At 64.9% G+C, this 55,811-nt stretch carries 52 protein-coding genes (2 of these 52 cut by a window edge); 23 read left to right on the plus strand and 29 right to left on the minus strand.

Annotation, left to right across the window (positions count from 1 at the left end; all coding sequences use genetic code 11):
• On the plus strand, positions 1 to 671 hold the 3' portion of the coding sequence (locus tag NCS03_RS20075; protein WP_250529652.1) for an MlaA family lipoprotein. It extends 304 nt beyond the left edge of the window; the window shows 671 of its 975 coding nt (coding positions 305-975); the start codon falls outside the window, past its left edge; it ends in the stop codon at positions 669 to 671.
• A gap of 44 nt (positions 672 to 715) precedes the next feature.
• Here the strand turns inward: NCS03_RS20075 and NCS03_RS20080 are convergent, their stop codons facing one another.
• The 8 genes from NCS03_RS20080 to NCS03_RS20115 form a co-directional block, all read right to left on the minus strand.
• Positions 716 to 1,189 (minus strand): acyl-CoA thioesterase, encoded by a 474-nt coding sequence (locus tag NCS03_RS20080; protein WP_008354273.1) that lies wholly within the window; start codon positions 1,187 to 1,189, stop codon positions 716 to 718.
• A 128-nt stretch (positions 1,190 to 1,317) separates the two neighbouring features.
• A complete protein-coding gene (locus tag NCS03_RS20085; RefSeq protein WP_239295351.1) occupies positions 1,318 to 1,974 on the minus strand; it encodes a phosphorylase in 657 nt (218 codons plus the stop codon).
• Between the two features lie 26 nt (positions 1,975 to 2,000).
• Positions 2,001 to 3,980 (minus strand): squalene--hopene cyclase, encoded by a 1,980-nt coding sequence (gene shc / locus NCS03_RS20090; protein WP_250440822.1) that lies wholly within the window; start codon positions 3,978 to 3,980, stop codon positions 2,001 to 2,003.
• Positions 3,980 to 5,254, minus strand: a complete 1,275-nt coding sequence (gene hpnE / locus NCS03_RS20095; protein WP_250529653.1) for a hydroxysqualene dehydroxylase HpnE — start codon at positions 5,252 to 5,254, stop codon at positions 3,980 to 3,982. The genes shc and hpnE overlap by 1 nt, the downstream gene beginning before the upstream one ends.
• The gene (gene hpnD / locus NCS03_RS20100) at positions 5,254 to 6,102 is read right to left on the minus strand and encodes a presqualene diphosphate synthase HpnD (protein WP_250436266.1); all 849 of its coding nucleotides are present in this window, start codon (positions 6,100 to 6,102) and stop codon (positions 5,254 to 5,256) included. Before hpnD ends, hpnE begins: the two co-directional genes overlap by 1 nt.
• 238 nt (positions 6,103 to 6,340) lie before the next feature.
• A complete protein-coding gene (locus NCS03_RS20105) occupies positions 6,341 to 7,282 on the minus strand; it encodes a sensor domain-containing diguanylate cyclase (RefSeq protein WP_008354268.1) in 942 nt (313 codons plus the stop codon).
• 3 nt (positions 7,283 to 7,285) lie between these two features.
• Complete coding sequence (locus NCS03_RS20110; RefSeq protein ID WP_008354267.1) at positions 7,286 to 7,909, minus strand: chemotaxis protein CheC; 624 nt, start codon at positions 7,907 to 7,909, stop codon at positions 7,286 to 7,288.
• Positions 7,902 to 8,270, minus strand: coding sequence for a response regulator (locus tag NCS03_RS20115; protein ID WP_008354266.1), 369 nt, complete (start codon positions 8,268 to 8,270; stop codon positions 7,902 to 7,904). Before NCS03_RS20115 ends, NCS03_RS20110 begins: the two co-directional genes overlap by 8 nt.
• A gap of 785 nt (positions 8,271 to 9,055) precedes the next feature.
• On the opposite strand from NCS03_RS20115, the gene NCS03_RS20120 reads away from it, so the two are divergent.
• Together NCS03_RS20120 and NCS03_RS20125 are read left to right on the plus strand one after the other, a co-directional pair.
• On the plus strand, positions 9,056 to 11,314 hold the full coding sequence (locus NCS03_RS20120) for a hybrid sensor histidine kinase/response regulator family protein (RefSeq protein WP_175982388.1): 2,259 nt from the start codon (positions 9,056 to 9,058) through the stop codon (positions 11,312 to 11,314).
• Positions 11,315 to 11,492: 178 nt separating this feature from the next.
• On the plus strand, positions 11,493 to 12,878 hold the full coding sequence (locus tag NCS03_RS20125; protein ID WP_250529654.1) for a hypothetical protein: 1,386 nt from the start codon (positions 11,493 to 11,495) through the stop codon (positions 12,876 to 12,878).
• Positions 12,879 to 12,943: 65 nt separating this feature from the next.
• On the opposite strand, the gene NCS03_RS20130 is transcribed toward NCS03_RS20125, so the two are convergent.
• Positions 12,944 to 13,495 carry an NADPH-dependent FMN reductase gene (locus NCS03_RS20130; protein WP_008354262.1) on the minus strand — a complete coding sequence of 184 codons (552 nt, stop codon included), beginning with the start codon at positions 13,493 to 13,495 and terminating at the stop codon, positions 12,944 to 12,946.
• A gap of 499 nt (positions 13,496 to 13,994) precedes the next feature.
• Here NCS03_RS20130 and NCS03_RS20135 point away from each other — a divergent pair, with 499 nt between their 5' ends.
• Together NCS03_RS20135 and NCS03_RS20140 are read left to right on the plus strand one after the other, a co-directional pair.
• Positions 13,995 to 14,234, plus strand: coding sequence for a DUF4148 domain-containing protein (locus NCS03_RS20135; protein WP_008354261.1), 240 nt, complete (start codon positions 13,995 to 13,997; stop codon positions 14,232 to 14,234).
• A gap of 648 nt (positions 14,235 to 14,882) precedes the next feature.
• Positions 14,883 to 15,452, plus strand: coding sequence for a lipocalin family protein (locus tag NCS03_RS20140; RefSeq protein WP_008354260.1), 570 nt, complete (start codon positions 14,883 to 14,885; stop codon positions 15,450 to 15,452).
• Between the two features lie 4 nt (positions 15,453 to 15,456).
• On the opposite strand, the gene NCS03_RS20145 is transcribed toward NCS03_RS20140, so the two are convergent.
• Together NCS03_RS20145 and NCS03_RS20150 are read right to left on the minus strand one after the other, a co-directional pair.
• Positions 15,457 to 15,723, minus strand: a complete 267-nt coding sequence (locus NCS03_RS20145) for a hypothetical protein (RefSeq protein ID WP_008354259.1) — start codon at positions 15,721 to 15,723, stop codon at positions 15,457 to 15,459.
• Positions 15,724 to 15,816: 93 nt separating this feature from the next.
• Entirely contained in the window at positions 15,817 to 17,271 is a 1,455-nt protein-coding gene (locus NCS03_RS20150; RefSeq protein WP_008354258.1) for a sigma-54 interaction domain-containing protein, read from the minus strand.
• 307 nt (positions 17,272 to 17,578) lie between these two features.
• On the opposite strand from NCS03_RS20150, the gene NCS03_RS20155 reads away from it, so the two are divergent.
• The 4 genes from NCS03_RS20155 to NCS03_RS20170 all read left to right on the plus strand — a co-directional run bounded on the left by NCS03_RS20155 (position 17,579) and on the right by NCS03_RS20170 (position 22,510).
• A complete protein-coding gene (locus NCS03_RS20155) occupies positions 17,579 to 18,979 on the plus strand; it encodes a GntP family permease (protein ID WP_008354257.1) in 1,401 nt (466 codons plus the stop codon).
• A gap of 744 nt (positions 18,980 to 19,723) precedes the next feature.
• Positions 19,724 to 20,518, plus strand: coding sequence for a 3-hydroxybutyrate dehydrogenase (locus tag NCS03_RS20160; protein WP_008354256.1), 795 nt, complete (start codon positions 19,724 to 19,726; stop codon positions 20,516 to 20,518).
• Between the two features lie 154 nt (positions 20,519 to 20,672).
• Positions 20,673 to 22,232 (plus strand): methyl-accepting chemotaxis protein, encoded by a 1,560-nt coding sequence (locus NCS03_RS20165; protein WP_175982344.1) that lies wholly within the window; start codon positions 20,673 to 20,675, stop codon positions 22,230 to 22,232.
• Positions 22,233 to 22,276: 44 nt separating this feature from the next.
• Positions 22,277 to 22,510 (plus strand): hypothetical protein, encoded by a 234-nt coding sequence (locus NCS03_RS20170; RefSeq protein WP_008354254.1) that lies wholly within the window; start codon positions 22,277 to 22,279, stop codon positions 22,508 to 22,510.
• On the opposite strand, the gene NCS03_RS20175 is transcribed toward NCS03_RS20170, so the two are convergent.
• The gene (locus NCS03_RS20175; protein WP_250529655.1) at positions 22,507 to 24,495 is read right to left on the minus strand and encodes an AI-2E family transporter; all 1,989 of its coding nucleotides are present in this window, start codon (positions 24,493 to 24,495) and stop codon (positions 22,507 to 22,509) included. The two genes, NCS03_RS20170 and NCS03_RS20175, sit on opposite strands and share 4 nt — an antisense overlap.
• Before the next feature lie 276 nt (positions 24,496 to 24,771).
• On the opposite strand from NCS03_RS20175, the gene NCS03_RS20180 reads away from it, so the two are divergent.
• The 5 genes from NCS03_RS20180 (at position 24,772) to zwf (ending at position 30,625) form a co-directional block, all read left to right on the plus strand.
• Positions 24,772 to 25,074 carry a hypothetical protein gene (locus NCS03_RS20180; protein ID WP_008354251.1) on the plus strand — a complete coding sequence of 101 codons (303 nt, stop codon included), beginning with the start codon at positions 24,772 to 24,774 and terminating at the stop codon, positions 25,072 to 25,074.
• A gap of 156 nt (positions 25,075 to 25,230) precedes the next feature.
• Positions 25,231 to 25,860: a glutathione S-transferase family protein gene (locus tag NCS03_RS20185; RefSeq protein WP_008354250.1), complete on the plus strand. Its 630-nt coding sequence runs from the start codon at positions 25,231 to 25,233 to the stop codon at positions 25,858 to 25,860.
• Positions 25,861 to 25,921: 61 nt separating this feature from the next.
• Complete coding sequence (locus NCS03_RS20190) at positions 25,922 to 28,006, plus strand: 2Fe-2S iron-sulfur cluster-binding protein (protein ID WP_250529656.1); 2,085 nt, start codon at positions 25,922 to 25,924, stop codon at positions 28,004 to 28,006.
• 69 nt (positions 28,007 to 28,075) lie between these two features.
• Positions 28,076 to 28,975 carry a LysR family transcriptional regulator gene (locus tag NCS03_RS20195; RefSeq protein WP_008354248.1) on the plus strand — a complete coding sequence of 300 codons (900 nt, stop codon included), beginning with the start codon at positions 28,076 to 28,078 and terminating at the stop codon, positions 28,973 to 28,975.
• Between the two features lie 174 nt (positions 28,976 to 29,149).
• Positions 29,150 to 30,625 carry a glucose-6-phosphate dehydrogenase gene (gene zwf, locus NCS03_RS20200; protein ID WP_033535836.1) on the plus strand — a complete coding sequence of 492 codons (1,476 nt, stop codon included), beginning with the start codon at positions 29,150 to 29,152 and terminating at the stop codon, positions 30,623 to 30,625.
• Between the two features lies 1 nt (position 30,626).
• Here zwf and NCS03_RS20205 read toward each other — a convergent pair whose 3' ends face one another.
• Together NCS03_RS20205 and NCS03_RS20210 are read right to left on the minus strand one after the other, a co-directional pair.
• Positions 30,627 to 31,913: an FUSC family protein gene (locus tag NCS03_RS20205; RefSeq protein ID WP_250529657.1), complete on the minus strand. Its 1,287-nt coding sequence runs from the start codon at positions 31,911 to 31,913 to the stop codon at positions 30,627 to 30,629.
• An 88-nt stretch (positions 31,914 to 32,001) separates the two neighbouring features.
• Complete coding sequence (locus NCS03_RS20210) at positions 32,002 to 32,640, minus strand: LysE family translocator (protein ID WP_175982348.1); 639 nt, start codon at positions 32,638 to 32,640, stop codon at positions 32,002 to 32,004.
• A gap of 159 nt (positions 32,641 to 32,799) precedes the next feature.
• On the opposite strand from NCS03_RS20210, the gene wrbA reads away from it, so the two are divergent.
• Entirely contained in the window at positions 32,800 to 33,402 is a 603-nt protein-coding gene (gene wrbA, locus NCS03_RS20215) for an NAD(P)H:quinone oxidoreductase (protein WP_008354244.1), read from the plus strand.
• Positions 33,403 to 33,409: 7 nt separating this feature from the next.
• Here the strand turns inward: wrbA and NCS03_RS20220 are convergent, their stop codons facing one another.
• From NCS03_RS20220 to NCS03_RS20230, 3 genes are read right to left on the minus strand one after another with little or no spacing between them, the layout of a single operon-like run.
• A complete protein-coding gene (locus NCS03_RS20220; RefSeq protein ID WP_250529658.1) occupies positions 33,410 to 35,026 on the minus strand; it encodes an alkaline phosphatase D family protein in 1,617 nt (538 codons plus the stop codon).
• Positions 34,984 to 35,571 (minus strand): universal stress protein, encoded by a 588-nt coding sequence (locus NCS03_RS20225; protein WP_250436277.1) that lies wholly within the window; start codon positions 35,569 to 35,571, stop codon positions 34,984 to 34,986. The genes NCS03_RS20220 and NCS03_RS20225 overlap by 43 nt, the downstream gene beginning before the upstream one ends.
• Positions 35,572 to 35,601: 30 nt before the next feature.
• A complete protein-coding gene (locus NCS03_RS20230) occupies positions 35,602 to 35,988 on the minus strand; it encodes a tellurite resistance TerB family protein (protein ID WP_250529659.1) in 387 nt (128 codons plus the stop codon).
• Positions 35,989 to 36,389: 401 nt separating this feature from the next.
• Here NCS03_RS20230 and NCS03_RS20235 point away from each other — a divergent pair, with 401 nt between their 5' ends.
• Positions 36,390 to 36,872 (plus strand): glycoside hydrolase family 108 protein, encoded by a 483-nt coding sequence (locus NCS03_RS20235; protein ID WP_008354240.1) that lies wholly within the window; start codon positions 36,390 to 36,392, stop codon positions 36,870 to 36,872.
• On the plus strand, positions 36,872 to 37,543 hold the full coding sequence (locus NCS03_RS20240; RefSeq protein WP_008354239.1) for a hypothetical protein: 672 nt from the start codon (positions 36,872 to 36,874) through the stop codon (positions 37,541 to 37,543). The genes NCS03_RS20235 and NCS03_RS20240 overlap by 1 nt, the downstream gene beginning before the upstream one ends.
• An 11-nt stretch (positions 37,544 to 37,554) precedes the next feature.
• On the opposite strand, the gene NCS03_RS20245 is transcribed toward NCS03_RS20240, so the two are convergent.
• Both NCS03_RS20245 and NCS03_RS20250 read right to left on the minus strand, forming a co-directional pair.
• Entirely contained in the window at positions 37,555 to 37,698 is a 144-nt protein-coding gene (locus NCS03_RS20245; protein WP_250503186.1) for a hypothetical protein, read from the minus strand.
• A gap of 236 nt (positions 37,699 to 37,934) precedes the next feature.
• Complete coding sequence (locus NCS03_RS20250) at positions 37,935 to 38,702, minus strand: IclR family transcriptional regulator domain-containing protein (RefSeq protein WP_008354238.1); 768 nt, start codon at positions 38,700 to 38,702, stop codon at positions 37,935 to 37,937.
• Positions 38,703 to 38,969: 267 nt separating this feature from the next.
• Between NCS03_RS20250 and NCS03_RS20255 the strand changes: the two genes are divergently transcribed.
• Both NCS03_RS20255 and NCS03_RS20260 read left to right on the plus strand, forming a co-directional pair.
• Positions 38,970 to 40,379 carry an MFS transporter gene (locus tag NCS03_RS20255; protein WP_008354237.1) on the plus strand — a complete coding sequence of 470 codons (1,410 nt, stop codon included), beginning with the start codon at positions 38,970 to 38,972 and terminating at the stop codon, positions 40,377 to 40,379.
• 99 nt (positions 40,380 to 40,478) lie between these two features.
• Positions 40,479 to 41,438, plus strand: coding sequence for a LysR family transcriptional regulator (locus tag NCS03_RS20260; RefSeq protein ID WP_250529660.1), 960 nt, complete (start codon positions 40,479 to 40,481; stop codon positions 41,436 to 41,438).
• On the opposite strand, the gene NCS03_RS20265 is transcribed toward NCS03_RS20260, so the two are convergent.
• Both NCS03_RS20265 and NCS03_RS20270 read right to left on the minus strand, forming a co-directional pair.
• Complete coding sequence (locus NCS03_RS20265) at positions 41,389 to 42,273, minus strand: bifunctional helix-turn-helix transcriptional regulator/GNAT family N-acetyltransferase (RefSeq protein ID WP_250529661.1); 885 nt, start codon at positions 42,271 to 42,273, stop codon at positions 41,389 to 41,391. The two genes, NCS03_RS20260 and NCS03_RS20265, sit on opposite strands and share 50 nt — an antisense overlap.
• Positions 42,274 to 42,309: 36 nt before the next feature.
• Positions 42,310 to 43,323, minus strand: a complete 1,014-nt coding sequence (locus tag NCS03_RS20270) for an AraC family transcriptional regulator (RefSeq protein ID WP_250436292.1) — start codon at positions 43,321 to 43,323, stop codon at positions 42,310 to 42,312.
• Positions 43,324 to 43,476: 153 nt separating this feature from the next.
• Between NCS03_RS20270 and NCS03_RS20275 the strand changes: the two genes are divergently transcribed.
• Entirely contained in the window at positions 43,477 to 44,331 is an 855-nt protein-coding gene (locus tag NCS03_RS20275) for a class I SAM-dependent methyltransferase (RefSeq protein WP_250457926.1), read from the plus strand.
• Positions 44,332 to 44,352: 21 nt separating this feature from the next.
• Here NCS03_RS20275 and NCS03_RS20280 read toward each other — a convergent pair whose 3' ends face one another.
• The 4 genes from NCS03_RS20280 to NCS03_RS20295 form a co-directional block, all read right to left on the minus strand.
• A complete protein-coding gene (locus NCS03_RS20280) occupies positions 44,353 to 45,399 on the minus strand; it encodes a Gfo/Idh/MocA family protein (RefSeq protein ID WP_175982354.1) in 1,047 nt (348 codons plus the stop codon).
• Positions 45,400 to 45,460: 61 nt separating this feature from the next.
• On the minus strand, positions 45,461 to 45,685 hold the full coding sequence (locus tag NCS03_RS20285; RefSeq protein ID WP_239295342.1) for a hypothetical protein: 225 nt from the start codon (positions 45,683 to 45,685) through the stop codon (positions 45,461 to 45,463).
• A 78-nt stretch (positions 45,686 to 45,763) separates the two neighbouring features.
• Complete coding sequence (locus NCS03_RS20290) at positions 45,764 to 47,143, minus strand: ATP-binding protein (RefSeq protein WP_250529662.1); 1,380 nt, start codon at positions 47,141 to 47,143, stop codon at positions 45,764 to 45,766.
• A complete protein-coding gene (locus NCS03_RS20295) occupies positions 47,140 to 47,802 on the minus strand; it encodes a response regulator (RefSeq protein WP_008354227.1) in 663 nt (220 codons plus the stop codon). The genes NCS03_RS20290 and NCS03_RS20295 overlap by 4 nt, the downstream gene beginning before the upstream one ends.
• Before the next feature lie 198 nt (positions 47,803 to 48,000).
• On the opposite strand from NCS03_RS20295, the gene NCS03_RS20300 reads away from it, so the two are divergent.
• Positions 48,001 to 48,390: a hypothetical protein gene (locus NCS03_RS20300; protein WP_250529663.1), complete on the plus strand. Its 390-nt coding sequence runs from the start codon at positions 48,001 to 48,003 to the stop codon at positions 48,388 to 48,390.
• Positions 48,391 to 48,741: 351 nt separating this feature from the next.
• Complete coding sequence (locus NCS03_RS20305) at positions 48,742 to 49,725, plus strand: bifunctional helix-turn-helix transcriptional regulator/GNAT family N-acetyltransferase (protein WP_250529664.1); 984 nt, start codon at positions 48,742 to 48,744, stop codon at positions 49,723 to 49,725.
• 1 nt (position 49,726) lies between these two features.
• On the opposite strand, the gene NCS03_RS20310 is transcribed toward NCS03_RS20305, so the two are convergent.
• From NCS03_RS20310 to NCS03_RS20325, 4 genes are all read right to left on the minus strand, one after another.
• Positions 49,727 to 50,647: a dihydrodipicolinate synthase family protein gene (locus NCS03_RS20310; protein ID WP_250529665.1), complete on the minus strand. Its 921-nt coding sequence runs from the start codon at positions 50,645 to 50,647 to the stop codon at positions 49,727 to 49,729.
• A 13-nt stretch (positions 50,648 to 50,660) separates the two neighbouring features.
• Positions 50,661 to 52,376, minus strand: coding sequence for an IlvD/Edd family dehydratase (locus NCS03_RS20315; protein ID WP_250529666.1), 1,716 nt, complete (start codon positions 52,374 to 52,376; stop codon positions 50,661 to 50,663).
• Positions 52,377 to 52,518: 142 nt separating this feature from the next.
• Complete coding sequence (locus tag NCS03_RS20320; RefSeq protein WP_034472267.1) at positions 52,519 to 53,835, minus strand: MFS transporter; 1,317 nt, start codon at positions 53,833 to 53,835, stop codon at positions 52,519 to 52,521.
• A gap of 16 nt (positions 53,836 to 53,851) precedes the next feature.
• Positions 53,852 to 55,033 carry a M20 aminoacylase family protein gene (locus NCS03_RS20325; RefSeq protein ID WP_250529667.1) on the minus strand — a complete coding sequence of 394 codons (1,182 nt, stop codon included), beginning with the start codon at positions 55,031 to 55,033 and terminating at the stop codon, positions 53,852 to 53,854.
• Positions 55,034 to 55,165: 132 nt separating this feature from the next.
• Here NCS03_RS20325 and NCS03_RS20330 point away from each other — a divergent pair, with 132 nt between their 5' ends.
• Positions 55,166 to 55,811, plus strand: partial view of a LysR substrate-binding domain-containing protein gene (locus NCS03_RS20330; protein WP_033535848.1) — the 5' portion only. 248 nt of this gene lie beyond the right edge of the window; 646 of the gene's 894 nt are visible here — the first part of the coding sequence; it begins with the start codon at positions 55,166 to 55,168; its stop codon lies beyond the right edge, outside the window.

Below are 55,811 nucleotides of genomic sequence, written 5' to 3' on the forward strand. Positions count from 1 at the left end.
AGATCACCGATGCGACGCAAGATCTGATGCGTATCGCGATGAACTCGGTATTCGGCATCGGCGGTCTGATCGATATCGCATCGCCGGCGGGTCTGCCGAAGCATCATCAGGATTTCGGGCTGACGCTCGGGCACTACGGCATGCCATCGGGACCGTATTTGGTGCTGCCGCTGCTCGGCCCGAGCTCGTTCCGCGACTCGGCGACGTGGCTCGTCGACTGGCGCGTGAATCCGTTGAGCTATTCCGATGCGGAGATTCGCTGGCCGCTCTTCGGCCTGAACTTCGTGAGCGCGCGGGCCGACCTGATCGGCGCGACCGATCTGCTTTCCGCTGCCGCCCTCGACAAATACGCGTTCGTGCGCGACGCGTATACGCAGCGGCGTCAGTATCTGCTGACGGGCGGCGGCGCGAGCTCGCTGCCCGACTACGGCGACGAAGGCGCATCGGCGCCCGAAGGCGCGAGCGCGCCGGGCGAAACCGGCGGCGGCAGCACGGAGCAAGGCTTGCCGACGTATGTGGATCCGGGCGCGGCGGCATCGCCGGCCGGTGGCGTCGGCGGGAAATCGCCTGCGCCGGAAGAGAATGCGCCGAAGACTCAGCCGTCGCCGAGTTCGAGCAAGGCGCAGGGATTGCCGCAGTACGACGATCCCGCAGCGCAGCCTGCGAAGTGACGAGCTTGTAAAACGAAACGGGCGCTTCGGCGCCCGTTTTCTCTTTAGTGTGCGGCTTCTTCCGCGACTTCTTCGAGCAGGTCGTCGCCCGACACTTTCGGCGCTTCGACGACGCCCTGATCGCGGCGATAGGCTTCGAACAATTCATCCGCGTAGCGAATTTGCGTCCGGCCGTGCGGCGAGGGCTCGCCCTGTTCGTTCAGATTGACGAACACCATCTTCTCGACGGTCAGAATGCTTTTTCGCGTGATCTTGTTGCGCACTTCGGCGCGCAGTGTGATCGACGTGCGGCCGAATTGCGTCGCGGTGATGCCGAGTTCGATGATGTCGCCCTGCCGCGCCGAGCTCACGAAGTTGATTTCCGACATGAACTTGGTCACGACGCGCTGATTGCCCAGCTGCGAGATGGCGTAGATCGCGGCTTCTTCGTCGATCCAGCGCAACAGGCTGCCGCCGAAGAGCGTGCCGTTCGGGTTCAGGTCTTCGGGCTTGACCCATTTACGGGTGTGGAAATTCATTTGCGGTACCTCGCTTTCATTGCTGCGCGCGTCGCGGAGTTCTTGTAGACGCGCGCCAGATTAGGGTTTTCCCTGATTATACCGAGATGAGGGTTAACCCGCAGAAAGCAAGGGATGAGACCGAAGCGCTATGCCACCACCAACGCCCGCGCCGATTCCATCGCGTGCCGCGCCTGCACGAGCGTCGCGCGGGCGGCGCGGGCATCGGATGCAAGGCGCAGAAGCGCGCCCAACTGCGCGGGATCGCGGACCAATTCGCGCAAAATCGGACCGATCGCCGTCGTGCCGTCATCGCGCAAACCGGCCGTCGCGGCGGTCGGCAACGTTCGCCACGCGGGATCGACCACGGCGCGGCACACTGCGAACGGCAAGCCGCGCGCCGTCGCGATGGCCCCGGCGATATGCGATTCCATATCGACGGCCAGCGCGCCCGTCGACGAATGCAGCGAGCGCTTTTCCGCCTCGGTCTTGACGGGCGCCGTGACGCCAGCCGTCTTGCCGCGCCGCGTGACGCGCTCGACGGGCGTGCCCGCGAACGCATCGACGATGCGCGCCGACCACGCCGCATCGGTATGCAGCTCGCCGAAAGGACCGCACACGCTGTCGGCGACGATCAGCGCGCCCGGCTTCAGATCCGGTGCGAGCCCGCCCGCCGTGCCGAAGCTGACGATTCCCGAACAGCCGCGCGTGAGCGCATCGGACAGCGCGCGCTCGAGCAGATCGGCGCGCGCCGCGAATACGACATCGACGCCGCGTCCGCGCACGATCTTCGCCTCGAACGCCATGCCGGTCACGGCGACGACGGGCGCGTTCACATCGCCGCCGTCACGCGCGTGAGCCCGTCGCGCGTCAGATTGCGATAGCGCGCGAGCGCCCACAGCGGGAAGAACTTGCGATAGCCGTGGTATCGCAGATAGAACACGCGCGGAAAACCGGTCGCGGTGAAGCGCGTTTCATCCCACAGGCCGTGCTTTTGCTGCGTCTTCAGCAGATAGCCGACGCCGCGCGCGACCGCCGGATGCTCGACGAGACCGGCCGCCATCAGCCCGAGCAGCGCCCACGCCGTCTGCGACGCGGTGCTCGGCGCCTGCTCATAACCGCGATAGTCGAGCTTGTAGCTGTCGCCGTCCTCGCCCCAGCCGCCGTCGTCGTTCTGGATGCCGATGAGCCAGTCCGCCGCGCGCTTCATGCGCGTGTCCGTCGGCGCGACGCCCGCCGCGTTCAGCGCGGACATCGCCGACCAGGTGCCGTAGATGAAGTTCATGCCCCAGCGCCCGTACCAGCTTCCGTCGCGCTCCTGATCTCGCACGATGTACTCGAACGCGCGACGCGCCGGCTCGCTGTTCAACGACGTCTCGCCGAGTTGCGCGAGCATCGACAGGCAGCGCGCGGAAACGTCGACGGTCGGCGGATCGAGCAGCGCGCCGTGATCCGAGAACGGGATGTTGTTCAGGTAAAACTGCGTGTTTTCGGGCTCGAACGCGCCCCAGCCGCCGTCGCTGCTCTGCATGCCGACGACCCATTCACGCGCGCGCGCAATCGACTCGCCGTACAACGCGGTGCCGTTTTCGCGATCGGCGCGTTCCATCGCCATCGCGACGACGGCGGTGTCGTCGACATCCGGATAGTGCGGGTTCGCGAACTGGAACGCCCAGCCGCCGGGCCGCACGTCCGGGCGGCGCGAAATCCAGTCGCCGCGCACGTCGAGAATCTGCAGCGGCACCAGCCAGTCGAGGCCGCGCCGGACCGCCGCGCGCGCCTTCGGCACGCCGGTTTCGAGCAGCGCGTGCGCCGCGAGCGACGTGTCCCACACCGGCGACAGACACGGCTGGCAATACGCTTCGCCGTCGTCGGCCGGGTCGATGACGAGCAGCTTGTCGAGCGACTTGCGCGCGATCGCGCGGTTCGGATGCTCGGGCGGATAGCCGAGCACGTCGTACATCATCACCGAGTTGGCCATCGCCGGGAAAATCGCGCCGAGGCCGTCCTCGCCGTTCAGCCGCTCGTCGACGAAACGCACGGCTTCATCGATCGCGCGTTCGCGGCCGGCTTTCGGCAGAAGCGGATCGGCGACGCGCAGAATCGAATCGACCACGCGGAAAAAGGCGAACCAGCCGCGGCTCTGGTGCCCGGCGCGCGACGGCATCCCGGTATTGACCGGCGGATTCGTGAACACTTCGTCGATACGCACGCCGCGCGGATTGCGGGCGCGCGGGCGCTTGGCGTTGAGCACGAGCATCGGCACGATCACCGTGCGCGCCCAGTACGACACCTTCGACAGATGGAACGGGAACCACATCGGCAGACGCATGATCTCGACGGGCATCATCGGCACCGCGCGCCACGACACGACGCCGAACAGCGCGAGCAGGATACGGGTGAACACGTTCACTTTCTCCGCGCCGCCCGCGGCGAGGATTGCTGCGCGGGCGCGCTCCATGTGCGGTGCGTCGGGCGAATCGCCGATCATCTTCAGCGCGAAATACGCCTTCACGGTCGCGGAGACATCCATCGCGCCGTCGGTGAAAAGCGGCCAGCCGCCGTCCTCGCGCTGAATGCGGCGCAGATAGCGGCCGATCTTCGCTTCGAGCTTTTCGTCGGCGGTCTCGCCGAGATAGTGGACGAGCAGCACGTATTCGGCGGGAATCGTTGCGTCCGCTTCGAGTTCGTAGAGCCAGTAGCCTTCCGGATGTTGCGCCGCGAGCAGCGCATCGGTGGCGTGGTTGACGGCGGCGTCGAGCGGCGCGCCCGAAACCTGCGCGCCCACGGCCGAAAGGGATAAATCGTTCATCAGCGTTCCATCGATTGATTCAACAGCGCATCCGCGGCCTTCTGGCCGGAGCGGATCGCGCCTTCGATCGTCGCGGGCAGGCCGGTCGCCGTCCAGTCGCCCGCGAGCGTGAAATTGCGCCAGCGGGTGCGCGTGGCGGCCCGCAAGCCTTCCTGCGCCGGCACGGCGGCAAACGTCGCATGTTCATCGACGACGACTTGCCAGGGCGGCGTCGGCACGGCGGGCATCCGCACGGCCTTCGCCGCTTCGCGCCAGACCGCCTGCGCGAGCTCTTCGCGCGGCGTCGCGAGCCATTGGCCGGCGCTCGACAGCGTGACCGAGAGCCGTCCGTCGGCCGCGAAAAGCCGGTCCGACATGCCGTTGACGAGACACGTCAGCGGCTCGAAGCCCACGGGTGCATCGACGGCAAAATGCACGGTGACGATCGCGCGCGATGCGTCCGGCGCGCTCAACCCCGGCACGAGGCGCCGGGCCGCATCGGGCGGCACGGCGAGCACCACGCCGTCGCCGGGCGCGAGCGTCAGCGGGTCCGCGCCGTCGAAAGCGAGCGAGCTTACACGCTCCGTCGAATCCGTGCCGGATACCCCGACGGCCGCGACGCGCGAGCCGAGCCGGATCTCCGCGCCGCCGTACTGCAAGAGCCGCAGCGCGGGCTCGACGAACGCGTGCGACAACCCGCTTCTCGCGATGAGCGGACGGCACGCCTGGCCGCCTTGCGCGACGGTTTCGCGCAGCAGGCCGGCCGCGAGTTCCGCGCTCGCCTCGGACGGATCGGCGTTGAGCATCGCGCGCAAGAGCGGGCGCGCGAGCAGGTTCCATACGCGATCCTTGCGCCGCACGCATTCTTCGACCGTGCGGCCCGGTTTCGCCCACAGGAGCGGCAGAAACGGCAGGTAGTCGGCCGGCTGCGTGCCGGGCACGCGCGCGTCGGCATCGAAGATCCAGCGCGGCAGGCGTCCGGACGACATGCGGATCGTCCACGCGTCGCCGCTCGCGACATCGAAAAAAGGATAGTCGGGCTGCGTCGGGCCGATCAGCGTATCGGTTGCGCCGATCGCGCGCAGGTACGCCATCGTCGATTGGTAGCCCGAAAGCAGCAGATGATTGCCGTTGTCGAGCGTGACGCCGAGCTTCGTATCGAAGAAAGAGCGGCAGCGTCCGCCCGCGTGAGGCGCGGCGTCGAGCAGCACGACGCGCGCGCCGCGCCGTTGCGCCTCGACCGCGGCGGCAAGACCGGCGATGCCCGCTCCGACGACGAAAACCCGCCGGGACATCAGATCAGATTGCGCGCCACGATCCACAGCAGGCGCGAGCGCGGCGTCCGCACGCGCGTGCGCGGCAGGTCGAAACCGCGTTTGAGATTGGCGTCGAGCACGGTGCGATACGCCGCCGACATGATGCGCGGCGCGCGCACCTGCGAGCGCGGCGAAGCCGCCATGATCGCGTCGGACTGCGCGTAGTGGCCCTTCGCGCGCTCGGCCAGCACGGCGCACACGCGCGGCAGGCGTGCGTCGCCGACGATGCTCGCCGGATCGCTCGTCGAAATGCCTTCGCGCGCGAGCAACTCGCGCGGCAGATACACGCGGCCGATTTCGGCGTCTTCGTCGATGTCGCGCAGGATGTTGGTGAGTTGCAGCGCGCGCCCCAGATGATGCGCGAGCCGCCGGCCGGCGTCCTCGTGCATCCCGAAGATCCTCACCGACAGCCGGCCGACGGCGCTCGCCACGCGGTCGCAATAGAGGTCGAGCGTGGCTTCGTCGGGTGCGACGATATCGCCGGCGGCGTCCATCGCCATGCCGTCGATCACGGCGTGGAAGTCGTCGCGGGAAAGCCGGAAAGCCTGGATGTGCTGCGTGAGCGCTTCGAGCGATTTCTTCGGCGCGCCGGCGTAGCACGCATCGATGTCCTCGCGCCACTGGTCGAGCGCGAGCGCGCGCTCGCGGCGCGGCAGCGTGCCTTCGTCGGCGATGTCGTCGACCGCGCGGCAGAACGCGTAAATCTGGTACATCGCGTCGCGCTGCGCAGCCGGAAGGATACGCATCGCGAGATAAAACGAGCTTCCCGACGACGTTTTCGCGGCGTCGGGGGCAGGATCGTCAGCGATGATGTTGGAAACGGCCAAGACGAACTCCGCTGTGGCGCCCCCACGGGCAAATTAAGAGATCGGGCGCCGGACCCGACGCGCGCGGAACCACCTGGCGCTGAGCGGGACGATCAAGGAAGAAAGCCGGCGCGAGCCGGCTGCGACTGCGCCGGAAGCGGCAAAGAGTATATCAATACTTTGCCCGATTGCGCCGGAGCCGCGCGGGACATGGCGCGGCGCATCGGGCGCGGTTTCAGGGGCGGATTCAGGCGCGTTTTCAGGCAAATCCCACCGAGCGATTGCGCCCTTCGCGCTTGGCCGTGTAAAGCGCCGCATCCGCCTCGTTGATGAGCGCTTCGTACGACGACGTCACGCCGGTACGCGCACGCGCCACGCCGACGCTCGCCGTCACGGGCACGCGCGCGTTCTGCACGTCGACGGGCGTCTCGCCGATCTCCCTCCGCACTTTCTCCGCGACGATCATCGCGTCGTCGAAATTCGTGCACGGCAAGAGCAGCGCGAATTCCTCGCCGCCAAAACGCCCGAACACGTCCTGCACGCGCACGGCCTTGGCGACGCGCTCGGCCATCACGCGCAGGACCGTATCGCCGACGAGGTGGCCGCGATCGTCGTTGATGCGTTTGAAATGGTCGAGATCGAAGAGCAGCATCGACAGTTCGCCGCCGTAGCGATGCCAGCGCTGGAATTCGTCGCGCAATCGCAGCTCGAAATAGCGCCGGTTCGCGATGCCGGTCAAGCCGTCGCGGTCCGCGAATTCCTGCAGTTTCGCGACGGCTTCGTCGCGGGCGCGCTGCATCATGCTCGCGTGCGTCACGTCGGAAATCGTCACGCAGACGGCGCGCACGTCGCCCTCTAGCGTGAGCGGCATGAACGTGCAGTCCTGCTGCATGTAATCGACGCCGCCGGTGATCGGCCGGTCGTGGTCGAACTTGAAGAGATACGGGCGCTGCTCCCACGAACTGAACGCGAAGCTGCCGAGCTGGAACACGCTTTCGACCTTGCGCGTGAACCACACGCGCGGCAGTTCCGGAAAGCTCGCGAAAATCGATTTGCCGATCACTTGCTCGGCCGTCTTGCCGCTGTGGTCCTGCATGAAGCGGTTCCACATCAGCACGTTGAGGTCGCGATCGAGCACGAAGATGCCGAATCCGACACGCTCGATCACCAGCTCGCTCAGCAGATGGCGCAGGTCTTCCATTCGTCAGAGGCTCGACAGCAGCGCATCGAGCGCTTCGCTCAGATGCGCGATCGCGTCCTCGGCCATCAGCATCACGAGATGCGCGCGAAAACTGTGGTCTTCGAGCGCGAAATTCACTTCGAGCAGGAGCGCCGTCTTCCACGCGAGCATCGCGGGCTGAAAGACCTCGTCGAGCCCGATGTCCGAGCCGAGCATGCCGGGCGGCGAAAAAATCGGCGAACGGCCAAGGCGGTCGAGAATGCACGAAACGCACGCGCCCATCAGCACCGTCGCGATATCGAAGACGAGCTCGGTGCGCGTCGTCGTCGTGTACGTGGACTTCGTGTAGGGATCGTCGACGAGCGCGCATAGCTGATCGACGCTGCCGCTCTTGCAGAGCACGATCGCCTCGCCCTTGATGTCCGAGCGGAAGCCCTGGCGCACGGCGGTGACGGTATCGGTGATGCCGGTCATCTCCGAAAGCGCCGCGGATGCCTCCGCCACGCTCACGACGCGCACGCGCGGCACCGACAGCTCGATGAAGGTGCCGAGCAGCTTCGAAAGACGCGTCGCCGCCTGGCCCATCGCCATGTTGGCCACTTCCTGCAGCGCGTCGCGCTGATCTTCGTTGAGGGCGGTTTCAAGCATGGAGACCGTACTCCTTCAATACGGGGCGCAGCGCTTCGGGCGTCACCGGCTTCGGCAGGAAGGCGATCGCGCCGAGCGCGCGTACGCGTTCCTGGGCCATCGGCTGCACATCGGCGGATACGACGATCACGAACGTATTCAGATCTTCGTGCTGCAAGGCGTCGAGAACCTGATAGCCCGTCATGTCGGGCATCGTCAGATCGAGGAACATCACCGAGGCGCGGCCGGCCCGATAGTGCTCGAGCGCCTCGCGCCCGTTGGTCGCGTAGGAGATCTCGACGTCCCAGTCCGGGGGCAGCGCGCGCGTCAGCACCTTGCGCGCGAGCAGTGAATCATCGGCAATGACAATCGGCAACGGCATGGTCGGCAGGATCTTTTAGGCTGTTTTCGGGCGGAGAACGGTCGTGTCGACGGACACGGCGGGCTCTCGTATGGATTACGGCATCCGCGCAGCGATCTTTATAGCGATGTTCACGGAAGAACCGGCGTGAGCCCTTGGGCCCGGCGGGAATGCGGGCGCTGTCGGAGATGCAGGTCGGCGGCGATGAGCCAGGCGCGTCGCCTGTCGACGTCGGCTCGCCACGCGGCGGGCGGGCGCTGTGTAATCAGCGCGCGCCCAGTGCGCGATGGATGCTGGCTCTCGATCGGCGTCATGTTGCCTGCCCCGTGCGTGATCCGGAGATCCCGGACCTTGGCCTTTTTCTCCTCGCTCGGTCGCGCTGCCTGCCCGCATTTGCCGGGCAAGCGGTACTTCGCCCCGACGCGCGCCGGGAGGCTGCTTGTATTCCCCGGCCGACGCTCTCAGCGGCGTTTCGGATCGGAGGATTGCATTGTCTGATTATCAGAATGTCAAAGCAACTCGATGAGGCGCCGAGCGAGAATTAATATGATGAAATAAGGTTCGATACGGGTGAATTCTGCTCGATGTGTTCCGATGCGCTGTCAGTCCATGCTTTTGTGTACGTTTGCGCTTCCAAGAATCTCGCTAACTGCGCGCCGCGTGCAAGCTTCGTTCGACGGCCGGGAAGGCTGAATCGCGCCGATCCGGCATGCTTCGTGCGTCCTAGTTGCGGTTGCACCGTCCACGCCCGCTACCGCGTACGAAAGGTACGGGCCATGAGTAAGTTTTCCAATTCGCTGCCAAAAATGACGCTGCAACGTGAGGAGTCCGACGCCGTTCCCGCCGCGCAGTCGTGGCAGGAGGAACCGCCTTTTCCGGTGGTGCCCGAGCGCAACTTCGCCGCGCAGCGCCTCACGCTCTACGCGTTGCTGGTCGCGGCGGTCGTGCTGCCGTGCGTGTACGTCGCCATCACCGCATACACCGATTACCACGCGCGCGTCGCCGACGCCTCCGATCTGGTCGCGCGCAACGCCCGCGTCGCGGAAGAACACGCGCTGAAAGTCTTCGATCTGAACGTGACGCTCAACGAGCGCATCGTCGATCTGCTCGACGGCCTCGACGCCGCCGCGATCCGCCGCGAAAGCGCCACGATCCATCAGCGCCTCAAGGCGATCAGCGGCTCCTATCAGCAAGTTGCGGCGGCATCCGTGTTCGGCGCCGACGGCAAGCTGCTCGCGACGAGCCGCATCTGGCCGACGCCCGACATCTCCGTTGCCGAGCGCGACGATTTCGGCGGCCTGCGCGCCGGCCAGAGCCAGCGGATTTCGCGCGTGATGGTCGGCCGCGTCGCCGGCGAGCAGGTGTTCAACACGGCCATCGCGCGGCGCACGCCGGCGGGCGCGTTCGACGGCATGGTGACGATTGCGCTGCGCCCATCGTATTTCAGCGCGTTCTATCGCGAGCTGATCGGCGATAACCCGAGCGTGTCGCTCGGTCTGACGCGCGCGGACGGCGAAGTGCTCGCGTGGTATCCGCCGCGCCCGGCCGATCGCATGGCGCTCGCGGCCAGCTCGCCGCTGCGCGAGGCGTACCGCGCGGGCGGCCGAAGCGGCGTCGTCAGGATGGTTTCGGGGCTGGACGATCAGCTGAAGATCGTCGCGTTCCGGCGCGTCGGCGGGTATCCGGCCTATGTATCGAGCGGCTATCCGATCGCGACGATCTGGTCGGCATGGTGGAAGCATCTGAGCGTGCTCGCGCTCTCGATCTTCGCGCCGTGCGTCGTGCTGTGGGGCGTAATCGCGCAGTCGTTGCGGCGCCTCGCGACCGAAGAGGAAGCATGGGAGCGCTGGCAGGCCGAAGCGTCGATGCGCCGCTCGATCGAATCGGCGTATCGGCAGGCGCGCAAGATGGAGGCGCTCGGCAATCTCGTCGGCAGCGTCGCGCACGACTTCAACAATCTGCTGATGATCGTCTCGACCAACGTGCAGATCGCGCGGCGGCGCGGCGCGCCCGGCCTCGATCGCGAACTCACGGCGATGGAACGCGCGCTGAAAAGCGGCCAGTCGCTCACGCGGCAACTGCTCGGCGTCGCGCGCAAGCAGCCGTTGCGCAGCGAGATCATCGCGATCGGCAAATGGGTGCCGGCGGGGCGCGAGTTGCTGCGCGCATCGCTCGGTGCGAAGGTGGCGCTCAGCGTCGAAGTCGCGCCGGAGGTGTGGGCGATCCGCGTCGATCCGGCGGAACTGGAGCTCGCGCTCATCAACGTCGCGGTGAACGCGCGCGACGCGATGCCCAACGGCGGCACCTTCACCGTGCGCGCCGGCAACGTGCGCTTTCGCCACGAGGACGGCTTTCCGATCACCGGCGAATTCGTGCAGATCACGCTCGAAGACAACGGCTTCGGCATGAGCGCCGAAGTGCTCGGGCGCGCGTTCGAACCGCTTTTCACGACCAAGCCGAAAGGCATGGGCACGGGCCTCGGCCTGCCGCAGGTGTTCGCGTTCTGCGAGCGCGCGGGCGGGCTCGCGACCATCGACAGCGCGATCGGCGCGGGCACCGCCGTGCGTCTGTACCTGCCGCGCGCGACGGCGGCGGCGCCCGGCGCGGCCGCGAAGCACGAACAAGCGGCGTCGCAGGAAGCGGACGGCTTGCGCGTGCTGCTCGTCGAGGACAACGAGGAAGTCGCCGCCGGCACCGAAGCGCTGCTCACGATGATGGGCCACCACGTCACCTACCTCTTCAACGCCGATGCCGCCGCCACGATGCTCGAAGCCGCGCGCGCCGACGCATCGGCCGGTTTTCCGTTCGATGTCGTGCTCTCCGACATTCACATGCCGGGGCAGATGAACGGCATCGATCTCGCCGAAATGATGCAGCGCTTTCACCCGCGCATTCCGGTGATCCTCGTCACGGGTTACGCGGAAGAGCTCGACCGCGCGCGGCAGGTCGGCGCGCGCGTGCTGTCGAAGCCGTTCGACATCGCGCTGCTCGACGCGCTCCTGCGCGCGATCCGCGACGGCGCGACGCCTTCCGATCTGCGCGCGGCGCGTTCGGTCGATCGCTGAACCGCCCGCGCTGCAATCGACTTTTGCACGCGCGTTTGTAAAAGCGCCGGCTCCTTTTCCCGCGCCGTGCCGCTCGCGCCGGTTCACGCGCATCCGGCACGCGAGTTGCGTGAATGCCGACATGCGCGGCGACCGACGTCGCCGATTTTCGGAATTCGCCCATCCGCAGGAGGCGTACATGCGACACACCGTCATCGGAGTTTTCGACACCTATGCGCAGGCCGAGGACGCGCGCTCGGCCCTGATCGCCGCCGGCTTCCTGCGCGCGGATATCGAACTGCAGGCCAATCCCAAGCGCGACGATGCAGCCGCGCCGTCCGACATGCCCGATGCCGTCACGCATCAGGAGCCGGGCGTGCTCGCCAACATCGAGCGCTTCTTCAGCATGCTCTTCGGCGGACGCGATCAGCCGCCGGAAGTCGCGCACTATTCCGAGGCCGTGCGGCGCGGTGCGATCCTCGTCGCCGTCGAAACGCCGAGCGTCGAGCAGGCCGACATCGCGCGCGCGACGCTGTCCGATCAGGGCGCGATCGATATCGATGAACGCGCGGCAAGCTGGACGACGCTCGAACACGGCACGTCCGCGGCGGCCGCCGATGACCGCGATCATTCGGTGCTCGACGAACTGGGCCTCGGACGCGGCAGCGCGGTGCCGGGACGCGAGCCGGTGAACGATCCCGACCAGACGCCGTCGCGTGCGCGGGCTTATCCGCACGCCGATGTCGGCGATCCGGCCGCGCTGACGCCGCGCGATTACGTCAGCGATCCCGCCGACGATCCGCTGATGCCGCGCGGCGGCATGTCGCAATCGCAGTCCCAATCCCAGTCGATGACGAGCGACGCCGAACGCACCGCCCGCGATCCGCTCGCCGGTCGCGACCCGGTCACGGGCCGGGATCCGTACGCGACGACCGGCGCCGATCCGCTCGCCGATCCGCTCGCCGGGACGCCCGCCGATCCGCTCGCCGGGACGCCCGCCGATCCGCTCGCGGCGCGCACCGAACTCGCGGGCGATTCGCTATCGGAGCGCGACGCCATCGCGGGCCGCGATCCGCTGCGCACGACCGGCGCGGTGCCGCCCGAGCGCGCTCCGTTGCCCGGCGTGCGTACCGACACGGCGTCCGAATGGCGCTCCGTCGAACCGCTGAGCCCGCTCGACGAACCCGCGACGCCGTCTCAGGCGGGCGCGGCGCGCGCGGCGGGATCGTCGCCCGATCCGGTTGTCGCTTCGGCGGGAACGCAGGCGGGCGGTCCGGTCGGACCCATCGGAAATCCGCAAAACGTGCCCAATGAATTCATGGAGTACGAAGACGACTTCCGCGCCGATTACGCATCGAAGTATTCGGCGACGGGCGAGCCTTACGAGGACTATCAGGGCGCGTATCGCTACGGCGCGACGCTCGGCAACGACGATCGATTCCGCAGCCGCACCTGGGACGATCAGATGGAATACGAAACGCGCCGCGACTGGGAGAGCAAGCACCCCGAAGGCGATACGTGGGAACGCTTCAAGGCGGCGATTCGTCACGGCTGGGATCGTGTGACGGGACATCATCACGTCTGAGTTCCGAGCCGCTCACGACAACGGCCCGCTTGCGCGGGCCGTTTTTTCGTGTGAACGGTGAGCGCTCAGGCCGCCCGATCCCGCACCCATGCGACGTACTTGTCCATGAACGTCTGCAGATATTTGCGCGTGTCTTCGCTCACGATATTGCCGTTTTCGTCGATGCGCTTTTCGTCGTGCTTGATGTACATCTCCGGCTGATTCATCAGCACGATGTCGAGGTACGCGCACACGCCGCGCAGATGCGACTGCGCGATCGCCGTGCCGATCGCCCCAACCGACGTCCCGATGATCGCGCCCGGCTTGCCGCCCCACGCGCTTTGTCCCCACGGACGCGAGCCCCAGTCGAGCGCGTTCTTCAGCACACCGGGAATCGAGCGGTTGTATTCCGGCGTGACGATCAAGAGGCCGTTTGCTTCGGCGATCTTCTGCTTGAACGTGCGCGCGGCTTCGGGAAAGTCGCTGTCGTAGTCCTGGCTGTACAGCGGCAGGCTGCCGATGTCGAGAAACTCGAACGAGAAATCGCCCGGCGCGAGCGACACGAGCGCATGCGCGAGCTGCTTGTTGAACGAACCCTGTCGCAGACTGCCGACGACCACCGCGATCTTTAAGGCCATGAGATCTTCCCCGTCAAAGGTATGAAAAGGCGGATGAAGCGTTCCGGACAACGCCGTCCTCGCGACGACGCGCGTGCACATGATAGGCGCATCGCGGGTCGGCCGTCTTCAATGCGCGCAGTCAATCGGGACTATTTTTGCGATGAATCGAGCAATGTACCTCGCGCCGCGCCACTACGCGGTTCACAGTGAGCTATCCCCATGGTTATCCACAGTTTCTGTGGATAAGTCGAGAGTAACTTTCATTCCGATAATTTTCTGATTCAACCACGAAACAAAGCGCCCCAAGTCGCGCAAAAAGGTCGTACGAATCGGAACGCATCCTTGCTGATCGCGTAAAAATCTCCGCATTAAGTGAGCGATTACTTGCCATCGCGGGCCCGCATTCATCCACTCTGAACAACAATGTGTTGGCTCAATCAGTATTTTTGTCCAATAGGAATCCTCCTAGACTGCCTCTCAAGCGTCGGCCCGACGCACACGCATCCAGGAGATTCAAATGAAAAGCTCATTGATCGGCGGTCTCGTTTTGTCGGCGCTTCTCGCCACCGCGCCCGCTTTTGCGCAATCGACGCCTGTGGGCAAGACCCGCGCCGAAGTGAAAGCGGAGCTACAGAGCGCGCGTCGCGCGGGCGATCTGGATGCGGTCAACGCGCTGAGCTATCCGCAATTGCGTCCTTATCAGGAACGCCACGCACAGCTTCAGGCCGGCGTGCGCGACGGTTCCAGCGCGCACTGAACAGCAGCGATTTCGATAATCAGAGGAAGCAGTCTGAACTGGCCCTCCTCCACCGTCGGAATGAAGGTGGTTCGCCCGGTGCCCCCGCGCCGGGCTTTTTTTCGCGGTCAGAGCGAAGCCGCGTTCAGTACGCGCAGCCCGCGATGATGAGACCGAAGACCGGCAGCATGATGGCGAGCTCCGAGGGAAAAAGGTGAGACGTTTCGGGAGCCTCCCCACGGTGAGCCAGCCGATACAGCCGCGCCTCACTTATAGCCGGATCATCGGGATCGCGAAGCAATTTCGGCAGCTCAGTCACATTCTTAAGTGGACCACCCAAGCCGTTGTTCTTTAACGCATTCGACTTGCTTGACCACGATGCGGCGCGGCATGTACTTCGAGCCGCCCGGTCATCGTTTCGAAACGCGCCGGCTTCGGCTACGCGACGCGCTCCGCTAAAGGTGAGCAGATTCGGGAGTCAGGAAAAGGCCTTGTCGCCAGGCCGCGGCCCAGGAATAAAACCCAGTCGGCACAGCTACTTGCGCTTCCCGCGGTTATTTACCCGGGTCAAGGATACGCCTTGAGGTGAGGAAATTCGGGAGCCACTCGGCGGACGGAACGGCACTTGCTGCTCTGTCAGCCCTCGTACTTCTCACCCACCCCGGCAACATGACCATCAAAAGACCTTGGGCATACGGCGCTGCGGCGCTGGCTCTGATCGGCGGCGTCGCGACGCTGGCTGCATGCGCGTCGAACGGGGCGCGCCCAAGCGGCAACGACAACGTGCCCGAACCGTCGAAGGCCGTCGACATCGATCGCTATCTCGGTCACTGGCACGAGTTCGCGCGTTACGAAAATCGCTTCGAGCGCAATTGCGAAGCCGTCACGGCGAACTACGCGCGTCGCGAGGACGGGCTCGTATCCGTCGTCAACGCGTGCAGGCAAGGCGGGCTGAGCGGTCCGTACCGGTCGGCGGAAGGACGCGCGAAGATCGTCCCCGGATCGAATGGGACGAAGCTGAAGGTGTCGTTCTTCGGTCCGTTCTATGTCGGCGACTACTGGATTCTCGATCACGCCGACGATTACACGTGGTCCATCGTCGGCGAACCGACCGGGCGTTATCTGTGGATTTTGACGCGCGAGGCGAAGCCTTCGGCGGAGTTGCGTCGCACGCTGATCGAGCGCACGCGCGCGCTCGGTTACGACGTCACGATGCTGCGCGAAACGCAGCAAGGCTGACTTTTCAGCTTGCCTTGCAAGCGACGAGCAGCGAGTTCTGATTGTTCTCGGTCGACTGGCCAAGCACGTCGTAGCCGTTCGGACAGAGCGCCTTCGCGTTGTCCGTGCAATTGCGCCATCCGCCGTAGGCGGGGCATTGAATCTGTTGCGTCGGACGTCCGTCGGCGGAGAAAAGCGGCGGCGCGCTGCTGCATCCGGCGAGCGCCCACGCGCTGCCCGCCAGCATGATCGAAAGGCCGAGTTTTCTGCCGAGTTCCGTCGCGCTTTTCATCCGCTACCCCTTTGATTCTTGGTCGTTATTTTTCGATTTCGGGAGTATGCCACGCGAAGCTTTCGCGACAATTCGCCTGTTCGCAAAAGTGCGTCAGACGGCGATGCCGAGCGCCGCGATCTTCTTGTACAACGTCGCCCGTCCGATGCCGATTTTCTCCGCCGCATCCGCGACCCGACCGCCGCTCGCGCGCAACGCATCCGAGAGAAAGCGCCGCTCGAAATCGGCCATCGCGTCGGCGTACGACACGTTCGGCGGCTCGTCGCCTTCCTGGGCGACGGGTTCGGCCTGCGCCGCGATCGCCACTCGCCCCGCATCGATGAACGCGGAGAGCGCGCGGGCGTCGATGTGCTCGGTTTCGGACAGCATCAACGCGCGTTCGAGCGTGTTGCGCAGTTCGCGGACATTGCCGGGCCAGGAATACGCCTCGAGCAGTTGCAGGCCATCTTTATGCAGCACGAAATGGCCGACGTGCCCCGGCCGCGTATCGGCGGACAGGTCTTCGAGGATCGCGTAAGCGAGCGCTTCGATATCGGCGAGCCGGTCGCGCAACGGCGGCGCGTGGATCGTCAGCACGTTCAGCCGATAGAACAGGTCCGCGCGAAAGCGTCCCGCCGCGACGAGCGCGGGCAGATCGGCGGAGGTCGCCGCGATGATGCGGACATCCGCGCGCACGATGCGATTCGAGCCGAGCGGCTCGAACTCCTTGTCCTGCAGCACGCGCAGCAGCTTGCCCTGAAGCGGCAGCGGCATATCGCCGATTTCGTCGAGGAAAAGCGTGCCGCCATCGGCGAGTTCGAACTTTCCGACGCGCCCTTTCCGCTCCGCGCCCGTGTACGCGCCCGCCGCCGCGCCGAAGAACTCGACTTCGAGCAGCGTGTCGGGGATCGCCGCGACGTTGACGGTCACGAGCGGCTTACCCGCGCGCGTCGACGCGCCGTGGATCGAATGCGCGAGCAGTTCCTTGCCGGTGCCGGTTTCGCCGAGCAGAAGCACGGGCGAATCGACGAGCGCCGCGCGCCGCGCCTGACGTTTCACTTCGAGACTGACCGGGCTCGTGCCGACGAAGCTCGAAAACGTATACTTCGCGCGCCGCGCCTGCGCGAGCGACTGGCGCGTCGCGATCAGTTCCTGCTGCACGCGCGAGTAATGCGCGAACAGCGGCGTGAGCGCCTTCATCTCGTCGAAGAGCGCGAAGCCGATCGCGCCGACCGTCGCGCCCGAGTCGTCCTTTAGCGGCAGACGCGTGACGACGAGCGGCTCGCGATCCGTTTCCAGCACGTCGAGCAGAATCGGCTTGCCGGTCGCGACGACCTCGCGCATCAGGCTGTTCGGAATCACCGCTTCGCAGTCGAGTCCGATCGCGTCGAGCGGATCGTCGAAGCCGAAGCGCGCCGCGTAGCGCTTGTTGATCCACACGACGCGCGCGTCCGCGTCGACGATGAAGGTGCCTTCGCTCAGATTCTCGAAGGTCTTGAAAAGCGACTCCATCGCGCGGCGCATCACGTCGCTGTAGTCCGCCGGCACGTTGATCCAGTCGTTGCGCATGGCGCCCAAAGTCTCCGTTTTCTCCATATCGAGACGACTATCTCAATCCGGAGACGCGCCCGCTATCCGCATCTGCACTAGTTCTCAATGCTGTATGCAGCTGTTTCGATAGACGAGGATGTCTCCGTTCGGAGACATTTTCCTGAAACCTTGCGATGTCATCTTCCCCTGATGCCTGTCGCGCCTGAGTTTCAGCACACTGGCACGGAAAGTGCATTTTGCACGCGCGGTGCGTTATCCATGCGCCGGCAGCGCTTCCAGAAGAGGCGCGCTGACAGTTTCAAAGAACAACCATCACGGAGACTCAATGTCGTTCATCATCGTGCTCGCCGCCCTGGCGTTCCTGATGCTCGCCGCCTATCGCGGCTACAGCGTCATTCTTTTTGCGCCGATCGCCGCGCTCGCGGCCGTCCTCCTCACCGATCCCGCTGCCGTCGCGCCCGTTTTCTCCGGCATCTTCATGGAGAAGATGGTCGGCTTCGTGAAGCTCTACTTTCCTGTGTTTCTGCTCGGCGCGGTGTTCGGCAAGGTCATCGAGCTGTCGGGATTCTCGGAGTCGATCGTCGCCGCAGCCATTCGATACATCGGCAAGTCGCGCGTGAATGCGGTGATCGTCGCGGTGTGCGCGTTGCTCACCTATGGCGGCGTGTCGCTGTTCGTCGTCGTGTTCGCGGTGTATCCGTTCGCGGCTGAGATGTATCGGCAGAGCAATATTCCGAAGCGTCTGATGCCGGGCGCGATTGCGCTGGGCGCGTTCTCGTTCACGATGGATTCGCTGCCGGGCACGCCGCAGATTCAGAACATCATCCCGACGACGTTCTTCAAGACGACTGGCTGGGCCGCGCCGTGGCTCGGCGTGATCGGTTCGCTGTTCATTATCGTCGTCGGCCTGGCGTTTCTCGAATGGCGCCGGCGCTCGGCGATGGCCAAGGGCGAAGGCTACGGCACGTCGCTCGTGAATGAGCCGGAGCGTGTGGAATCGACGTCGCTGCCGAATCCGATGCTCGCGATCGCGCCGCTGATTCTCGTCGGCGTTGCCAACTTCGCGCTGACGAAGTGGATTCCGACGTGGTATGGCGCGAGCTATACCGTGCCGCCGGAAGTGCTGCCGGGCGTGCATGCGCCTGTCACGACGGCTGTCAAAACCGTCGTCGCGATCTGGGCGGTGGAAGGTGCGTTGCTGCTTGGCATCGTGCTCGTTCTGCTGACCGCGTTTTCGCGCGTGAAGGAGCGGTTCGCGGTGGGGACGCGGGCGGCCGTTGCGGGGGCGCTCCTCGCGGCGATGAACACGGCTTCCGAATATGGCTTCGGTGGTGTGATCGCGGCTTTGCCAGGGTTTCTCGTGGTCAGCGATGCGCTCAAGAGCATTCCCAATCCGCTCGTCAATGCGGCTATCTCCGTTTCGTCACTCGCGGGGATTACGGGGTCTGCTTCCGGCGGGATGAGTATCGCGCTTGCTGCCATGTCGGATACGTTTATCGCTGGCGCTCAAGCTGCACATATTCCTTTGGAAGTGCTGCATCGCGTTGTGGCTATGGCCTCCGGTGGTATGGATACGCTGCCGCATAACGGTGCTGTTATTACTCTTCTGGCCGTGACCGGGCTCACGCATCGCGAGTCTTATCGCGATATTTTCGCTGTGACCATCATCAAGACTTTGGCTGTGTTCTTTGTTATCGCGGTTTATTACGCGACCGGCATTGTTTGATTTTTTTCGGTTTACGCCGGATCCCGTTTTCTTAGTGGTCTATTAGCGTTGCCCCTGTGCGGGGCGGCACCTACTTTCTTTGCTGCTGCAAAGAAAGTAGGCAAAGAAAGCAGCTTTTCAAGCCCGCGGTCACACGCACGTTGGGTAGTACTCTCGTCCTAGGCGGCACTCGCCTAAAGAGTGCCCTCATCACAATAACGGGGCTTGGATCGCGCACGGTCTGCCGCCCGAAACCGTTGAGAACGCTGGTTCAGCACGAAATGGCTTCGGCACAGCGCTACGCGCTGCCGCCGGGTCCGCAAGGGAAACCAACGTGAGGCAAGTGCAGTGAGATGGAGGCGTTAGTGAAGAAGCGCATGCATCCCCGCTTGACCGGTCGGCCGCGAAGCGGGCTGGAGCTATTTGGTGCTGAACCAGTTTGGTATGTGGTGCGATGTTACAGACCGTGCGCGAGCCAAGCCCGATTAGGTGTTTGAGGGCACTCTTTAGGCAGCCCACGATGGACGAGAGGACTACCCAAATTGCGTGTGACCGCGGGCGTATCAGTAGCTGCTTTCTTTGCTTACTTTCTTTGCAGCAGCAAAGAAAGTGAGTGCCGCCCCGCACAGGGGCAGTGCCAATAGACCGACACGAATACGGGATCCGGCGAAAAAAAGAAAAAACCCTAATTTACGCACAGCAAGCCAACACACCAAACTCCACAGAACCCGATCAAAACCCCGGAAAGAAGGAAAAAACCCGCATATGACCCAAACCGCATTGAACAAAGCGCTCGCCGGCAAGACGGCATTGGTCACCGGCTCGACGAGCGGCATCGGCCTCGGCATCGCGACGGCACTCGCACAGGCAGGCGCGAATCTCGTGCTCAACGGTTTCGGCGATATCGAAGGCGCGCTGAAGCAGATCGAAGCCACCGGCGTGAAAGCGGTCCACCATCCCGCCGACATGACGAAGCCCGAAGAAATCGAAGCGATGATCGCCTTCGCAAACGAGCAATTCGGCGCCGTCGATGTCCTCGTCAACAACGCCGGCATCCAGCACGTCGCGACCATCGACGAATTCCCGGTCGATCGCTGGGACGCGATCATCGCGATTAACCTCAGCTCGGCGTTCCACACGATGCGCGTCGCGCTGCCGCAAATGCGCGCGCGCAACTGGGGCCGCGTCATCAATATCGCGTCGGTGCACGGGCTCGTCGGCTCGGCGGGCAAATCGGCGTACGTCGCCGCGAAACACGGCATTCTCGGCCTGACCAAAGTCGCCGCGCTCGAAAACGCCCGCACCGGCGTGACCGTCAACGCAATCTGCCCAGGCTTCGTGCTCACGCCGCTCGTGCAGAAACAGATCGACGATCTCGCCGCCCGCGACTCGCTCACGCCCGACGCGGCCCGCGCCAAGCTGCTCGGCGACAAACAGCCGTCCGCGCAATTCGTGACGGCGCAGCAGATCGGCGATATGGCCGTGTTCCTCTGCTCCGATGCCGCCAGCGAAATGCGCGGCTCGGCGCTGCAAATCGACGGCGGATGGAGCGCGCAGTAACTAACGCGCCCCTATCGGCGACAAATCGCCACACTTGAGCGTTTCAGTCGGATTCCCCTAAAGATTGTGGGGCCAATCGCCGTTATGTCCTTGTAATGAGACGCGCGCCGCCTTCGAAAAGCGGCGCGCGACGCGAAGAAGAATCAAGGACATCATGCGCAATAACCAGCCCGTAACCCAGCAAGAGTTCGAATTCCCCGCCTCGGCGATGCTCGTCTCCGCCACCGACCTTTCCGGCAACATCCAGTACTGCAATCCGGCTTTCGTGTCGGTGTCGGGCTTCTCGCGCGACGAGCTGATCGGCCAGCCGCACAACCTCATCCGGCATCCCGACATGCCGCGCGAAGCGTTCGCCGATCTCTGGTCGACCGTGCGCGCCGGCCGCTCGTGGACCGCGCTCGTCAAGAATCGCCGCAAGAACGGCGATCACTACTGGGTGCGCGCGAACGTCACGCCGGTGATGGACCACGGCAAGGTCGTCGGCTATCTCTCCGTGCGCGTGAAGCCGACGCGCGATGAAGTCCGCGACGCCACCGCGCTCTACGCGCAGATCAAGGCCGGCAACGCGTCGCGACGCCTCGTGCGCGGCGCGCTCGTGAAGAACGGCATCGCGGGCAAGCTCGCGGCGCTCGCGAACCTGCCGGTGAGTTCGCGTCTCGCCACGGCTTTCGCCGCCGTGCCCGTCAGCATGCTGGTCGCGGCGCTGGCAGGATGGCGCGGCGCGCCGCCGCTGCCCTTCTGGATCGCGCTCGGCGTGAGTTCCGTTGCGAGCTTCGTGGGCTGGCTCGCGCTTTCGCGTCAGGTGGATGCGCCCGTCCGCACGATGTCCGGTTTCGCGGCGCGCATGGCCGCGGGCGATCTGACCGCCGACATGCCCGATGCGCGTCACGACGATCTCGGCGACGTGCAGCGCGCGCTCGGGCAGTTGAAGGCGAATCTCGCGGCGATCGTCTTCGACGTGCGCGGCCAGATCGGCGGCATGCTCGAGGCCGCCAACGAGATTTCGAGCGGCAACACGGACTTGTCGCGCCGCACGGAGATGCAGGCGGCATCGCTCGAACAGACGGCCGCGACGATGGATCAGCTCACGACGACCGTGCAAGGCAACGCCGACGCCACCGTGCGCGCGCTGGAAGTCGTCAAGGAAGCGCAGGCCGCGGCGGACGACGGCGGGCGCATCGCGAGCCAGGTCGAGCAGACGATGGCGGGCATCACGGCGGCGTCGCGGCGCATCGCGGACATCACCGATGTCATCGACGGCATCGCGTTCCAGACCAACATCCTCGCGCTCAACGCGGCCGTCGAGGCGGCGCGCGCGGGCGAAGCGGGCCGCTCGTTCGCGGTCGTCGCGACCGAAGTGCGCAATCTGGCGCAGCGCTGCGCGGCATCGGCGAAGGAAATCGAAGGCGTCGTCGCGACGAGCGTCGCGCAGATCGCGGAAGGCACGAGCCTCGTCGCGCGCACGACGAGCCAGATGCGCGCCATCGACGAAGCGGTGAACCGCGTATCGGCGATCATCATGGAAGTCGCGAAGGCGAGCGGCGAGCAGGCCGAGGGCATCGCGCAGGTGAATCAGGCGGTCGCGCATCTCGACGATTCGACCCAGCAGAACGCCGCGCTCGTCGAGCAGGCTGCGGCCACCGCGCAGCGCCTCGCGGAACGCGCGGTCGTGCTCGACGAAGCCGTGCGCCTCTTTACCGTGGCGAAGGCTTAGGATCGCTTGGTACTATCGGACATTGCCCACGAGGAGTGTCTCCGATGACCGCTGAGAACAATCGCACGGAAGAAGCGCGAGCGATGGAACGTATCGTCAACGCGACGCGCCAGGTTCAGTCCGCTTTCCTGGCGCTGCAAAAGCAGTTTCCGCCCGAAGGCGACGGCCGGCCTTCGCAGATGGCGCTGCAGACCTTCGACGCCGCGCTTCAGGAACTCGAAGACGCGCAAGCCGCCTTCGACACCATGCTCAACGATCTGTTCGACGGCAACCGCTAAATCGCCACGTTCTCGCGCGGGCCGTTCAGCGCGGTTTCATCGCCGGCGTCGTTGAGGCCCGCCCACGGCACGCCGTCGGCGGACTGGCGGCGCGCGGCGGCCACGCACGCTTCGACCAGCTCCCTGAACGACACCGCCGCCGAACTCGTACGCACGAGCACTTCGCCTTGCAGCGAACTTTCGGGGAAGATCAAGCCGACGATCAGTTCCGCCGACGGCGCGCGCTGATGCAGACGCCGCAGCAGGTTGCGCAGATACGGCGGCGACTCGGCGGCATCGAACGACACGACGCAGATGATCGTCACGCCGGCGAGATCGACCTCGCCGAAGCGTCCGCGCGAAAAGCGCTCGTAGCCCGCGAGGTCCGCGTACAGGCCGTGCTTGCGAAACAGCTGCACGGCGATGGTCGCCGCGAGATCGTCGAGCTCGCTTCTCCCCGCGATGCAGAGCACCGACGCCGTGTGGCCTTCCTTCTGCGCATCGAAGCGCGCGGGCGGCGTCTCGGGCGCGATGCGCGGCCCGTCGTCGGGCGATTCGAAACTCGCGGGCAAGTCCTCTTTCGGCGCGACGGTGACGGCCGTGTCCTCCGAATCCTCCAGCCCTTCGATGATGTCGAGCGCCGACTCGTTGATGCGCCGCAACTGATCCGCCGTGACGACGCCGCGCAGCACGTCGTTATGCGCGTAGCGCAAGCCTTCGAGCGCGACATCGTCGTAATACGCGATCAGAGAGCGTTCCTTGAGCAACGTCTCGGCCTGCACGAGCGCCTCGTCGGGATCGTTCGCGAGCAGGCGCTGATAGAAGTTCTCGGCGGGCGTGAGCGCGGGCCGGTCGCCGAACAGCACGTCGAGAAATTCGAGGCGATCGACATGGCGGCCGAGAATCACGAGGCAGAGCGTGAGCGGCGTCGAGAGCACGAGGCCGATCGGCCCCCAGATCCAGCTCCAGAAAATCGCCGCGACGATCACCGCGAACGGCGACAGGCCCGTGCTATGCCCGTACAGCAGCGGCTCGACGACTTGACCCGCGACGATGTCCGTCACGCCGAAGAGCACGATGGTCCACACGAGCATCGCCCAGCCGGGACCGACGGCCGCCGCGAACACGACCGCGACGATCGCCGCGATCCACGTTCCGACATACGGCACAAAGCGCAGAAGCGCGGTCATCACGCCGAAGAGCAGCGCGCCCGGCACGCCGATGATCGCGAGCCCGATCGAAATGACGATGCCCACGCCCACGTTGATGCCGAGCTGCGCGAGGAAGTAGCGCGACAGGCGCCGCGCGGCTTCGTCCATCGCGGTCGTCGCCCGATGCAGGTCGCGCGAGCCGAAAAGCCGTATCAGCCGGTCGCGCAGATCTTCGCGCTGAAGCAGGATGAACACCGCGACCACGAGCACGATGCCGGTGGTTTCCAGCGGACTGATGATCGGCGACAGAAAGCGCTGCGCGAGTTCCAGCGGCGTCGGCGTGGGCTCGTGCACTTCGACGGGCATCGGCTGGTCGATCGGCGAAGCGGCCGGATTGTCCTCGTTCTTCGGCTCCTGCTCGCGCGCGGGCGAAATCCGCTTCAGCGCGCGCGATGCGCGGCCGAGAAACTCATCGGCGCGGCCGACAGTCATCTTCTGCACGGAATCGATCTTGCGCTCGACGGCGACCTGATACTTCGGCAGATCGCCCGCGAGCTGCGCGACCTGAGCGCCGATCAGCGCGCCGACCGCCGTCAGCACCGACAGCGCGACCACTACGGCGACGATCACGGAAGGCACTTGCCCGAAGCGCAGCCGCCGCAGGAAATCGACGAACGGCGCGAGCAGAAAGCTCAGCAGAATCGCGAGGATGATCGGGATCATCACCGCGCGGCCGAAGTACAGCGCGCAAATGACGATGACGCCTGTCACGAGCGACGCCAGCGCGCGCACGCCGGGCGCTTCCGGCGGCAGGATCTTCGCGGGTGGCCGGCGCGGCCCGGGTGCTTGCGGCATGGAAACGGCTCGCTTTTAGTGTGTGGTCGGCGTGGAACGGCCAGTGCGCAGGCCGGAGCAACGTTGCATTATGCAAGACGCGTGCCGTCGATAAGCCGTTCGCCGCGAATAAGGTGAGCGCCTCCGGGATTCAAATTCGGCTGCGATCGGTTCAATGGTGAGGCAATACGGGAGCGAGCGCGCCGGAACAAACGCTGGTCTGGTTGTAAGAAGGGTGATCGGCCAATGCACCGGCGCGCGGACTACACTGAATCACGCTCTGCATTGGAGTCCGCCATGAACGCGATCCGCGCTTCAGTCGTAGTCATATCGGCATTCGCCGTCACATCGGCGTTCGCGCAGCTTCATCCGAGCGCCGAAACCGACATGTACGCGCCGCAAAACAGCACCAAGCTCATGCCGAACGCGCCGCTCGGCAGTCAATACCCGACGCACGGCAACGCGCAGGCCGGCGAGCTCAATCTCAATCCGAGCGATCCGCGCGCGCAGCTCGTCAACGGCCTGCCGAACAACGCCAACAGCGGCGGATACGGTTCGCCGCTCGCCGGCAACAAGGCGAACGTGCCGCGCGGCGAATAAATGACGTGGGTCCGCGCACCGAAAGCGCGCTCACCATTCTCGTTTCGAGAATGGTGATTTGAAAATCGACGGGATTCTCCTCATCGCGGCAAGAACCGATACTCGATTCACAGGACGGGACGTCTCCCGGCCATCAACCGAATCAGGGAATCTGCCGTGAAGATCTATCACCATCCGCTGTCCGGGCACTCGCACCGCGCGCGTCTCTTCCTGAATCTGCTGGGCGTCGAACACGAAGAAGCGTTCGTCGATCTCGCCGCCGCCGCGCACAAGACGCCCGACTATCTGAAGCTGAACCGCTTCGGCCAGATTCCCGTGCTCGTCGATGGCGACACGGTTATCGCCGATTCGAACGCGATCCTCGTCTATCTCGCGAAAAAAGCCGGCAACACGAAGTGGCTGCCCGAAACGCCCGCCGAAGCCGCCGCCGTGCAGCGCTGGCTCTCCGTCGCGGCCGGGCAGATCGCGTTCGGTCCGGCCGCCGCGCGTCTCATCACCGTGTTCGGCGCGAAGTTCGACGCGAACGAAGTCATCGCCCGCGCGCACAACGTCCTCAAGGTGCTCGACGCGGAACTGGCGAATCGCGACTGGATCGCCGATATCGACGAGACCGCCGCCGCGCACCCGACCATCGCGGATGTCGCGCTCTACAGCTATATCTCGAGCGCGCCCGAAGGCAACGTCGACCTTTCCGCCTACGCGAACGTGAACGCGTGGCTGAAGCGCGTCGAAGCGCTGAAGGGTTTCGTTCCGTTCCAAAAGACGGCCGCGGGTCTCGCGGCGTAAAGTGAGCGCGGCGGCCGGCTCGCGCCGTGCCGCCGCGCCCGAATCGAAGAGGCATACGATCATGTCCGCTTCCGCGCTTGGCAATGTCAAACAGGTCGCCACGCCCTCGCCGTGGCATCGCGGCGAACTCGCAATTCAGAAGGCTTTGGGCGTCGACGAGCGCATGGACGGCGTCGGCCGGCGCGTCGTGCGCGATTACATGCCGGATCAGCATCGCCAGTTCTTCGGGCAACTGCCGTTCATCGTGGCCGGTTCCGTCGATGAACGCGGCGATCCGTGGGCAACGCTGCTCGCCGGGCATCCCGGCTTCATGCACGCGACCGATGCCAAAACGCTGTCGATGAGCCCCGCCCGCGATCCGCTCGATCCCGCCGACGCCGGCATGCACGATGGCGCGTCGATCGGCCTGCTCGGCATCGAAATGCACACGCGCCGCCGCAATCGGATGAACGGCGTGATTCATCGCGATGGCGCGAACCTCGCGTTCGACGTGGCCGTCGAACAGAGCTTCGGCAATTGCCCGCAGTACATCCAGTTGCGCGATTTCGAGTTCGTGCGCGATCCTTCCTTGCCGTCGCCGGTCGAGCCGCTCGAATCCGACGCCCTTTCGCCGCGCGCAAAAGCGATGATCGCGAACGCGGATACGTTCTTCGTCGCGTCGTATTTCGATCGCGAGGACGGGCATCGGCAAGTGGACGTATCGCATCGCGGCGGCAAACCGGGTTTCGTGCGTCTGTCGGACGACGGCTCGCTCACGATTCCGGATTTCGCCGGCAATCTCTTCTTCAACACGCTCGGCAACATTCTCGTGAACGCTCGCGCGGGGCTCGTGTTCGCGGACTTCGAAACCGGCGACATGCTGCAGCTCGCGGGCGACGCGGAAGTGCTGCTCGACTCGCCCGAAACCGCCGCATTTCAGGGCGCGGAACGGCTGTGGCGCTTCACGCCGCGCCGCATCGTGTATCGCGCCGAGGCGCTGCCCTTGCGATGGAAAGCGCGCAGCGACGGCGCATCGCCCAATTCGCTGATGACCGGCGACTGGACGCAAGTGGCCGAGCGCCTGAAGGCGGCCACGCTCGCGAACGTGTGGCGCACGTTTCGCGTGAGCAGAATCGTCGATGAGAGCGATGCGATCCGCTCGTTCCATCTCGAACCCGCCGATGGCGCGGGCATCGTTCCGCACAAGGCCGGTCAGCATCTGCCGATGCGCGTGACGCTGCCGGGCGAGGCGAAACCGCAGATTCGCACGTACACGCTGTCGGTCGCGCCGTCGGACGGCGTGTATCGCATCAGCGTGAAGCGCGACGGGCGCGTGTCGGCGCATCTGCACGACACGCTGAAAGCGGGCGACGTCATCGAGGCGCGCGCGCCCGCCGGAGACTTCACGATCGATCCGTTCGAGCAGCGTCCCACCGTGCTGATGGCGGCGGGCGTCGGCATCACGCCGATGCTCGCGATGTTGCGGCACATCGTCTACGAAGGCTTGAGGAAGCGCCGCGTGCGGCCGGTGTGGATGATCGTGTCGGCGCATTCGCTCGCGAGCCGCGCGTTCTCGCGCGAAATCGATGCGCTCGCGCAGAGCGCGGGCGGCGCGGTGACCGTGATCCGCGTGCTCAGCGACACGAACGGCGCGCAAATGGACCGCGATTACGACGTGTCCGGGCGCATCGACATCGATCTGCTGACGAGCCGTCTGCCCTTCAACGACTACGACTTCTATCTGTGCGGGCCGGGCGCGTTCATGCAGTCGATCTACGATGGCCTGCGCGCGCTCAATGTCGCCGATGCGCGCGTGCATGCGGAAGCGTTCGGTCCATCGGCGCTCAAGCGCACGGCGGATCGCGGCGCCGACGTCAAGCCGATGCGTCCCGCCGCGACCGAGCCCGTGAAGATCGAATTCCTGAAGTCGGGCGCGAGCGCGCAATGGCAGCCGGGCAGCGGCACCTTGCTGGAACTCGCCGAAGCGAGCGGTCTGTCGCCCGAGTTCAACTGCCGCGGCGGCACTTGCGGCACATGCCGGACGCGCATCGCGAAAGGCGCGGTGTCGTATGAAAGCGAGCCGGCGTTTCATGTCGGCGATGACGAAGCGCTGATCTGCTGCGCGATGCCCGCCGCCGAAGGAGACACGCTCGAACTCGATCTGTAACGATTGTGCCCCGCGCGCATATCCGTGAGAATGCACGGCATCTCAAGCCTGCATGTCTCGTGCTTTCCCATGGACCGTTTACAGGCAATGACGACCTTCGTCACGGTGGTCGAAACCGGCGGCTTCGCATCGGCGGCGCGCAAGCTCGACGTGTCGCCGTCGGTCGTGAGCCGCGTCGTGACGGAACTCGAAGAACATCTCGGCGTGCGCCTGCTCACGCGCACCACACGCGTCGTGCGTCTCACCGACGCCGGCAGCGGCTATTTCGAGGACTGCCGCCGCATTCTCGGCGAAATCGATAACGCCGAACTTTCCGCGACCGGCACGCATTCCTCGCCGCGCGGACTGCTTTCGATCACCGCGCCGGTGATGTTCGGCCGCCTGCACGTCACGCCGATCGTCCTCGATTATCTGGGCCGTTATCCCGAAGCGGACGCAAGCTGCTGGTTCGTCGATCGCGTGGTGAATCTCGTCGATGAAGGCATCGACGTGGCGGTGCGGATCGCGCAATTGCCGGACTCGTCGTTGCAGGCGATCAACGTCGGGCGCGTGCGGCGCGTGCTGTGCGCCTCGCCCGCTTATCTCGCGAAGCACGGCACGCCACGTCATCCGGACGATCTCGCGGAGCATGTCGTGATTGCGTCGACGGGTTCGTCGACGCCCCCGGAATGGCGTCTCTCCGACGGCGAGCGGCAGTTTCTCGTGCGCTCGCATCCTCGCCTGACGACGACCACCAACGACTCGGCCATCGCCGCCGCGCTCGCGGATTTCGGCATCGCGCGGCTCCTGTCGTATCAGATCGCGCAACACGTTGCCGACGGGCGTCTCGCAATCGTGCTGCCGGAGTTCGAGACGCCGCCCCTGCCGATCCATCTCGTGCATCGCGAAGGGCGTCACGTCACGCAGAAGGTCCGCGCATTTCTCGACCTCGCCGTGACGACGCTGCGCGCGAACGAATCGTTGCGCTGAGCGCGTTAAACAAACACGTCTTCGGTGACAAATCGTCCATCGCTCGCCGAATCGAACGGCCGTTAGCACGACTGCCGTGCAAAATGCCGGCAAAACATGCAACATAGCTGTCTCGAACGATCGCTTCGATCGCCGCGCTTTCGGCTTATCTGAACCCTTACCGGCTCACGCACCATGACGAATCCAACTTCTCCCGTGAATGAACGCCCGCTCGACATGATCATCTTCGGCGGCGGCGGAGACCTGGCGGCGCGCAAGCTGCTGCCGGCGCTCTACATGGCGCACACGCACTGCAACCTGCCCGCGGACACGCGCATTCTCGCCATCGGCCGCAAGGACTGGACGCGCGAGGATTACCTCAAGAATTTCATGGAAGAGCAGGCGCGCCCTTTCATCGATTCCAAGGTTTTCGATGCCCAGTCGTGGGACAAATTTCTCGCGCTCTTCGATTACGTGCGCATCGACGTCGAGAATCCCGGCGATTTCGAGCGTCTCGCACAGGCCGTGCGTCCTGGCTCGCAGCGCGTGCTGTATCTGTCGACGTCGCCGGAACTGTTCGTGACGATCTGCACCAACCTCGATAACGCCGGCATTCTCGACGAAAACGCCCGCGTCGTGCTTGAAAAGCCGCTCGGCCACGATCTCGCATCGGCGCGCGCGATCAACGATGCGGTCGGCAAACACTTCAAGGAAGAGCAGATCTATCGCATCGACCATTATCTCGGCAAGGAAACCGTGCAGAACCTGATGGTGCTGCGCTTCGGCAACGCGATCTTCGGCCCGCTGTGGCAGGCGCCGTACATCAAGAGCGTGCAGATCACGGTGTCGGAGACGGTGGGCGTCGGCAGCCGCGCGGGCTTCTACGATCACACCGGCGCATTGCGCGACATGGTGCAGAACCACTTGCTGCAACTGCTTTGCATTGTCGCGATGGAGCCGCCCGTCTCGCTAGATCCGGACGCCGTGCGCGACGAAAAGCTGAAGGTGCTGAAGTCGCTGCGGCCGATGACCGTCGCCGATATCGCACGCGACACCGTGCGGGGCCAGTACACGGCGGGCGCGGTCGGCGGCGAGGCGGTGAAGGGTTATCTCGAAGAGCAGAACGTGCCCGCCGACAGCCGCGCGGAAACCTTCGTGGCGCTGCGCGCGCATATCAACAACTGGCGCTGGGCCAACGTGCCGTTCTTCCTGCGCACGGGCAAGCGCATGCAGAATCGCCGCTCGGAGATCGTCATCGACTTCGCGGACCTGCCGTTCTCGATCATCCCCGAAGGCCCGCGCCATTACGGCAACCGCCTGACGATCACGCTGCAGCCGGAAGAATCGATCCAACTTCAGATGATGGCGAAGGAACCCGGCAGCGGCATGCACATGCAGCCCGTCACGCTCAATCTCGACCTGCAGCAGGCCATGACGCAGCGGCGCGCGGAAGCGTACGAGCGCTTGCTCATCGACGTGATTCGCGGCCGCCTCACGCACTTCATGCGGCGCGACGAACTGGAAGCGGCATGGACGTGGGTGGAGCCGATTCTCAACGGCTGGAAGGAACTCGGCGACCGTCCGCGCGGTTATACGGCGGGAACGTTCGGCCCGGCCGCTTCGAGCGCGTTGATGGCGCGCGAGAATCTCGCCTGGGCGGAAGAAGCCTGATTCACCGCATCGCGGCGTGCGGCCCCCGTTTCGAGGCCCACGCCGCGCCCGCGGCCATCACCGCGGACAACACCACGATGCCCGCGAGAATGCCTTCGAGCCGCATCAGCGCGGGCATCGGGTCCGACGACCAATGGTGGTCCTGCACGAACACCATGATGAACGCGATGCTGAACTGCCGTCCGACATAGCTCGCGCCCTGCGTGCCCGTCTGCACATGACAGCCGATCCACACGCCCACGCATAGCGCGATCATGCAGGCGAACGCGTTGTCGCCGAGTAGCGGCAACAGCGCGAGACTCGCCGCGCCCGCCAGCAGACAGCCGATGAAACGCTGAATCATGCGCTCGGCGATCGGCTTTCGCGTCGGCTTGCCGAGCGCCGATGTCGGCAAGATCAGCACGGCGACCGCCGTCACCATCGCCTGCGCGAAGCCGGGCAGATTCCACGCATACGCGATCGCCGCGAGGATCATCACCGACCATGCGCCTTGCCACGCGAGCCGCTTGCGCATCGCGAGCGCGGTCTGCTCGGCGCGCGCGAGGTGCGTCGCGTCGAGCGCCTGCACGGCGCGGGCGGCATCGGAAGGAATGACGGTGACGGTTTGCGCGTTGACGCCATCGACGCGATCCACGGTGGATGCCGCCTGCGCGCGCGGCACCGGCGGCGCGCCGCGCGAGTTGCGATAGTGCTGCACGCCCGCATGCACAAGCGCCGACACGGCCACGCACGCGGCCGTCCCGACCATCACTTCGGCGACGCGCAAGAGCGCAAACGACGCCGTCGCCGCCGCGGATTCGAGCCGATGCGCCTCGAACGTGACCATGAGCGAGGTCACGCCGCCGAGCACCCACGCGTAGCCCGCATCCGAAACGAGCGCCCGATACACCGACATCCCGACGATCGCCCCGAGCAGCGGCACGAAGAGCCACGGCACGTCGCCGATGATCGGCCCGGCGACCGCGCCGATCAGCGCGCCGGCGATCGTCCCGACCACGCGATGCACGCCGCGTTGCGCGCACGCCGAGAATTTCGACTGCATCACCGCGAAGCCGCTGATCGCGGCCCACCAGATGTTGCTCAAATGGAAAGCGTAGGCGAGCGCGACGGCAAGTCCGACGGAAAGCATCGCCTGCGTGGCGAAGAGCGCACGGGCGGGCGTCGGCCTGATCGCGACGAGTTCGCGCCCGAGCGCGGCGAAGGCGTCGCGGACGATGTGGACGAACGCGGCTGCGGCGGTTTCGTGCGGGATCGGGCGGGCGCTTCGGGAAGAATCGTCGGTCGGCATCGTTCTCGCGATTGTTCGGACGTCTGGCTTGAGCGTAGCCGCCGATCGTCCGGATGCAAAGCCGAACCGCGAAAGTGCGGCAAATCCGCTACACGCGCGAAGTGAGCAGACGCAGGCCCGCCGCGCCGAACACGAGCGCGAGACATGCATCGAGGCCGCGCTGGATGCGTTTGTACATGCGCCGCGCGGAGGCCATCGAGAAGAGCGCGGCATAGCCGCCGAACACGCATACGCCGATGCAGAGGCACCCCGCGACGACGACGAGCATGTGTCCCGGCCCTTCCCCCGCCGACGATCCGAGCGCCGCCACGGACATCCACACGAGAATCGCTTTCGGATTCGTGAGATGCAGAAGTGCGCCGCGCGCGTAGAGCCTGCGCGCGCTCTGCCCTTGCGCATCCGCCGACGAAGCGCGCAGCGGCGGCTTCAACGCCGCGCGTCCCGACTTGAACGCGAGCCACAACAGATACAGCCCGCCGCAGATCTTCACGCCGACGAGAAAGCCCGAGTACGCCGTCAGCGCGGCGGAGAGGCCGAGCGCGGCGAGCATCGCCCAGAAGAAGGAGCCGGACATCACGCCCGCCGCGAACGCGAAGGCCGCGCGCCGCCCGGACGTGCTCGCGATCGACATGATCGCGAGATTGCTCGGCCCGGGACTCGCGGTGCCGACGAAATACGCCGAATAAGCGATGAGCAGATTCGCGCTGAGCAAGGCGTGGCCGTTCATGGCGTGTGCGTCTCCGGTTCGGGTTTCGGGCAGTGTCGTCGAAGGCAGACGCGCGCGTCCATGAACGCTTCGCATTTTTGCGGGCAGGCCAGTTCCTTGCGCACGCACTCGCCGGTGCTATCTTTGAATGCGCACAAGCCCCTCTCACAAGGACACATCATGGCGAAAGTACTGGTTCTCTATTATTCGATGTACGGCCACGTGGAAACGATGGCGCAAGCGATAGCCGAAGGCGCGCGCGGCGTCGCGGGCACGGAAGTCACGCTCAAACGCGTGCCCGAAACGATTCCCGCCGATCAGGCCGCGAAGATCGGCGTGAAGCTCGATCAGCAGGCGCCGGTCGCGACCGTCGACGAACTCGCCGACTACGACGCGATCATCTTCGGCACGCCGACGCGCTTCGGCAACATGGCCGGCCAGATGCGCACGTTTCTCGATCAGACGGGCGGGCTCTGGGTGAAAGGCGCGCTCGTCGGCAAGATCGGCAGCGTGTTTTCATCGACGGCTTCGCAACACGGCGGACAGGAAACCACGATCACATCGTTCCATACGACGCTGCTGCATCACGGCATGGTGATCGTCGGCGTGCCGTATGCGTGCGCGGGACTCACGAACATGAGCGAGGTGTCCGGCGGCACGCCCTACGGCGCGACGACGCTCGCTTCGTCCGACGGCAGCCGTCAGCCATCGCAGAACGAACTCGATATCGCGCGTTATCAGGGCAAGCACGTCGCCGAGCTGGCCGCGAAGCTCGCCGCTTAAGCGACGCTCACGCCTCGACGTCGAGCTTCACTTCGTACAGCGACTTGCCGTTGAGGTCGTGCAGCGAGACCGTCAGCGCGCGGCTCGCGGGATCGATCTTCGCTCGGCCATAGAACTGCTGCATGGCCGCCGGCGAACGGTTCTGCGGATTGTCCTTCGGCACGCTGACATAGCGCAGTTCGGGACCGAACGTCATGTCGAGATCGTTCGGGCCGAACGTGCCCGCGTTGATCGGCCCGCCGACGAATTCCCAGAACGGCTTGAACTCGGTGAACTTCGCACGCGACGGATCGTAGTGCGTCGCCTGCGCGTAGTGCACGTCCGCCGTAATCCACACGACGTTCTTGATGTCCTCCTGCTTGATGAAGCGCAGGATGTCGGCAAGCTCCAGTTCGCGGCCGGACGGCGCGCCGTTGTCCGCGTTGGCCCATGCCTCGAAGGTGCCTTTGGGCACATCGGGGTTCGCATCGGGCTCGATGAGCGAGATCGGCATGTCGCTCGCAATCACCTTCCACGTCGCGCGCGATGCCTTGAGCGATGCCTTCAGCCACGCGGTCTGCTGCGAGCCGAGAAATGCCGAATCCGCGTCGAGACGCGTTTGCGTGTTCGGCGAGTTCGCGCCGCGATACGAACGCTCGTCGAGCATGAACACATCGAGCAGCGGCCCGAACTGAAAGCCGCGATACACCTGTTCCGGATCGAGCTGATTGATGCGATACGGGTTGTACTCGAACATCGCCTGCTTCGCGCGCGCTTCGAGCAGGTTGATCGAACGCGTCTGATAACGCTTCTCCGCTTCGCCGATCACTTGTCCCGGATACCAGTTGTTGCGCACTTCGTGATCGTCCCATTGCACGAGGAACGGCACTTCGGCTGCGAAGCGGCGCTTGTTTTTGTCGAGCTGGTTATAGGCGAACGCCGCGCGATAGTCGTCGAGCGTCTGCGCGACATGCGACTTCCCTTCGGTCACGATGTTCGTCCACATCGTGCCGTCGGGCAGTTTCACTTCCGGTTCGATCACGCTGTCCGCATAGATCTGATCGCCCTGATGGATGAAGAAATCCGGCGCTTCGCGACGCATCGCTTCATAGATGCGATAGCCGCCGAAGCGCTCGTTGATGCCCCAGCCCTGCCCCGCTTCATCGCCGGAAAATACGAAGCAGATCGGCTTCTCCGCTTCGATCGATGCCGTGCGCAGACGTCCCGTCACCGGCTCGCTGTAGGCTTTGCCATCGACGAGATCGGCGAAGCGCACGCGATAGAACACATCGGCGCCGGGCGGCAGGCCGGTCAGATCGACGCGCGCCGTGAAACCGCTGCTTTCGAGCGCGGCCGGTCCGATGCGCCGTTGAATCGTCCCGAAGCTTTCGCTCGCCGAATACTCGACGATCATGCGCGCGGGCCGGTCCGTGCGGCTCCAGACGATGCCGCTCGTCGCGGTGACGTCGCCGCTCATCACGCCGCTGGGTAGTTGCGGACGCAACTTGTCGGCGGTGACGACGACGGGCGCGACGCCTTGCGCGAGGGCATCGGCGAGACCCGCGCCTGTCAGGGCGAGGCCCGTGCCGGAAACGAGGCCCTTCAGCAAGGTGCGTCGGGACGGTTTGATGATGCGATCCGGCATGGCGAGCTTCCTCTCGAACTGAATGATGGGGTTGTGCGCTGCGTCGAATCGACGATGGTAAAGCGTAACGGTGTCGCTTTTGTTTCAACGCTCGCTTCATTACCCGCGCGGTTCGATGCGATCAGCACGCGGCGATTGCTGTGGCGGCTCACGGCATCGGCCACGCGTTCTTCCCAGAAACGCCAGTGCGTGGCTTTCGTGCGGCCTATCACGATGAGATCCGCGTCGAACTCGCGCGCCGCCTGCGCGATCGTGCGCGCGAGCGTCGTGCCGCCCGGCAGGTCCATCGTCACGCACATGCCGTTGATGCTCGATGCGCGTATCGCCTGAAGCGTGCGCTTCTCGACTTCGCGCGCGAGTTCGTCGACCTGCGCGAGCGCCGCGCCGAAGTCGTATTGCGCGGACGATATCGCCCAGAACGGCGCGCGGTCCACGACATGAAGCGCCGTGAGGCGCGCGTTGCATTCGCGGGCCCGCGCGATGCCGAGCGCAAGCGCTGCATGGCTGCCATCCGGTCCCACTGCGACGAGAACGTGTTGTTGCATGATGTCGTCTCCGGTTGAGTTTCGCGCGGTTCAGTGCATGCGCCACGCGCGCTTCACGGCATCGATCACGGCGGCTTCCGTGCAACTCATGACGCCATCCGCGACCACCGCCGATTCGCACAGCGTGAGCACATCGCGTCGCACGCGCTCGTCGGATACTTCCTGCGCGAGCTGATGCACGACATGCGGGTCGACGCGGCACACGTCGTCCCATGTGAGATACGAGCATCGCGTGAGATCCTCGCAGACCTCGCGCACGACGTCGTGCAACTCGCCCGCATAAAGCCCGAGCCGCGCATAGAAGCCGCGCCGTTCGAGCGCTTCGATTTCCGCGCTGCCGATATGCCCGTCCGCGATCAGCGACATCACGACGATGCGCGCGGCCGCGCGAGGACTGTCCGATGGATAGTGGCGCATGGCATTTCTCCTTCGATGAAACGTCGTCAATGAAAGGCAGTGCGATGGTTTCGTTCAGGACCGCGCCGCCCGGATGCCTTGCATCGTAGGCGCGGACAATGAGCGTCGAATGAGCGTGCGATGTCTGCGCGAGCCGCACAGCGGCGCCGAAAAAGCGTTGGCCTTGGCACGACAGTTCGCATCTCCGCGCGCCTGCTACTCCCGTTCTGTGCGCCTTGCCACACAAGGCTTTCGCACGCGCGATGCACCGACTGGCATGGCGGATGCATAAGGCCTGCCGTCGCGTCATGACTGCCTGCCACTGTTTGACGCGACCGGGCCGACGCCTCGCGCGCCGGCCCGTTTCTTCCGGCGCCGCGACGATGGTTCCGGCGGCACGCGCAGGCGCCAAGGAGATCGACATGAACAGCTTCGACGACGCCTTCGAAGCGCTGATCGGCAGCGAAGGCGGCTACTCATTCCATCCGGCGGACCCGGGCGGCGAAACGATGTGGGGCGTGACGGCGCGCGTCGCACGCGGCTATGGCTATGCGGGCGCGATGAAGGACTTGCCGCTCGATCTCGCGAAGCGAATCGCGAAGCAGAAGTACTGGGACCCGCTGCATCTCGACGAATTCGATCCGCGCGTCGCGTTCCAGATCTTCGATGCCAACTACAACGGCGGGCTCGTCGTGCTGTGGATGCAGAAGGCATCGGGCGCAAAGGAAGACGGCAAGTTCGGCCCCGATACCGTCGATGCCGTGAAAGCCGCCGATCCGATGCGCTTCGTCCTGCGCTTCATCGCCTATCGATTGCGTTATCTGAAGGGCCTGCATGCATGGCCGACGTTCAGCCGCGGCTGGACCGAGCGCATGGCGACGAATCTTCTTTTGGGAGCAGCATGATGGACTGGTCGAAAGTGGCGGCAACCATCGGCGCGAAGGCGCCTCTTCTCGCGGGTCTCATCGGCGGGCCCGTCGGGCTTGGCGTCAGCACGGCGGCCGCGATCATCTCCCATGCGCTCGGGACGCCTAACGATCCGGATATCGTCGCGACCGCGCTCAACGATCCCGCCGCGCTCGACAAGATCAGCCAGGCCGAAAACGCGAACTCGTTGCAGTTGCAACAACTCGTGGTGGCGGCGGCGCAGGCGCGTCTGTCGTTCGAAGCGGACATGGCGCGCATCTCGGCGGGCGACCGCGCCGATGCGCGCGCAATGGGCATCGCGAACAGGGACTGGGTGCCCAAGTTCCTCGCGATGGCCGTGACCGGCGGCTTCTTCGGCATTCTGCTGCTGATGGCGTTGCGCGCGTTGCCCGAGGCGAATCGCGATCTCGTGAACGTCGTGGTCGGCGCGCTCGGGACCGCGTGGATCAGCATCATCGGGTATTACTTCGGGACGTCGGCGGGCTCGATGCGCAAGACCGAACTGCTCGCGCAACCGAGCGTGCCGATCACGCCCGAAACGGCGGTGACGTTGCGCGATCCGGCGCCCGCGTCGGGCGCGAACGGCGATAGCGCGCATCGCGCATTCGTGCCGGGCGGGCAAGGCCCGATCTTCACGGGCGCGTCGTGAGCGTCATCGTGTCAGAGCTCAGTTGGTCGTGCAACGCGCATGTTGATCGGCGATGTCTGCGCATAAACCGGCGCTGAGCCGACTCCGAGTGAAAGCGCGGTGGCGACCGTTGCTGCTGACAGACTGAGAAGCCGTTTCGCGTCGAACTGAGTCATGTCGATTCCCCTTTCCTTGTGTCGATATCCGGTTGACGTTGCGAACGCTGGTCGCTGCAACCGTGGGGGGAATGTGGAGCTGGGGAATTAGGTAAAAGTGAGGATGATGCGGTCTGATCCCGAAAACGCTCACCTTTGCGTCATCGGCGATTCAGAAATTACCTTTAAACAAGGGCTGCGAGCGCCATTCGACACGCATTCCCGAAAACCCTCACCTTTGCGCGATCTCGCCGCGGTCAGATCACGTTCAACATCGACAACGCCGTCTCCTGCAACGGCGGCAGCACGCGGGCAAGCGCTGCCTCGGCGGTTTCCTTTCCGATCGGCATGTTCGCCGACAACGCCGCGACCACTTCGCCGTGCCGGTTTTTCATCGGCACCGCGATGCCGCGCACGCCCATCTGCAATTGCTGCTCGATCGCGACGTAGCCATCCACGCGCGCCTGCCTGATCTTCTCGTATAGCTTTTCCTTGTTCGTGATCGTGAGCGGCGTGAAGGGCTTGAACTCGGTCGCTTCGAGCCAGCCGCGCACCGATGCCTCGTCCATATACGCGAGCATTGCGATGCCGCCCGACATCAGCGCGGCCGGCACGCGCGCGCCGAGCACGAAGCCGGTCGTCATCACGCGCGTCGAACCATTGCGCGCGATGATCACGAGGTCCCAGTCATCGAGCACGCTGACATACACCGACTCGTGAATCAGCGCGCTCAATTGCTGCAGATAAGGCTGCACAATCCGCGGCAGCCGCGCCGACTCGAAATACGACCAGCCCATGCGCAGCACGCGCGGCGTGAGATTGAAGAGCTTGCCGTCGGTCTGCACGTAACCGAGATGCGCAAGCGTCAGCAGATAACGCCGCGCCGCCGTGCGCGTGAGGCCGGTGCGCGCCGCGGCTTGCGTCGGCGTCATGCGCGCGTGCTGATCGTCGAAGGCTTCGAGAATCGCCAGTCCCTTCTCCAGTCCGGCGATCCAGTCGCGCTTGTCGAGTTCCGGTTTAGTCATGCTTGCATGCTTGTTTAGTTATGGATGGGCCGATGTTTCGGCGCTCCATCAAAGTCAATTGCTAGTGCTAACCCCCAAAGTGATCGATTATCGGACACGCGCGTGCGATAATCGCGCAAAATTTATCATAAATCGTTGATCGAAAGGGGTTGCGCTTTTATTCTCCAATCACTTTCAGAGCGCGCGTATTGCGACAAACCAAAACGCTCCGCCGCTCGGCCAGATTCCAGGCTCAACTCCATAAACCCATTGTTCGGAGACATCTCTATGGCTAGCCCTAAGGAAGACGCGCACGGCGGCCGCCAGGCGAAAAAAGCGACCGCGAGCGGCTGGATCGGCTCGGCGCTGGAGTATTACGACTTCTTCATTTACGCCCAGGCTGCTGCACTCATTTTCCCGCAGTTGTTCTTCCCGTCGGGCAATCCGAAGGTGGCGATCATCGCGTCGCTCGCGACCTACGGCGTCGGCTACGTGGCGCGTCCCATCGGCGCATTCGTGCTCGGTCATCTGGGCGATACGCACGGCCGCAAGAACGTGCTGCTCGTCTGCATGTTCCTGATGGGTATCTCGACGATGGCTGTCGGCCTGCTGCCGACGTATCACCAGATCGGCATGGCCGCGCCCGCGCTGCTCGTCGTGTTGCGCCTGCTTCAAGGCTTCGCGGTGGCCGGTGAAATCTCCGGTGCGAGCTCGATGATTCTCGAGCACGCGCCGTTCGGCCGACGCGGCTACTACGCGAGCTTCACGCTGCAAGGCGTGCAGGCCGGCCAGATTCTCGCGGCCGCCGTGTTCCTGCCGCTCGCCACGTTCATGCCGGAAGACATGTTCAACTCGTGGGGCTGGCGTGTGCCGTTCCTGCTGTCGGCCTTCGTGCTGGTCGCGGGCTACATCATCCGTAAGGAAGTGCATGAAACGCCCGCGTTCACGTCCGAGGAATCGCATGGCGGTGTGCCGAAGTCGCCGATCAAGGAAGCGTTCGCCAACAGCACGCCCGACATGATCCGCGTCGTCTGCATGGCGCTGATGAACGTGATTCCCGTGGTCGCGACGATCTTCGGTGCGGCGTATGCGGTGCAGTCTTCCTACGGCATCGGCTTCCACAAGAGCGTGTATCTGTGGATTCCGGTCGTCGGCAACATCGTCGCGGTGCTGGTGATTCCGTTCGTCGGCAATCTGTCGGACAAGATCGGACGTCGCCCGATGATGATCGGCGGCTCGCTCATCTCCGGTCTGCTGGCCTTCGCGTATCTCTACGCGATCAGCATCCATAGCGTGCCGCTCGCGTTCCTGATGTCGCTGCTGATGTGGGGTGTCGTGTATCAAGGCTATAACGCGATCTTCCCGAGCTTCTATCCGGAACTCTTCCCGACCCGTTCGCGCGTTTCGGCGATGGCGATCTCGCAGAACATCGGCACGACGATCACCGCGCTGTTGCCCGCACTCTTCGCGGCCGTTGCGCCGCCGGGGTCGGACAACATTCCGCTGACGGTCGGCGCCATTGCCTTCGGCGTGACGATCATCGCGGCGATCGCGGCTTACTCGGCGCGTGAGACGTATCGCATCCGCCTGAGCGATCTCGGCAAGAAGGACGCCGTGCCGATGAGCCAGCAAGAATACGAGCGCCTGCGCGCCGATTCGATCTCCGTGGACAAGGTCGCGAAAGCGCACCACGCATAAGTTGACCGTGTTGGAGTGATCTTCCGGGCCCTTCGGGGCCCGTTTTTTTGCGTGACGCGATAACATGAATGCCTTCTCATCCATGACGCGGAGGCATGAATGGCCGGCTTCAACGAACGCATCCTCAACGGCATCAGCGTGTTCGCTGCGATCGTCGATGCAGGCACGTTCGCCGCGGCGAGCGATCGGCTCGGCATGTCGCAGCCCGGCGTGAGCCGCGCGATCGCGCGTCTCGAAGCGCGTCTGAAGATTCGTCTTTTCGATCGCACGACGCGCAGCGTTTCGCTCACCGACGATGGCCGGCGCTTCTTCGAGCACGTCATGCCGCATCTCGCGGGACTGGAGGAAGCGGCGGCCACGGCATCCGAAGGCGCGACGGCGGTGCGCGGCCGCTTGCGCGTGAACGTCGATCCGATCTTCTCGCGGCTTCTGCTCGGCCCGAAGCTCGACGCGTTTCTGAAGGCGCATCCCGATCTGCAACTCGAACTCATCACGAGCGACCGTCTCGGCGACATGATCGCGGATGGTTTCGATCTCGCCGTGCGCTTCGGCGAGCCGCGCGATTCGAGTCTCGTCGCGCGCAAGCTGCTCGACACGCCGGTGCGGACCGTCGCCACGCCGTCGTATATCAAGCGATGCGGCACGCCCGCTACCCCGCAGGCGCTCGCAGACGGCACGCATACGTGCATCGAGTTTCGCGATCCCGAAACGGGACGGCCGTTCGCGTGGGAGTTTCATCGCAAGAAGAAGCGCATCACGGTGGAAACGCACGGCCGTCTCACGCTCAACGATCCCGGCACGATGCTGAGCACGCTGCTCTCAGGCTATGGCGTCGCGCAGATTCTGCTGCTGGGTCACGAACATCTGATCGCCGATGCCAAGCTCATCGACCTCTTCCCCGACTGGCCCGACGAGCGCTTTCCGCTGTATGCGTTTTATCCGTCGCGGCATCATCCGCCGGCGAAGACGCGCGCGTTTCTCGATCTCGTCATCGCGCTGACGGGAGGCGTCAACGCAAACTCTTCTCGAACCAGTGATGCGCGTAAGCCTCGTCGCTGAACGGCGCGACCTCGACATAGCCGGATCGCCGATACAGGCCGATCGCTTCCCCGAGCGCCTTGTTCGTCTCCAGACGCACGGCTTTCGCTCCCTTCTTCGACGCGAGCCGTTCGGCCTCTTCGAGCAGCCGACGTCCGACGCCGAGTCCGCGTGCGCCGGCGCTCACCCACATGCGCTTCAACTCGGCCGGCGACGCGCCGTGGAACTTGAGCGCGACGCAGCCTATCGCCGCGCCGCGCAGCCTCGCAACGATCAGCGCGCCCTGCGGCGCCGTCAATTCGCGCGAATCGGCGGACAGGCTGACGGACGGATCGAAGCCCGCTTCGAAGCGCGCGTTCAACTCCGCGAAGTATTGGTCGATGCACCATTGCGCATCCTCGCTCGTCGGGTCTTCGATCGCGAAGCGCATCAGCGAAGGTTGCAGCAAGCGCTCGACTTCGGCCATCGCCGCGATCAGCCGCTTGCGCTGCGCATCGTTCAACGGCGCGAGCATGCCCCCGGCGACCGCGTCCGATAACCTTTCGAGTTCTTCACGTTCGGCGCAGCCCGCATCGGTGAGGCTCGCGCGGCGCACGCGGCGGTCATCGGGACGAGACTCGACCGCGACGAGACCTTGTCGCTGCAGCGCGGCGAGCGTGCGGCTCACGTAACCCGAATCGAGACCGAGACGCTCGCGCAACACGCGAAGATCGACGCCCTGCGCACCGATTTCCCAGATGAGCCGTGATTCGCCCATCGGACGGCCGCGCCCGAGAAAATGCTCGTTGAGCGCGCCGATGCCCTCGGCAACGGTGCGATTGAAGCTGCGAATCTGGCTGATGTCGGTCGGGTTCATATCTCTGACTCTAGTCAGAGAATCGCCCGGCGTCAATCAATGTGCTTGCGTCTCGGCTTCCACGCGCGTTTTCTCCCGGCGCCACGTCGCGGGCGGCTTGCCGACGAGGCGCTTGAACGCACGAATGAACGCCGCTTCGGATGCATAGCCGACGTCCTGCGCGACCGCTGCGATCGTCGCGTTCGTGTTGCGCAGCAGTCCGGCCGCGACCTGCATGCGCCAGTTGACGAGGTACTGCATCGGCGGCAAGCCGATGATCTCGCTGAAGCGCTCGTGCAACGCCGAACGCGAGAGGCCCACGCGCTCGCCCAGTTCTTCGACGGTCCACTCGTGCGCGGGCGCATCGTGCATGACGGCGAGCGCGCGCCCGACGAATCGGTCGCGCAGGCCCGCGAGCCAGCCGCGGCTTTCATCGGGCAGTACATCGACGTAACGGCGCACGGCATCGACGAACATCATCTCGCTCATGCGTTCGAGCATCGCTTCGCCGCCCGGCCGCTTGTGACGCGATTCGACGACGGCCTGCTGCATGAAGTGATTAATCCAGCCCTGCGCGCCCGATTCCTTCAGATGCAAGAGGCGCGGCAACGTCGCGATCAGCGGATTGAACGGACGCAGATCGCAGCCGAGAAAGCCGCATACGAGCATCGTTTCATACGCGTCGTCGGGGCGTCGATTGTTGCGCGCCTCGACCGCGTCGTAGGTCAGCGTGAAGGGCAGCTGATCGATCTTCATCGAGAACGGATCGATATCCGCTTCGGCGCGAATGCCCGGCGCGCTCGAAATCACATGCGCGTCGCCGTGCGGAAACACGATGATGTCGCCGCTCGCAAGACGCACCGGCGCTTCGCCGACGAGCGCGCCCCAGCAGTTGCCGTGCGTCACGACGTGATACTCCATCACATGCTCGCAATCCGGCATGACGATGCTCGCGATGTCGCGCGCGGGCGGCGCTTCGGCCGCCCAGCTTCGATTGCCGCTCACGTGAAAGAACAGCGCGCCGCGCAAGCGCACGGTGCGCAGCACGTCGGACAGGATGTCGAGACTCATGGCGTCTCCCGGTGATCGTAAGCATCGCAAAGCGGACGAACGGACAATTCGCGGCGACTTGCGGACAGGCGTCGAAGCGATGGTAACGGGATACTGCATCTGCCCGCTATCAGGGCGACGCTCGACACATCATCCGGAACTGGAGAACGAACCATGCATGCGTTGAATACATCCGCGGTCTGCGACGAGCCGGCCAAATCACAGCAACCCGATTTCGCCGCGATCAAGGCCCGCCAGCAAGCCACCTGGGCGAGTGGCGACTTCGCGGTGATCGGCACGACATTGCAGATCGTCGGCGAGATGCTTGCCGAATCGATCGATGTGCGCGCCGGCGAGCGCGTGCTCGATATGGCCGCCGGCAACGGCAATGCGACGCTCGCCGCCGCGCGACGTTTTGCCCGCGTGACGTCGACCGATTACGTTCCGGCGCTGCTCGAAAAAGGCCGTGCGCGCGCGCAAGCCGAAGGACTCGCGATCGACTTCGAGGTCGCCGATGCCGAGAACCTGCCCTTCGACGACGGCAGCTTCGATGTGGTGCTGTCGACATTCGGCGCGATGTTCACGCCGGATCACAGGCGCTCGGCGAGCGAAATGCTGCGCGTGGCGAAAAGCGGCGGACGCATCGGCATGGCGAACTGGACGCCCGAGGGTTTCATCGGCCAGTTGTTCAAGACCATCGGCGCTTACGTGCCGCCGCCCGCGGGGCTGCAATCGCCCGCGCTTTGGGGCACCGAGCCGCATCTCGTCGCGCTCTTCGGCGCCGAGGCAGCTGATATTCGTTGCGTACGCAAGTACTTCAACATGCGCTATGAATCGCCGGCGCACTGGATACAGGTGTTCCGCGATTTCTACGGGCCCGTGCATCGCGCGTTCGCGGCGCTCGATGCAGCGAAGCAGGCCGATCTCGAACGCGAGATCGGCGGCCTGCTCGAACGCTGCAATGTTGCGGGACCGTCTTCGCTCGTCGTGCCGAGCGAATACATGGAAGTGGTGATCGTCAGGCGTTGACGAGATGCGCTCGCGCGCGAATCACAGCGTGACGGGCTTGCCGCTGCGCGCGCTTGCGATGATCGCGGCGAGCGTCGCGGCATTGTCGAGACTCACTTGCGCGTAGTACTCGATGGCGGCGGCATCGTGCGTTGCGACCATGCGCGCGAAGCTTTCCGCCGCGAAGAAGAAGCCGCTTCCGGTGTCCGACTCGACCGTCTCGAACGGCACCGAATTCGGAATGCCGCGACGCACGCGCATCTGGCTCGGCAGATAGCCGTATTGATCGCCCGCCGTCTGCGCGCTCGTGTGATTCAGATATTCGGTGTCGATCGTGCCCTGCGTGCCGATGATCGTCGCGTGCCGATGATTCGCCGCATCCATCGAGCACGAGACTTGCGCGCGGCGGCCATCGGCGTAGATGAGCGTCGCCATGAGGCTGATGTCGACGTTGCTGTCGGCCCATGTCGCGATTGCATCGACGCGTTGCGGCGCGCTGCCCATCACGAGACGAATGAGGCTCAGCGGATAACTCCCCGCATCGAGCAGCGCGCCGCCGCCGAGCTCGGGCTTCATGCGGATGTTTGCGCCGGGATTGCCGACGGTGAAGCCGAAGTTCGCCTGAATCGCGCGCACGTCGCCGATCGCGCCTTCGCCGATTAGCGCCATCATCGTCGCGGTCTGCGGCTGGAAATAGTATGGGAACGCTTCGAGCAGCAGCACGCCATTGCGATCGGCGGCCTCGAACATGCGCGCGGCTTCGTCGCGATCGAGCGCGAGCGGCTTCTCGCACAGGATGTGCTTGCCGTGATCCGCGGCCTTGATCGCCCACTCGGCATGCAGGCTGTTCGGCAGCGGAATGTAAACCGCGTCGATGTCCGGGCTCGCAAGCAGCGCGTCGTAGCTGCCGAACCATTTTTCGATGCCGTTTGCTTGCGCGAAGGCTTGCGCATTCTCGTCGCTGCGGCTCGCGACCGCGACGACGCGCACGCGCTCGCTCGGTCTCACGTCACGCGTGAATTGTCTGGCGATGTTCGCGCCACCGAGAATGCCGAGGCGCAGGACGGACGATGCTTGAGTGGATGACAAGGCGGGCTCCTGAATTTGTACCAAATGGTTCACCACGTCAAAGGTAACACAATCGCGTGCTTCAAGGCATGCACTTGTCGGGACGAACTTTCGTGCCGCGCCGGTCCGCCGGGACGTGGCAATTGTCCACGCGTTGATCGTCGCTGGCCTTGTCGCCGAGACGTTCCTTCAAGGTCTTCGGTTCCGGTGCGGCGGACGAAGCCGCAACGGGCGCTTCCGCTGCGTCCGTTGCAAGCGCGGCGCCGGTCCACGCGAGACAAGCGCATAGAAGAACGAGTGTCTTCATGACAGACCGCCATGAAAGATGAAACGAGCAGCTTCGCCGCGCGGCGAGCGCACGACGCCCCGCTTCTTGCGGTTTCATTCAGGCATGCATTCCGCTGACGACATCCTTCGCGCGCGCCGCCGACGCAACCGGACACAAGCCGCGCACCGCGACGATCAGACCGCTCGCGTCATCGCGGTTCCTGACGTCGAGCGTCGCGTGATGCCGTTGCGCGACGCGCAGCGCGATTGCGAGACCGAGCCCGCTGCCGTGTCCCGACGTCCCGACGCAACGATAAAAGCGGTCGCATACGCGATCGATCTCGTCCGGCGGAATGCCGGGGCCGGAGTCCAGCACGGTGAGCGCGATGCCATCCGCTTCGCGCCGCAAGGTCACGTCGACGCGCCCACCGTGCGGCGTGTGACGGATCGCGTTATCGAGCAGGTTGTTCACGAGGACGGCGAGCGCGTGCGTGTCGCCCATGATCGTGAACGGATCGTGATCGTCCAGCGCATGTTCGAGTTCCAGGCCGAGGTCGATCGATCGTGCTTCGGCCAGCAACGAGAAATCGCTCACGCGGAGTTCGCAGAGCGTGCGCAGGCTCATCGGCGCGATGGCCGCTTCGCGCGCGGCGTCTTCGCGCGCCATGCTGAGTAGCTGCTGCGCGAGATGGATGAGGCGATTCAACCGGCCGTCGATCTTCGCGAGCGTCGCGGCATCGACCTGAAGCGAGCCATCGCCGATTGCGCCCTGGATTTGCAGCTTGAGCGCGGTGAGCGGCGTGCGCAGTTCGTGCGCGGCATCGGCGACGAACGTGCGCTGCGCCTGCGATGCCTCCGAGAGACGCGCGAGCAGGCCATTCAACGCATCGACGAGAGGACGCAGCTCGTCGGGCATCGGCTTGTGGAAGACGACGGGCTCGAGCGATTCCGGCGAGCGCGCGACGAGCGATTGCGACAGCCAGCGCACCGGCGAAAGCCCGCGCGCGACGACGAGAAGCACGATCACGACGATCACCGGAATCAGCAATGCGAGCGGCCAGATCGTGCGCAATGCGAGCGCCATGGCGAGATCGTCGCGGATGAAATAAGGCTGCGCGACCTGCACGAAGCGATCCGGCTGCGCGACGCCGAACGCGCGCCAGCGATACCCTTCCCGCTCCGCCGATTCGAAACCGTCGCCGAAACGCGGCAAGGCGGGCTCGCGCGGCGAGTGATAGATGAGGCGGCCCGTCCGATCCCAGATGTCGATGACGAGCCGGTCATCCGCGATGCCGTGCAGTTCGGGATTGCGGCCCTCTGCAACGTCGTCGGCGGTGATGTTATGCGGCAGCGAGAGCGCGACGGTGCGCAGTTCGTAGTCGAAGAGTTCGCCGGCTTCGAGGCGCGCGGCGTCGAATATGCCGACGCCCGCAATCAGGCACGCGATGCCAAGGCTGCAGATGAGCCAGCCGAGCAGCCATCGGCGGATCGTTGTCATCCGATCCTCTTCAATCGATAACCGACGCCGCGCACCGTCACGATCTCATCCGCGCCGATCTTGCGCCGCAAGCTGTGAACGTGGACTTCGATTGCGTTGCTGCCCACTTCCTCGCCCCAGCCGTACAGTTTTTCTTCGAGCTCGGGGCGGCGAAATACGCGCGACGGCTCTTCGATCAGCGCCTGCAGCAGCGCGAACTCGCGCGGCACGAGATTGAGCGCGACGCCGCCCTTGGTCGCCTCGTGCGCGGCCGGATTGAGCGTCAGCTCGCCGTGCGAGTACACCGGATGCTTGTGCCCGGTGCGGCGTCTCAACAATGCGCGGACGCGAGCCGCGAGCTCGTCGAGATCGAAGGGCTTCATCAGATAGTCGTCCGCGCCGGCGTCGAGGCCGCGGATGCGGTCATCGACGGCATCGCGCGCCGTCAGGATCATCACGGGCGCGTCGCCGCCGTTCTTGCGATACGTGGCGAGCACGTCGAGGCCGTCGCGCTTGGGCAGGTTCAGGTCCAGCAGCACGAGGTCGTACACGCCGTTGCCGAGCGACAGCTCCGCGGCCCGTCCGTCCTGCGCCCAATCAACCGTGTAACCGGCGCGGCGCAACGCGGCGAGCACGGTCTCCGCGATCATCTCGTCGTCCTCCACCAATAACAGGCGCATGCACTTTCTCCAGGCTCAACAGGTCGCCGCCGATTGTCCGGCTTGCATGCTTAAGCGCCACTTAAGCTTTGCGCGCAGCCGCACATTATGTCCCCGATAACGCCTTGCGGCGCCGGCGGCTTAAGCATCGCATAAGGTTTGTCCACGCACTATACGTCGAGCGCGCCGATTCGCGGCCGTGCGGCCCCGGAGATGCCGATGCGAGCGTCCACTGTCGTTTCCCTGCGTGCGAACGCCGTGCTGATCGCATTGTGCGTCGCGGCATCGGATGCGGCGTGGCTCGCGGTCTGCGGTTGCACGGGCCATGTGCATGCGCTCGAAACCACGACGATGCGTCTCGCGACGCTCGGGAGCGCGGCAGGCATCGTCTTCATCGTGCGACGCATCGCCAAGCTCGAATTCGATGCGGCCAGAGCCGCAAGGCGCATCGCCTGGACCACCGACAGATTCGTCATCGACGGAACCTGTCCCGGCGCCTGGCTCGTGCAGCTCCATGTGGAGCTTCATCCCGACGGCTCACGGTCGAGCGCCGCGCACGCGTGTCCCCTCGCAGCGGCGTCCAGCAGAGTGCCACGCGGTCGGGCGTGACCTCGGAATCGCGCCCGACCTCCTTCGACCCGGCTCATGAGCCGGGTTTTTTTTGTCCGCGAATATTTACCGCGTCTCGCACTACACATTGCTTTCGCTCGCATTTCAATGTCCATTCGTTCGCTTACCTAAGCATCCCCGCCTGTTTCGTGCGCGGCGCGTGCGCGAGTTCGCGTGGGGCGGCATCGCAATCGTGTTGCTGCGCGTGGCGGAACCGCGGCGCGCGAGCGAATTGGCGCGCGATCGCGGCTAAAGGTGAGGCTTTTCGGGAGCGCGATTTTTCTTGCGAAAGTTGCAGATCGCAACTAAATTAGAGGCATTTGGTTGCGCCTCGCAACCGATGGAGAGGACATGGACTTCATCGACACACCCGTTCAATCGCGCGACAAAACCATTCTCGAACTGCGCGAATTCTCGCGCAAGCTCGTGCGCGAACTGGGCTTCATGCGCAACACGCTGGCCGACAGCGGACTCGCGCCTTCGGCAGTTCACGCGATCATCGAGATCGGGGCGACGCCCGGCATTCAGGCGCGCGACATCGCGCAAATTCTGCGGCTCGACAAATCCAACGCCAGCCGGCAGATCGCGCGGCTCGAAGCGGCGGGGCTTGTCACGCGGCAGACATCGAGCGAAGACGCGCGTTCGTCCGAGCTGTATCTCACGGCGAACGGACAGAAGCTGCGCAGAAAGATCGACAAGTTCGCGACGGATCAGGTTTCCGACGCGCTGCGCCGCATGGTGCCCGAGGATCAGCAGACGCTCGTGCGCTCGCTCGCGCTCTACGCCGATGCGCTCGCCCACGGTCACGAACACAAGATCTATCACAGGACGCATGCCGCGCATACGGAAAGCGCGCGCATCGTCGAGGGATACCGGCCCGGCTGCATCGGCGATGTGGCGAGCCTGCACGCGCGTTTCTACGCGCATCACGCGGGCTTCGGCGTGTTCTTCGAGCGCAGGGTCGCGACGGAATTGGCCGCATTCGCGGAAAGTCTGCCGGTCGAAGGCCGCGCGTTGTGGCTCGTGATGGAAGGCGAGCGCACGCTCGGCTCGCTCGCGATCGATGGCGATCTCACCACGCGCGTCGCGCATCTGCGCTGGTTCATCGTCGACGATTCGTTGCGGGGCAGCGGCATAGGCAGGCAATTGATGGCGCGCGCGATGAGCTTCGTCGACGCGCACTACGACGAAACGTATCTCTGGACCTTCAAGAGCCTGGACGCCGCGCGCCACTTGTACGAATCGTTCGGATTCACGTTGAGCGATGAAGCCGAAGGCACGCAATGGGGCACATCCGTGATCGAGCAGCGCTTCATGCGGCACGCGGCGCGATGATTCATCGGCGCAAGACGCGCGATGTCGGCCCTAGTCGTTGCGCGAAACGGCGCGCGCATTCGATGCCGAACGGCGTCGGACGCGCGCCGCGATCGTGCTGCACGTCGAAGCCCATGCGCCACGCCGCGATGCGCTTGCCGTAACAGGTGAGCGTTTCCAGGGACTGCATCACGAAGACGATTTCCGGCAGCGTCTCCGCATACAGCGATTCGGCATCGTCCTCGCGGCCTTCGGCGAACGCGTCGTAAATGGCGGCCTGACGATCGAACGCGTCGGGCGCGACGATCAGGCCATCGCAGCCCGCACGCAAGTTGTCCACGAGTTCCTGGCCACCGCGCCCGTTGAACACCGCGAGCGTCTGTTCGAGCGCGCGCAATCGTTCGATGGTCGCGCGGATCGTCACGGCCGGGCCCTCGCCCTTCAGCAAACGGAAGTTCGGCCGTTCGGCAGCGAGCGCGGCAATCGATTCCGCCGACAAACCCACGCCCAGATATTCCGGCGCGTTCTGAATGCCCGCGTTCGCGCCGGTCCGTTCGAGCACCGACGCGAAGAAGTCGTAGTAGAACGCTTCCGGCTCGCCGCGTTTGGACGGCGGTTGAAGAATGAGCCACGACGCGCCGCGTTCGAGCGCATGGCTTGCGAGCGCGACTTGTGCATCGACGCTGTCGCCGGTGATCGTGACCGCGAGCGGCGCGCGACCGGCGATATGCGCGGCGCATACGTCGATCATCGTGCGCTTCTCGTCTTCCGACAGGCGATGCACTTCCGTCGCGAGACCGAGCGTGACGATCGCCGGCGCGCCCGCCGCGAGGGTCGCGTCGATCTGCTTGCGCGTGGCGTCGTGGTCGAGGCGGTTCAGCGCATCGAAATAGGCGTACAGCACCGGCCACATGCCGGGCGGCGGCGTTTGCAGGTTCGTCATCGATTGCCTCCGCTCAATGCGAATCGCGCGGCACGGGCGCGCCGCTCGAACCGACGAGAAAGTCCAGGTCCGCGCCCTGATCCGCCTGCAAGACATGCTCGACATACAAGCGGTAATAACCGCGCTTCGGCAATTCGGGCGCCTGCCATGCGGCGCGGCGCTTCGCCAGTTCTTCGTCCGATACTTCGAGATGCAGACGCCGCGCTTCGACGTCCAGTTCGATCATGTCGCCGGTCTGCACGAGCGCGAGCGGACCGCCCGCCGCCGCTTCCGGCGACACATGCAGCACGACCGCGCCGTAGGCGGTGCCGCTCATGCGGCCATCGGAGATGCGGACCATATCGGTGATGCCTTTTTGCAGCACCTTTTTCGGCAGCGGCATGTTGCCGACTTCCGCGAAGCCGGGATAACCCTTCGGCCCCGCGCCCTTCAGGACCATGATGCAGTGCTCGTCGATATCGAGCGAATCGTCGTCGACCTTCGCGTGCAACTCTTCGACGTTTTCGAATACGACCGCGCGCCCGCGATGCTTCAGCAACGATTGCGTCGCCGCCGATGGCTTGATGACCGCGCCGTTCGGTGCGAGATTGCCCTTCAGCACCGCGATGCCCGCGTGCGGCTTGAACGGCTTCTCGAACCGCGTGATGACCTTCTCGTCGTAGTTCTGCGCGTCGCTGACGTTGTCCCAGATCGTGCGGCCGTTCACCGTGAGCGCATCGCGATGCAGCGAGCCTTGCTCGCCGAGCTGACGCAACACCGCGGGCAAGCCGCCCGCGTAATAGAAGTCTTCCATCAGATACTCGCCCGATGGCTGCAGATTCACGAGGCAAGGCACCTTGCTGCCGAGTTCCCAGTCTTCGAGCGTGAGCTCCACGCCGATACGCTTCGCCAGCGCGATCAGATGCACGACCGCATTCGTCGATCCGCCGATCGCCGCGTTCGTGCGAATCGCGTTCTCGAAGGCTTCGCGCGTGAGGATCTTGTCCATCGTGAGATCGTCCTTGACCATATCGACGATGCGTCGTCCGGCCATGTGCGCGAGCACCTGACGGCGCGCATCGACGGCGGGAATCGCGGCATTGTGCGGCAAGCCCATGCCGAGCGATTCGACCATCGAGGCCATCGTGGATGCGGTGCCCATCGTCATGCAATGGCCGCGCGACCGGTTCATGCACGATTCGGCTTCGACGAATTCTTCCTGCGTCATCGTGCCCGCGCGCACTTCCTCCGACATCTGCCAGACGCCCGTGCCCGAGCCGATGGTGCCGCCGCGAAAGCGGCCGTTCAACATCGGTCCGCCCGACACCGCGAGCGCGGGCAGATTGCACGACGCCGCGCCCATCAGCAAGGCGGGCGTGGTCTTGTCGCAGCCGACGAGCAGAATGACGCCATCGATCGGATTGCCGCGTATGGATTCTTCGACGTCCATCGACGCGAGATTGCGGAACAACATGGCTGTTGGCCGCAGATTCGATTCGCCGAGCGACATCACCGGAAACTCCAGCGGAAAGCCGCCCGCCTCGCGCACGCCGCGCTTCACGTATTCCGCGAGCTCGCGAAAATGCGCGTTGCACGGCGTGAGTTCCGACCATGTATTGCAGATGCCGATGACCGGCCGGCCATCGAACTGATCGTGAGGTATGCCCTGGTTCTTCATCCACGAACGATGGATGAACGCGTCTTTATCGTTGCCGCCGAACCAGCTTTGCGAGCGTAGCTTCTTGCGCATGGAAGTCCCCTTTATCGCGCTTTCTTCATAGTGTGGGATCCAGTAAAAAAGGCCGCGCGGGCGGCCTTTTCAGAAACCCGGACACGTCGAGTTATACACCTCGCATACGCATCCGGCGCGCGTGCAGCGCAAGATTTGACGATCAGTCGAGCATTTCCTGCGACCTTTCGCGCATGCACGCCACCGCGATCACGGAGAGCACGCCGCAACCGATCACGTACCACGCGGGCGCCATCACGCTCTTCGTAATGACGATGAGCGACGTCACGAAGAACTGCGCGAAGCCGCCGAAGATCGCCACGCCGATGCTGTAGACGATGGCCGCGCCCGTCGCGCGCACCGAACGCGGGAACAGCTCGCCGAGCATCGCGCCGGTCGGACCGACGTTGAGCGAATGCACGATAGAGAGCACGGTGACGACCGCGAGCAGCGTCGTCGCGTTCGGCGATTTGTTCAGCAGCGCGAAGGCCGGCCAGATCGCGAGCATCAGCAGGATGCGCGTCGTCTGCGCGAGCTTGTTGCGGCCGATGCGGTCCGACAGATAGCCACCTATCGGCGCGACGATAAAGAGAATCGCGCCCGACACGCAGCCCGAAAGCATCGACGTCCAGCTCGGCAGGCCGAGCGTCTTCACGCCGTAGATCGACAGATAGAACACGATGATGAAGTGCGCCGACGTGCCGCCGATCGTCAGGCCGAGTCCGTTGAGCACCGCGCGGCCATGTTCGCGCAGCACGGTGACAAGCGGAATCTTCGGTGCCTTGGGCGCGGCGGCGACGTTTTGCGGCGGTGCTTCTTCCATCGTGCGACGCAGCCACCAGCCGACAGGCACGATCGCCGTGCCGATGAAGAACGGCACGCGCCAGCCCCAGCTTTCGAGTTGCGCGGTCGTGAGCGTCGCCGTGAGCGCGACGCCGGTCAACGCGCCGGCGAGCGCCGAGAGTCCCTGGCTCGAGAACTGCCACGATGCATAGAAGCCGCGCCGGTTCGCGGGCGCCTGTTCGAGCAACAGCGTCGTCGATGCGCCGACTTCGCCGCCCGCCGAGAAGCCTTGAATCAGCCGCGCGATCACGAGAATGATCGGCGCGGCGATGCCCGCTTGCGCGTAAGTCGGCGCGACGGCGATCATCGCGGTGCCGAGCGCCATCAGCCCGAGCGTGAGGAGCATCGCCTTCTTGCGGCCGGCGCGATCGGCGTACATGCCGATCAGCAAGCCGCCGATCGGCCGCGTGAAGAACCCGACGCCGAAGCTCGCCACCGCAAGCAGCAACTGGCCGACCGGATCGTCCACCGGAAAGAACAGCTTGCCGATGGTCAGCGCGAAGAACGCATAGACGATGAAGTCGTAGAACTCGAGCGCGTTGCCGACCGCCGCCGCCAGGACGAGCCGCGTGCGCGCCGCGCGGCTGGTTTGCATCGAAGGATTCGCGGGCGCGCTGGCAAAGGTAGGTGCGTTCATGATGGATTCCGAAGGATCAGTCGGCGAGCCAGGCTTCGGCCAGGCGCACCCAGTAGCTCGCGCCGATCGCGAGGATGTCGTCGTTGAAATCGTAGCCGGGGTTGTGCACCATGCAGCCGCCCTTCGAGCCGATGCCGTTGCCGATCCACGCATACGTGCCGGGGCACGCTTCGAGCATGAAGGCGAAATCTTCGCTGCCCATCAGCGGACGCGCGGCCGGATCGACGCGTTGCGCGCCGAGCATTTTTGTCGCGACATCGGTGGCGAAGGCGGTCGGTTCCGCGTGATTCACGAGCACCGGATAGCCGAGTTCGTAGTCGATGTCGGCCGTGCAGCCGAACGCCAATGCCTGCGCGTTCACGAGCGCGGTGATGCGCTCCTGAAGCTGCTTGCGCACGCCCGCGTCGAGCGCGCGCACGGAGAGCTTCATCAGCGCGGTCTCGGGGATCACGTTGCACGCCTCGCCCGCCTGCACGCTGCCGACGGTGACGACCGCGGATTTCTGCGCATCCACTTCGCGCGCGACGATGCTGTTGAGACCGAGCATGATCGATGCGACCGCGGGCATCGGATCGCATGCGACGTGCGGCATCGCGCCATGTCCGCCGACGCCGCGCACGGTGATGTTCACGCGATCCGACGACGCCATGCCCGGACCCGGCGTGAAGAACATGTCGCCCGCGGGCAGGCCGGGCATGTTGTGCAGGCCGAACACGGCGTCGCACGGGAATTTTTCGAAGAGACCGTCTTCGATCATCGCGCGCGCGCCCGCCTCGCCTTCCTCGGCGGGCTGGAAAATCACGATCAGCGTGCCCGAGAACTGGCGGCTTTCGGCGAGATGGCGCGCGGCGCACAGAAGCATCGCGGTGTGGCCGTCGTGGCCGCATGCGTGCATCGTGCGCGCGTGTTTGCTTGAATACGGCAGGCCGGTGGCTTCCTCGATCGGCAACGCGTCCATGTCGGCGCGCAGTGCGATGCGCTTGCCGCCCTCGCCTTCCGTCAACACGCCGACGACGCCCGTCTTGCCCAGCCCGCGATGCACTTCGTAGCCCCATTGCGCGAGCAATCCCGCGACGAGATCGCCGGTTTGCGTTTCCTCATACGCAAGTTCCGGATGCGCGTGAATGCGCCGGCGCACATCGACGAATTCCGACGCGATGGCGGCAATGCCGGGGATGACGGGCTCGACTGACAACATATGACGCTCCTTGCTCGATGCGATTCGATGTGTGCCAAGCATATAAAGCCGATAAGCAAACCAAAAGACGGTAAATTTATTGCGTGATGACTATTAGTTGTCGGCGATAACCCTAGGATGTCGGCCATGAGCATGAAATATCATCAGTTGCGCGCTTTCCTGACGACCGCCGAGCAAGGCAGCATTCGCGCGGCCGCGCGCAGCCTTCATTTGTCGCAAGCGGCGCTGACTAAGGCGATCAAGGAACTGGAACAGGATCTGGGCGTACCGCTCGTGTTGCGCACCGCGCGCGGCGTGCAACTGACGGCGTTCGGGCAGCAGTTGCGCGTGCGGGCGCATCTGATCGTCAGCGAAATGCGCCGCGCGGAAGACGACATCGCGCAGATGAAAGGCGCCGGCGCGGGCAGCGTGAGCGCGGCCGTCACGCCGACTGCCGCGCTATCGATATTGCCTCAGGCGTATCGGGCGTTTCGCAAGCAGATGCCGGACGCGCGCGTGAGTTTCATCGAAGGCTTTCCGGGCGTCGCGATGCCGCGTCTGCGCGATGGTTCGCTGGACTTCGTCGTGGCGGTCGTCGTGCCCGAACATCTCGCGCCGGAGTTCGATCACATCGAGCTGTACGAGAGCCGCTCGGCGATCGTCGGGCGCGCGGATCATCCGTTGCGGCACTGCACGTCGCTCGCGGAGTTGTCGGATGCGGAGTGGCTGCTGAATCCGTCGCCGGAAAGTTCGACGCAGGCGCTGCTCGATTCGTACGCCGAGCGCGGTCTGATGGTGC

The sequence above is a fragment of the Caballeronia sp. ATUFL_F1_KS4A genome (genome assembly GCF_023630905.1).
Taxonomy (GTDB): domain Bacteria; phylum Pseudomonadota; class Gammaproteobacteria; order Burkholderiales; family Burkholderiaceae; genus Caballeronia; species Caballeronia zhejiangensis.

What these genes read in the sequence shown, in the direction of transcription:
- NCS03_RS20080 (WP_008354273.1), bottom strand. Translation starts at nt 1,189, where the DNA reads ATGAATTTCCACACCCGTAAATGGGTCAAGCCCGAAGACCTGAACCCG.
- NCS03_RS20085 (WP_239295351.1), bottom strand. Translation starts at nt 1,974, where the DNA reads ATGGCGTTCGAGGCGAAGATCGTGCGCGGACGCGGCGTCGATGTCGTA.
- shc (WP_250440822.1), bottom strand. Translation starts at nt 3,980, where the DNA reads ATGAACGATTTATCCCTTTCGGCCGTGGGCGCGCAGGTTTCGGGCGCG.
- hpnE (WP_250529653.1), bottom strand. Translation starts at nt 5,254, where the DNA reads ATGTCCCGGCGGGTTTTCGTCGTCGGAGCGGGCATCGCCGGTCTTGCC.
- NCS03_RS20105 (WP_008354268.1), bottom strand. Translation starts at nt 7,282, where the DNA reads ATGGAAGACCTGCGCCATCTGCTGAGCGAGCTGGTGATCGAGCGTGTC.
- NCS03_RS20110 (WP_008354267.1), bottom strand. Translation starts at nt 7,909, where the DNA reads ATGCTTGAAACCGCCCTCAACGAAGATCAGCGCGACGCGCTGCAGGAA.
- NCS03_RS20115 (WP_008354266.1), bottom strand. Translation starts at nt 8,270, where the DNA reads ATGCCGTTGCCGATTGTCATTGCCGATGATTCACTGCTCGCGCGCAAG.
- NCS03_RS20120 (WP_175982388.1), top strand. Translation starts at nt 9,056, where the DNA reads ATGACGCTGCAACGTGAGGAGTCCGACGCCGTTCCCGCCGCGCAGTCG.
- NCS03_RS20125 (WP_250529654.1), top strand. Translation starts at nt 11,493, where the DNA reads ATGCGACACACCGTCATCGGAGTTTTCGACACCTATGCGCAGGCCGAG.
- NCS03_RS20130 (WP_008354262.1), bottom strand. Translation starts at nt 13,495, where the DNA reads ATGGCCTTAAAGATCGCGGTGGTCGTCGGCAGTCTGCGACAGGGTTCG.
- NCS03_RS20135 (WP_008354261.1), top strand. Translation starts at nt 13,995, where the DNA reads ATGAAAAGCTCATTGATCGGCGGTCTCGTTTTGTCGGCGCTTCTCGCC.
- NCS03_RS20140 (WP_008354260.1), top strand. Translation starts at nt 14,883, where the DNA reads ATGACCATCAAAAGACCTTGGGCATACGGCGCTGCGGCGCTGGCTCTG.
- NCS03_RS20145 (WP_008354259.1), bottom strand. Translation starts at nt 15,723, where the DNA reads ATGAAAAGCGCGACGGAACTCGGCAGAAAACTCGGCCTTTCGATCATG.
- NCS03_RS20150 (WP_008354258.1), bottom strand. Translation starts at nt 17,271, where the DNA reads ATGCGCAACGACTGGATCAACGTGCCGGCGGACTACAGCGACGTGATG.
- NCS03_RS20155 (WP_008354257.1), top strand. Translation starts at nt 17,579, where the DNA reads ATGTCGTTCATCATCGTGCTCGCCGCCCTGGCGTTCCTGATGCTCGCC.
- NCS03_RS20160 (WP_008354256.1), top strand. Translation starts at nt 19,724, where the DNA reads ATGACCCAAACCGCATTGAACAAAGCGCTCGCCGGCAAGACGGCATTG.
- NCS03_RS20165 (WP_175982344.1), top strand. Translation starts at nt 20,673, where the DNA reads ATGCGCAATAACCAGCCCGTAACCCAGCAAGAGTTCGAATTCCCCGCC.
- NCS03_RS20170 (WP_008354254.1), top strand. Translation starts at nt 22,277, where the DNA reads ATGACCGCTGAGAACAATCGCACGGAAGAAGCGCGAGCGATGGAACGT.
- NCS03_RS20175 (WP_250529655.1), bottom strand. Translation starts at nt 24,495, where the DNA reads ATGCCGCAAGCACCCGGGCCGCGCCGGCCACCCGCGAAGATCCTGCCG.
- NCS03_RS20180 (WP_008354251.1), top strand. Translation starts at nt 24,772, where the DNA reads ATGAACGCGATCCGCGCTTCAGTCGTAGTCATATCGGCATTCGCCGTC.
- NCS03_RS20190 (WP_250529656.1), top strand. Translation starts at nt 25,922, where the DNA reads ATGTCCGCTTCCGCGCTTGGCAATGTCAAACAGGTCGCCACGCCCTCG.
- NCS03_RS20195 (WP_008354248.1), top strand. Translation starts at nt 28,076, where the DNA reads ATGGACCGTTTACAGGCAATGACGACCTTCGTCACGGTGGTCGAAACC.
- zwf (WP_033535836.1), top strand. Translation starts at nt 29,150, where the DNA reads ATGACGAATCCAACTTCTCCCGTGAATGAACGCCCGCTCGACATGATC.
- NCS03_RS20205 (WP_250529657.1), bottom strand. Translation starts at nt 31,913, where the DNA reads ATGCCGACCGACGATTCTTCCCGAAGCGCCCGCCCGATCCCGCACGAA.
- NCS03_RS20210 (WP_175982348.1), bottom strand. Translation starts at nt 32,640, where the DNA reads ATGAACGGCCACGCCTTGCTCAGCGCGAATCTGCTCATCGCTTATTCG.
- wrbA (WP_008354244.1), top strand. Translation starts at nt 32,800, where the DNA reads ATGGCGAAAGTACTGGTTCTCTATTATTCGATGTACGGCCACGTGGAA.
- NCS03_RS20220 (WP_250529658.1), bottom strand. Translation starts at nt 35,026, where the DNA reads ATGCCGGATCGCATCATCAAACCGTCCCGACGCACCTTGCTGAAGGGC.
- NCS03_RS20225 (WP_250436277.1), bottom strand. Translation starts at nt 35,571, where the DNA reads ATGCAACAACACGTTCTCGTCGCAGTGGGACCGGATGGCAGCCATGCA.
- NCS03_RS20230 (WP_250529659.1), bottom strand. Translation starts at nt 35,988, where the DNA reads ATGCGCCACTATCCATCGGACAGTCCTCGCGCGGCCGCGCGCATCGTC.
- NCS03_RS20235 (WP_008354240.1), top strand. Translation starts at nt 36,390, where the DNA reads ATGAACAGCTTCGACGACGCCTTCGAAGCGCTGATCGGCAGCGAAGGC.
- NCS03_RS20240 (WP_008354239.1), top strand. Translation starts at nt 36,872, where the DNA reads ATGGACTGGTCGAAAGTGGCGGCAACCATCGGCGCGAAGGCGCCTCTT.
- NCS03_RS20245 (WP_250503186.1), bottom strand. Translation starts at nt 37,698, where the DNA reads ATGACTCAGTTCGACGCGAAACGGCTTCTCAGTCTGTCAGCAGCAACG.
- NCS03_RS20250 (WP_008354238.1), bottom strand. Translation starts at nt 38,702, where the DNA reads ATGACTAAACCGGAACTCGACAAGCGCGACTGGATCGCCGGACTGGAG.
- NCS03_RS20255 (WP_008354237.1), top strand. Translation starts at nt 38,970, where the DNA reads ATGGCTAGCCCTAAGGAAGACGCGCACGGCGGCCGCCAGGCGAAAAAA.
- NCS03_RS20260 (WP_250529660.1), top strand. Translation starts at nt 40,479, where the DNA reads ATGGCCGGCTTCAACGAACGCATCCTCAACGGCATCAGCGTGTTCGCT.
- NCS03_RS20265 (WP_250529661.1), bottom strand. Translation starts at nt 42,273, where the DNA reads ATGAACCCGACCGACATCAGCCAGATTCGCAGCTTCAATCGCACCGTT.
- NCS03_RS20270 (WP_250436292.1), bottom strand. Translation starts at nt 43,323, where the DNA reads ATGAGTCTCGACATCCTGTCCGACGTGCTGCGCACCGTGCGCTTGCGC.
- NCS03_RS20275 (WP_250457926.1), top strand. Translation starts at nt 43,477, where the DNA reads ATGCATGCGTTGAATACATCCGCGGTCTGCGACGAGCCGGCCAAATCA.
- NCS03_RS20285 (WP_239295342.1), bottom strand. Translation starts at nt 45,685, where the DNA reads ATGAAGACACTCGTTCTTCTATGCGCTTGTCTCGCGTGGACCGGCGCC.
- NCS03_RS20290 (WP_250529662.1), bottom strand. Translation starts at nt 47,143, where the DNA reads ATGACAACGATCCGCCGATGGCTGCTCGGCTGGCTCATCTGCAGCCTT.
- NCS03_RS20295 (WP_008354227.1), bottom strand. Translation starts at nt 47,802, where the DNA reads ATGCGCCTGTTATTGGTGGAGGACGACGAGATGATCGCGGAGACCGTG.
- NCS03_RS20300 (WP_250529663.1), top strand. Translation starts at nt 48,001, where the DNA reads ATGCGAGCGTCCACTGTCGTTTCCCTGCGTGCGAACGCCGTGCTGATC.
- NCS03_RS20305 (WP_250529664.1), top strand. Translation starts at nt 48,742, where the DNA reads ATGGACTTCATCGACACACCCGTTCAATCGCGCGACAAAACCATTCTC.
- NCS03_RS20310 (WP_250529665.1), bottom strand. Translation starts at nt 50,647, where the DNA reads ATGACGAACCTGCAAACGCCGCCGCCCGGCATGTGGCCGGTGCTGTAC.
- NCS03_RS20315 (WP_250529666.1), bottom strand. Translation starts at nt 52,376, where the DNA reads ATGCGCAAGAAGCTACGCTCGCAAAGCTGGTTCGGCGGCAACGATAAA.
- NCS03_RS20320 (WP_034472267.1), bottom strand. Translation starts at nt 53,835, where the DNA reads ATGAACGCACCTACCTTTGCCAGCGCGCCCGCGAATCCTTCGATGCAA.
- NCS03_RS20325 (WP_250529667.1), bottom strand. Translation starts at nt 55,033, where the DNA reads ATGTTGTCAGTCGAGCCCGTCATCCCCGGCATTGCCGCCATCGCGTCG.